We start from the raw sequence: 55,974 nt of genomic DNA, 5'->3' as shown, positions 1-55,974 counted from the left end.
TGCGCTCGGGTTGCGCTATGCCGGCACCCAGTGGCGCGTGGTGATCCCGCAGGCGCTGCGCGTCGCCCTACCGGCGCTGGCCAATGAGTATATCGCCATCGTCAAGCTCAGCTCGCTGGTGTCGGTTATCTCCCTGACCGAGATCTTAATGGTCGGCCAGCGCCTCTATTCGCAGAATTTCCTCGTCATGGAGACCATGGCGGCGGTGGCGTTTTACTACATCCTGATCGTCACGGTGTTTGATTTCCTGCTTAAGCGCCTCGAGACCTGGCTCGACGTCACGCAACGTAAAACCACGCGTCCGGTGGATGAAGAAATGCAGCAAATGGCCACGGCGCGACGTCCGGCAATGGCCCGCAGCGTTAGCGTCGCGCAGGAGCCGGCGCTGCAGGCGTCTAAGCTGCATAAAGCCTATAACAATGTCGAAGTGCTGGGCGCGGTCAGCCTGCAAATTCAGCCCGGCGAAGTCGTCTCCGTCATTGGCCCATCCGGCTCCGGTAAGACCACGCTGATCCGCCTGCTGAACGGCCTTGAGCAGATCGATAACGGCGAGATCAAAATCAACGGTCAGCCATTTATTCACCTCGACCGCCAGGGGCAGCAGAAGCCGCGTTTTATGGAGAACAGCGAGCATCGCCAGAATATCGGCATGGTCTTCCAGAGCTTCAACCTGTTCCCCCACCTGACTGTGCTCGGCAACCTGCTGCTGGCGCCTCGCTATCACCATCTGGCCAGCGAAGGCGAGCTTAAGCAGCACGCCTGCGAACTGCTGCATAAAGTTGGGATGCTGGAACACGCGTGGAAATATCCGCATCAGCTTTCCGGCGGCCAGCAGCAGCGGGTAGCGATTGCCCGCGCCCTGATGATGCGCCCACAAATTATGCTGTTCGATGAACCCACCTCGGCGCTGGATCCGGAAAAGGTTAACGAGGTTCTGCAGGTTATCGAATCGCTGGCCCATGAAGGTATCACCATGGTGATCGTCACCCATGAGATGAACTTCGCCTTTAAGGTTTCCGACCGAATTGTGTTTATGGAAAAAGGACGCGTGGTCTGCGACGACACGCCTCAGGCAATGCGCGACGGCCAGCATCCGCGCGTGGACGCCTTCCTGAAAGATGTCTCTTTGGCTTAACGCCTCCGTTCCCGAAAGGAGAAAAATATGATCGCGCAGTGGCAAATCGAACAGTTTCATCAGCAGGGTTTTCTGGTTGTTGAAGAGGTGCTCTCCGCCGAGGAGGTGGCTCTGCTGCAGACCGATTTCGACGCCTGGGTCGAAGAGAGCCGCCAGCATAGCGAGGCGTGGGGCGAAACCCTGGACGGCCGTCCGCGCTTCGACCTCGAAAGCGATCACACGCCGCATCACCCCTCGCTGCGCCGGGTGAGTTCGCCCACCGAGATTTCCGCCGCCTACCGCCGCGCCGCCCTTGATTCGCGGATGGCGGCGATTGCCGGCCAGCTCATCGGCGGCAGCGGGACCCGTTTTCATCACAGCAAAATCAACTCCAAGCTGCCGCACACCGCTACGCAGGTGAAATGGCATCAGGATTTTCTGTTCACCCCCCACAGCAACGACGACATTATCACCGCCCTGCTGATGGTTAGCGAAGTGACGCCGGAAAACGGTCCGCTCAACGTGGTCCCGGGAAGCCACCAGGGGCCGCTGTGGTCCCACTGGCAAAACGCGCGTTTTACCGGCGCCGTGGACCCGCAGGTCGAAGAAGCCCACTGCCAGCAGCCGCAGGCCTGTTTCGGCCCGGCGGGTTCGGTGTGCTTTATGCATACCCGCCTGCTTCACGCCTCCAGCCCTAATGAAACCGACCTCCCGCGCACGCTGTTTATCAGCGTCTACGCAGCGGAAGATGCCCTGCCGTTCGGCGAAAATCCGCTGCCCAGCCTTCACGCCGGGCAGATGGTTGCCGGCGAAGAGAGCGGCCTGGTGCGTAGTACCGTTAATCATTTACGTCTGCCGCAAAAACCGCGCGGCGCATCCTTTTTCGTCCAGCAGGCCGGTACCGATCGCGCCAGCATGTAATTTGCCCACTCTTTGGAGGTTCTATGAAACGTATTAATGCTTTGCGCCCTGCTGTCCTGCTCCTTTGCGCCGCCGGCGCCCTGTCGTCCTTTAGCGCCCTGGCCTTCCAGCAGCCGGGGAAAATCACCGCCGGTTCGGATATGACCTTTTTCCCGTATGAATATATGGAAAACAACAAGCCCGCCGGGTTCGATATCGAGTTTCTCGCCGGGCTGGCGAAAACCATGGGCCGCGAGGCGGTGAATATTGATACCCGGTTTCCGAATTTGATTCCGGGTCTGCAGGGCGGACGCTTCGATATCACCAACTCGTCGATGTACATCACCGCCGAGCGTTTGAAGGTTATCGATATGGTGCCCTATCTGAAAAGCGGCGAAGCGATCCTCGCGCTGAAAGGCAGCGACTATCAGCCGAAAACGCCGGAAGAGTTTTGCGGTCATAAAATTGGCTCTATGGGCGCGACCTCATGGCTGGCGCAGCTGCAAAAGCTCTCCGCCGACTACTGCGTGAAAAAGGGCCTGAAGCCGATAGCGCTTAGCGAATATACCACCGACCCGCAAACCACCCAGGCGCTGCTGTCGCGGGCGGTTGAGGCGCAAATCACCGATGCGGCGGTGGCGCGCGGCGTGATTGATAAGCTTGGCGATCGGGTGACGATCTCTTCCGAAACCTTGATTTATCCGGTGCTCAACGGCTTTGGGGTGAAAAAAGGCAATAGCGAAGTGAAAACCGCGCTGGAGGAAGGGCTGAAGAAATACAGCGCGACGCCGGAATACGCCGCGCTGCTGAAGAAATATAACTTCCAGGCGCCGACGCCGGAGGACCTGCAAACCCTGATGCCGAAGGCGGAGTAACGACATGGCCCGGTCTTATGAAGAACAGACCCGCATCGACCTGGCGGCGACCTTTCGTATCATCGCCCATCTCGGAATGCACGAGGCGGTGGCCAACCACTTTAGCGCGGCCCTCTCGGCGGACGGCAAAAAATTCCTGCTGAACCCGAAATGGAAACACTTTTCGCGCCTCCGCGCCAGCGACCTGCTGCTGCTGGACGCCGATGATGAAGCCTGCGCCCGGCGATCTGACGTCGACGCCACGGCGTGGGCGATTCACGGGCAAATCCACCAGCGCCTGCCGGGGGTGCGGGTGGTGCTGCACCTGCATCCGGTGTATACCACCAGCGTCGCTTGCCTCGAGACGCCGCATATCCCGCCGATCGATCAGAATACGGCGCGCTATTTTAATCGGCTGGCCGTCGATACGTTATACGGCGGTATGGCGGATACCACGGCGGAAGGCGCGCGTCTGGCGGCGCTGCTGGCCGATAAGCGCCGGCTGCTGATGGGCAATCACGGGGTGCTGGTGACCGCGCCGTCGATTGGCGAGGCTTTCGACGATATCTGGACCCTGGAGCGCGCCTGTCAGATTCTGGTGACCGCCTGGTCAACGGGGCAGCCGCTGAAGGTGCTCTCCGCTGCGGTAGCGGAGAAAACCGCGCAGGATTGGGAGGGGATCGCCGACTTTTCACGCCAGCATTTTGAAGAGATGAAGCAGATGATGATCGACGCCGACCCGTCATTGCTGGACTGACGGCTTACTCCCGGAGAAAAACGCCCGGTGGCGGCTGGCGCCTTACCGGGCCTGCGGGGTCGTGCAGGATTCAAGGCGCCGAGCAGCTTGTAGCCCCGGTAAGGCATCAGCCGCCGCCGGGGAACAGGCGGCTAGTAACGCACGCAAACCGACTTCGTTTCGCACCAGTCGTCCAGCCAGTCGGGGCCGAAATCGCGGCCGGTACCGGACTGCTTCATGCCGCCGAACGGCAGATTGGCGTCGATCAGCGTATGGCTGTTGACCCACACCGTCCCCGCCTGCAGGCGGTCGGTGTAGCTCAGCGCCTGAGTCAAATCGCGGGTCCAGACGCTGGCGGTCAGGCCAAAATCGCTGTCGTTGGCCAGGCGCAGCGCCTCTTCGCCATCGGCCACGCGCACCAGATTCACCACCGGGCCGAAAACCTCTTCCCGGCTCAGGCGCAGCCCTGCGTCGGGGTTAATCACCAGCGTCGGTGCAATATAGTAGCCCTGCGCATCCGGCCCCGCGTGACCGCTAATTAGCTCAGCCTTCTGCTGACGGGCTTCATCAAGATAGGCGGCCACTTTGGCGCAGTGCGCCTGCGACACCACCGGGTTAATCTGGCTGCTCTCGAGCATTCCGGGTCCGACCTGTAGCGACTTCACCGCCTGCTCAAAGCCGCTCACTAGCGTATCGAACAGCGGCGCTTCGATATAAATTCGCGAACTGGCGGCGCACACCTGCCCTTGATTCAGGAAGCTGCCGGTCATTAAGCCCTCAATCACCCACTGCGGATCGGCATCTTTCAGCACGATAGCCGGGTTCTTGCCGCCCAGCTCCAGCGTGACCCGGGTCAGGCGATCGGCGGCCACGCGGGCAATCTGTTTACCGGTAGCAGTCGATCCGGTAAAGCTCACCTTGGCGACCAGCGGATGCGAGGTCAGCGCCGCGCCGCATCCGGCCCCGCTACCTGTCACTACGTTAAAGACGCCGTCCGGCACGCCCGCCTCGGTTGCCAGTTCCGCCACCCGCAGCAGGGTCAGCGGGGTGGTCTCCGACGGCTTAATGACGATTGAACAGCCAGCCGCCAGCGCGGGCATCACTTTCCACATGCCGATCATCAGCGGGAAGTTCCACGGCACGATCCCGGCCACAACGCCCACCGGCTCCTTTTTGGTCCACGCCTGATAGCGCGCGCCCGCCGGGAAGGGAATCGATACGTCCAGGGTGCGGCCGCTGATTTTGGTGGTCAGCCCGGCGGTATAGCGCATCCAGTTCAGGGTGCAGCCCACTTCAAAGGCGCGGGAAATGTTAATCGATTTCCCCTGTTCAAGGGTCTCCAGCTGCGCCAGCTCCTCGCCGTGCTGCTCCACCAGATCGGCGAAGCGCAGCAGGATCCGTTCGCGGTCGGCGGGGGTCCGCCCTGCCCAGCTGCGGGAAACGAAAGCGCGCCAGGCGGACATTACCGCCCGATCGACATCCGCGGCGTTAGCGTCCGCGGTGCTGGCGATAGCCTGACCGGTGGCCGGGTTCCAGACGGTTAAACGCTGTTCACTCTCTGCCGCCTGCTGCGTACCGTCGAGGTACAAACCATGCTGTCTGTCTAAAAACTGCTGCACGCTGGCGAGTAGCGCGACCTGTGATGTGGACATACCCCTTCCTTATTGTTCGCGGATAGTGGTATCAGTCTATGCCGGGGTCGCGATTCACGCTTTTTTCTCTGTGACATTCGTTTTTGCCGCTGTGACAGCCGCCGCAATTAAGTCGATGACGCGGACAGAAAATGTGCAGCAGGTAATAGTTCTTTCATATACTCCGTCTTCTGCCCTTGCCTCCAGCATCATAAATGCAACAATGCAAAAACATTATTATTACAAAGGATGCGCGATGAATACGGCAAATCGTGGGCAGAATTACCAGCATTGGTTAGCAAAAATCAATCAGGTCTGCGGGCAGTTCGCCGCCCGTCCGCTGGATGATCATTTCCACGGTGAGATCGACGCCAGCTATGCCGGCGACCTGAAAGTCAGCACGGTGACCGCCCGCGGCATCAACCTCTACCGTACCCGACAAGAGATCCAGCGCGATAATGACGCCTGGTTTTATACCGTCTTCCAGCTCGCGGGCCAGGCGACGATCGAGCAGGATGGCCGCCAGGCGATGCTGGAGAGCGGCGATATCACCCTGATTGATGCGTCTCGTCCATGCTCGATTATCTGGCAGCAAACCTCGCGCCAGGCCTCCCTGCTGCTGCCAAGATCGCTGCTGGAGCAGCAGCTGCGCGGCAGTGAAATCAGCATCGCTACGCGGCTGGCGAAAAGCCTGCCGATGGTCCAGCTCAGCCAGCGCCTGCTACATGAAAGCATGAACAGCCCTGAACTCTCGGCCAGCGAAAGCAAAGCGGCGCTGGAGGCCATCGTCTGCCTGCTGCGTCCGATGCTGCATCATCAGGAAGCCCAGCCGTCCCGGCGCGATAAGCAGTTTCAGAAAATCATGGCGTTAATCGATGAGTCGATTCAGGCGGAACATCTGCGCCCGGAGTGGCTGGCCAGCGAAACCGGCATGTCGGTGCGCAGTCTTTACCGGCTGTTTGCTGAAAAAGGGCTGGTGGTGGCGCAATATATTAAGAATCGTCGGCTCGATTTGTGCGCCCGCGCGCTGCAAAGCGCCCATGATGATGAAAAGCTCGCGGGGATTGGCTACAGCTGGGGGTTCAGCGATCATAGCCATTTCTCCACCGCCTTTAAGCAGCGTTTCGGCGTCTCGCCGGGAGAGTATCGCAAGCGCTGCCGATAGCTATTTTTTCAGCCATTTGCCGTTAAGGCCCTTCACGTACTCGCCCGGCTGCGCCCTGGCGACCAGCTTCTGCCCGGCCATTTTCGCCACCTGATCCACCGGTAGATTATTGTCATCCGCCAGTTGCTGATAGCTGTCGCTGCGGGCGGCGTTGATCTGCTTCACCAGTTCAAGGGTTTCTTTATCCTGACGCAGCGGTTCAAGATAGCCATTGAGGGTTTCGCCGACCCGCCCCTGCTGGCGAGCTTCATTGAGGGTCAGGGCCAGCGCCTGAGCGCTGAACAGCACCAGCGCCAGCGTCGTGGTTATCAGTCGTATTCTCATCATCGCCTCAGAACAGATCGCTACGCGATTTGAGCAAATTCTCAACGTCTTTATCCAGCTTGATATGAATTTCATGCTCAATTTTGACATTCATATTGATGGTGATCGGCTCTTTCGATGCCGCGATTTCAATACGCGGCGTACAGCCCGCCAGCAGCGCGGTGGCCAGAAAAGCGGCGAATAGTTTGATCATTATTGTTGTTCCTTACAGGTATGACTGTCCTGACAGCGCGGCGCGGGCAGCCTGGCGTTCTGCTCCAGCCACGCCTGCAGATTGTCACCGAAACGCAAGCTGCGCCACAGGTCAAAAATATTCTCTTCATGGGAGTAGTTTAAGTGCACCGTATTACTTTTGCCCTCTACCCGGCTGGTACCGCTAATCGTTGCCTTCAGCGTCAGTACGCCGAGGTTATCGAGGTTGATCCGCGTCCACGATCTGGCCACCTCCATATAGCGCAGCCAGTTAATGGCCGCCCCGGCGGAGACGTTGTCGGCCACCAGCGCGTCCGCGGTGTCTTTATCGAGGCGCATCGTCATCGGCCCCGGATTGCTGAACCAGCCGTCTTTGATTATCCATTTATCGTTATCCAGCCACAGCGGCAGCGCGCCGTTAAACGGGCCAGAGACGGCGAACTGCTTCACTTTAATCGCGCTCACTAATTCGCTGCTGGAGATGTTTTGCAGACGCAGCAGCGCCGGGTCATGCTGCGGCATCCTCAACTGCTGCATGGTCAGCTTGCCGCCGAGAATATCGACGCTGACGTTGCTCAACTGTAAAGGCGCGTCGTCACTCCAGGGCCAGGCGCCCTGGAGATCCGCCGTCAGATTGCGCGCGGTGAACTGGTTGACGACTTCCCCAATGCGCAACGATACCGGATGGCGAGTGCCAAGCTGCCAGGTGCCGTCGCTAAAGCGGAACGGCAGCACAAAATCGACGCCGTTGATCTGGTTATCCGGCATCCAGGCGCTGCCGCCCTTGAGCACACCGTGACCGCCCGCCTCGAAGCCCTGCCCGGCTGCGGCGGAGAATGCCACCTGCGCGTAAAGCGTTCCCTCACGCAGGTTCATCTTCCACTCCGGCGGCAACAGCGGCTGGAAAACGGTCAGCGACTGTTTTGGCCACCATGCCTCGCCGCGCAGACGTTCGCCGTCCCAGCGCCCGGTAACGCGCACGGGGCCAATTTTTTGCGCATGCAGGGAGCCGTTGAACTGGAACCAGGTCGGATCGCGGCCGTCGATATTAAATTTCAGCGTCGACGGCGGCAGTTCGCTGCCGCCGCTGAAGGTGGTTTTCCCGGCATCCAGCGATAGCGCGCCGGTCAGTTTGGGATGCTGCTCATCGCGCAGCCAGTGGATCGGTTTTTCCAGGGTCAGACGCGGCGCGCTCACCAGCATGGAACCGTACTGCAGCTTATCGAACCCGGTCGACAGGCTGTTGAGCACGATGGTGCTGTCGGCCCATTCGCCCGCGCCTTTCACATCCCAGCGCGCCTGCATTGGGGTGAAATGGCCCTCGCCCCAGTAGCGCCACTGCCAGCGGCCATGGTCGGGCATAAAGTTGTCGGCCTGGCCGTCAAGATGCAGGGTAAAATCGCCCATCTCCTGTTCATGGGCGCGTAAAATAGCCTGCAGGCGGCCATCAACGCCCTGCTGCGTCACTTTGACGCCCGCCAGCGGCCAGCGGATTTCATCGATATTCAACGAATCGATGACCCGCCCGCGCGAACGCAGCAGCGCGCCGGGATGAAAGTTGAGCACCGGCGCGGTAAGCGGCCCGCTCAGCTGCGCGGGCAGTTTGGCGTAAAAAATCAGATCGCCGAGCTTAGCCTCGCCGGTCAGCTGTAGCGGCATGTGGCTGCTGTCCATGCTCAGCTTGCCGGGGCCGATATTCAGCACGGCGTTGCCCTTCCCGGCCTGGCCCTGAGTGAGCACGTTAAGTCGCCCGCTGACCTGCATCTGCTCGGTGCCCTGCTGCCAGTTGCCCAGCGAAAGCGCGACGCGGCCGCTCAACGCGTTGCCCGCGTATTCGGTGTGCCAGCGGCCATCGCTGATGGTGATACGATCCGGAGCGATTTCCCACGGCAGGTCAAGCATCGGCTCCACCTCACCGCGCGGCGTGACCAGCAGTTGCCCGCGGTTCTCTTGCCACTCCAGTTCGGCATCGACCAGGCCGGGAGTTTGTGGAAATTCAAAGGTGCTGAACAGGTGGCCATCGACCGGCAAGCCGTCCGGCACCAGCGGCATCTGAAACTCGCCCACCAGCTTCACCGGCGCCTGATCTTCCACCAGACGCGCGGAGAAGTCGCTGACCGTCAGCGCCTGGCCGCGCAGTCGCGCCTGGAAGGTGACCTCTTTCCCGGCATAGCCGATATCCTGCTGCTGCGGCGTGAGCGACATCACCAGCCGCCCCTGCCATTTATCCCACGGCGACAGGCGCAGGTTGTCAATCGTCAGCCAGCTATAAGGGAGCATTGATTGCCATTCGGCGAGGGTTTTCGGCGCCCCCGGCGCGGCTTCGCTCTCCGGCAGCTTGTTCAGACAGGCGCTGTTAATATCCAGCTCGCCGATATGTAAACGCCAGCGGCTGGGACGCGAGAGCGAGGCATTGGTGACGCGCGCGATTTCGCAGTCGCCGACCAGGTAGCGGAGATCCGGAATGCGCAGCGCAGAGCGCGTCAGGCGCGGGCTTTCATTGAGGGAGATTCGGGTTCCCGTAGGTAGCCAGATACCTGCCAGCGTGGGCACCCAGTGGGTGAGCGTCAATAGCAAAGCCAGCGGTAGCAGCACGAGGGCTAATAATAGCGCGATGGCGGCTTTATATTTACCCTTCATGGGCAGCTAATATCCTGATTCGAAATGAGTAAAAGCCGAGAGGCCGTTATTGTGGCACGTTCGACCTGTGAGTTAAAGTTTCCATCCCGTTTAAGCGTAGTCGTCGCCATGTGATTCTCCAGCGGGTCATTTAGCCGGGGTTTAGTTTTCTCCTGCGACACTGCTTTATACCTGCGAACGTAAACGGATGAGGCTGTGGACTTAATTATCTCGCTGATGGAATACGCTCAGGGCCGCTATTCATTGGTTTTGCTGATGGTTTTCCTGCTGACGTTCGCTAAATCCTGCGCCGTCATCTCGCTGCTGATCCCGGGCACCTCGGGGCTGCTGCTGTTCGGCGCGCTGGCATCGGCCAGCCCGGGGCATTTCCTGTTAATGTGGATGAGCGCCAGCCTCGGCGCTATCGGCGGATTCTGGCTCTCATGGCTGACGGGCCGCCGCTATCGGCGCCATCTGTATCGTATCCGCTGGCTCAATGCCGAGCGCCTCGCTCGCGGCCAGCTGTTTCTGTGCCGCCACGGCGCGTGGGCGCTCTTTTTTAGCCGCTTTCTTTCTCCGCTGCGCGCCACCGTGCCGCTGGTAACCGGCGCCAGCGGCACCTCTTTCTGGCATTTTCAGCTCGCCAACGTCAGCTCCGGGCTGCTCTGGCCGCTGATCCTGCTGGCGCCAGGGGCGTTAAGCCTCAGCTTTTGATGAAAGGTATTGTCTTTTAAAGAGATTTCTTAACACCGCGATATGCTCTAGAATTATTACTATAACCTGCTGATTAAACTAGTTTTTAACATTTGTAAGATTATTTTAATTATGCTACCGTGACGGTATTATCACTGGAGAAAAGTCTTATGAAAATCGCTGTGTATAGTACAAAACAGTACGACAAGAAGTATCTGCAGCATGTTAATGATGCATATGGCTTTGAACTGGAATTTTTTGATTTCCTGCTAACCGAAAAGACCGCCAAAACCGCCAACGGCTGCGAAGCGGTATGCATTTTCGTGAACGATGACGGTAGCCGCCCGGTACTTGAAGAACTGAAAGCCCACGGCGTGAAGTACATCGCGCTGCGCTGCGCCGGGTTCAACAACGTTGACCTCGATGCCGCCAAAGAGCTGGGCCTGCGCGTGGTGCGCGTCCCGGCCTACTCGCCGGAAGCGGTCGCCGAACACGCTATCGGCATGATGATGTCGCTGAACCGCCGCATTCACCGCGCCTATCAGCGTACCCGCGACGCTAACTTCTCTCTGGAAGGGCTGACCGGTTTCACCATGCACGGCAAAACCGCCGGCGTTATCGGCACCGGGAAAATCGGCGTCGCCGCGCTGCGCATTCTTAAAGGCTTCGGTATGCGCCTGCTGGCGTTTGATCCTTACCCAAGCGCCGCCGCGCTGGATATGGGCGTGGAGTATGTCGATCTTGAAACGCTGTACAGAGAGTCCGATGTTATCTCCCTGCACTGTCCGCTGACCGATGAAAACTACCATTTGCTGAACCATGCCGCGTTCGAGCGAATGAAAGACGGGGTGATGATCATCAATACCAGCCGTGGCGCGCTCATCGATTCGCAGGCGGCGATCGACGCCCTGAAGCACCAGAAAATTGGCGCGCTGGGGATGGACGTGTATGAGAACGAACGCGATCTTTTCTTTGAAGACAAGTCTAATGACGTGATTCAGGATGATGTGTTCCGTCGCCTCTCCGCCTGCCACAACGTCCTGTTTACCGGTCACCAGGCGTTTCTGACCGCGGAAGCGTTGATCAGCATTTCGCAAACCACCCTCGACAATCTGCGTCAGGTGGCTGCTGGCGACGCCTGCCCTAACGCGCTGGTCTGATATTCCTTTCCCTTTTGTGCTCCCCCATGGCGGGGGGCACATTCAGATAATCCTCACAGAAATCGCCTGCGATAAAGTTACAATCCCCTTCATTTATTAATACGATAAATATTCATGGAGATTAAATGAACAAGTATGCTGCGCTGCTGGCGGTGGGAATGTTGCTATCGGGCTGCGTTTATAACAGCAAGGTTTCGACCAGGGCGGAACAGCTTCAGCACCATCGGTTTGTGCTGACCAGCGTTAACGGGCAGCCGCTGAATGCCGCGGACAAGCCGCAGGAGCTGAGCTTCGGCGAAAAGATGCCTATTACGGGCAAGATGTATGTTTCAGGCAATATGTGCAACCGCTTCAGCGGCACGGGCAAAGTTTCCGACGGCGAGCTGAAGGTTGAAGAGCTGGCGATGACCCGCATGCTCTGCACGGACCCGCAGCTGAATACGCTGGACGCCACGCTGAGCAAAATGCTGCGCGAAGGCGCGCAGGTCGACCTGACGGAAACGCAGCTGACGCTGGCGACCGCCGACCAGACGCTGGTATATAAGCTCGCCGACCTGATGAATTAATAGTTACCGCAGCTTCCGCCTGCCAGCGCCTGCTCGCTGCAGCGCTTGCCGTTCGGTAAGGCGCACATGCCGATAGCGGAGCCATCAAGCTGGCGGGCTACCGATAACGAGCCGCCAACCATGGCGCAGTTTGCCTGGCCGGAGCTGCTCATCGCGGCGCGCATCCCGGGCGACACGTGCGCCGCCGTCGCCTGCTGAACAGGCTCATCATGACTACTACACGCCGACAGTAACAGCGCAGCACATCCCACTAAAAACGCAGCTCGCATCTTCTCTCCCCCTCAGATACATCTTAAAATGAACAAGCCTAAGGATAATAGGCAGCTCAGCGCGCCGCGTCGAGAGGCGAAGTACGTATTTATGCGCTGTATTAACATTTATTAGCAAATTTTTTTGGCGTCAGAAGCCTCTCAGCATAAGCACATTCATCTCTGTACGACTGAAAAGCATCATAATGAGGCAATAGTTGCCCGACAGTAAAAGATGTAGTGCTTTGTTGTGCAAGAAGATTTCCTCCGCGATAGCACTATTCATAAAGCAGGGGCCGATATTTTTATGAATTGCATATCTTCATCCTTAGTTAAAATTAACGACCTGCGTTATTTTGATGGATTAATCAACGATAATATTAATCACCTGTTTTATCAAAATGCTGAAATGTCTTATCAGAATATTTGATATGAATCAGTTGCTTATTAATACTATTTGGTAAATACTACCTCAGTGACCACTAGTTGTTATGGCAACGCTATATAATATGTTCTGCTAATAGATGTTTTATTTCGTATCAAGAAATCCATTCGGCCCAGCCACACAGGCAATCAGAAATAGCCATTGCGGATGTGTACGCTTTTTTCTCAAGGTTTAGAGACCGGTGCCCATCCTGTATGCCGGTAATAAATCCCCACCTGCTTTCAGCCCTGCCCCAATTCTAATGGTATGACATAAATGGAAGATGCTGCAGAGGTGCCAGCGAAGAGCGCCAGGTTGCTTTATTATCGAATTCAGTGACCGCCTGAACGGCCACTGCTAAGAAAAGGCAGTTACACAGAACGTATGTACAGCCCCGTATATAACCAAATCTAGCTTTTAACAGCAATATCAACGGCTTCCCTGATTGACTTCAGCAATCCTGCTTTATCACGAAGTCCTATAAATTTTCTGTATACAGGCGCCTCCCAATTGCTCCCACATATCACGTTGACACTTAAATTATTTGAACCTTCGTGGAATGACACATCTACTGAAAAATCATTTGGATACTCAACTAATAATATATCTTCATCAATATAGCCTACTGGACCATCGAAATCCGTGATAAATAATGTATCATCAGTCACCACTCCACCTTTGAAATCTATATCTATACGATTGATACTCATTTCATGTACTCCTTGGCTTTTTGCTCCGATATTGGATGAGAGTGAACAACCCCCTGAGACTCTTTAACAACAACCCACTGGGTTTCTTTTCCAGCATAAGCACCAATTACATGATCATATTTTTTCACCTTCCATGTTGGGTGTTTGGCTGTCATTTGCCCATTTTTCCATGCGTCGATATCGATTTCAGCAATATTAACATCTGGTTTGAATTTAGCACTCCCTCCATTAGCTGTTGCATTAACAATATCCTTCCAGGATACACCTTTAGGGGGATAATGCTTGTGCTTATGATTAACTGATTTTGGCAGGCTACTTAACATAACATAAATCGGCTCAACGCCGGTTCCTGTCGCATCAGGTTGCCAGTAGATGAAGTCCTGCAGCGGCGGAACATCGGCTACTGGCAGTGAGGTGGTGACAATACTGTCCGCCTGTTTTACTTCCGTGCCGGTGTGAACCGGCGTCACTGGCACTGGCGTGCTGTTGCCGGTATGGGATGGCGCAGCGGGACCAAATGGTACAGGGTTGATCAGAATGCTCAGTGACGGAGCCCCGTCCACCGCCGGTACCATGATTTTATCAAGTCCGGAGGCCTTGTCGCGTACGCCACTCAGTACCGGTACAGTGGCAGATATGCCGCCTGTGCCAGTTTTCACCAGTTTCAGAGACTGGCGCCCATCCATTTCCATGGTGATAAATCCACGCACCGGCAGGTCAACGCTTTTCATCCCCGGATCGATGATCAGTTTACCAGCTGTAAACAGGCGGGCCTGGGCGGCCATTATCTCAATATCACGCCCGGGAACCTTACTGTCGTTACCGCCACCGGCACGGGGCGAGAAGAATATCGTCGATGCAGCAGCTACCATGGCACCAGCCGTTGTGGCAGTGGCGGCTCCTGCCACGCCCACAACACCCCGCCAGAGGGCTGATGAAATCCAGCCGGAGAATTCAGCGGTAGCCGTTATAACGGCACTGGCTACACCGGGAAGGGCAGCCGGTGCCCGTACCGCCACGGCGGCCATCTGTATCATTCCCGGCGCCCGGTTTAGCAATATTACCCCCGGTTTTAACATCAGAACGGAGACAGCTTTTACCATCTCCTGGGTGTAAACCGGGGTGCCCTGAATACCCACCTTCGCAAAAAGAGCCTTTTGCGCCTCCTCAGCCTTCAGTCGTTCAGCTTCCTCTTTCTCCGCCGCAACCCTGTCAGCTTCAGCCTTTGCTTTTGCAGCGGCCTCATGCGCCCTGGCTTCCTTGAGTTCCCGCTCAACTTCTGCCTGCTGGCGCTGCGCTTCTTCCTGCGCCAGCAGTGCGGCCTGATAAGTTTCCTCAGCCTTTTTAGCTTCCCTCTCCGCCTTTTTTCTGGCTTCGTTCAGTGCTTTTTGACGGCCAATTTGCTCCCCAAGCGCCGCAAGTTCCTGGTTGTTCTGATGTGCAAGGTCGGTGACGCTCGGCCCGGACCTGGCTTTTTGAAGAGCTTTGTCCGTCACGTCTTTCAACTGCTGCATGAGTCTGTCAAGGGATGCCTTTGCTGACTGCTGAGCTGCCGTAGCGGCACGGATTCTTTCCGCCTGCGCCGCCATCGTTTTTTCCAGATTTTCGGTTGACCATTTTGCGGTGGCTTCAATGGCCGCCGAGCATTCAGCCTGAAGACGGGAAAGCGTCTTCTTGCGCTGGTCAGCCAGTATACTGCCGCTACCAGGAACAATATTTGCGTGCCCGCCAGAAAAGCCTGCGCCGCCATCCCCGCCAATCACGGTCATCACCTCTTCACCGTCGGCATTAACGCCGAGGGAAACCATTCCTGGAGGAGCTGGTGTTAGCGGTGCCGGTTGATTTTCAGCCATCATTCTGTCTCCTGTCCGTCGCGGAGCTCCAGATCGGCCAGACGCTGGTCAATATCTGTTCGCGATTCCTGTTCTTGCAGCATCAGAGCTTTGTCTTCCAGACGAGCCTGACGTTCTTCCTTCAGAGCCTCAATAAGAAGTGCTACTACCCCGTTAATATTTAGGCTGAGGGCATCCTTCAGCACACGGCCATCGTTTAAAATCACTTCAGTCCGAGAGACGGTTTGAGGTAGAACAGCCTCCACCTCTTGCGCGATAACGCCAGCTTCGCTAACCCCCTGCTTCAGGTAGGTGTAACCACTGATGCGATTCAGTTTTTCAAACGCATTATCGATTTTTTCAACCTGGGTTTTCATACGTGCGTCAGAACTGCTGTGCCAGGCGCCATTAGTATAGGCATGACCATCATTACGGAACTCATACCAGCCCTGCGCGCCACCGTTGGCCACATGTAGGCCGAGAAAATGATGCTGGCCAATACGTTCCGAGTGATAGAGGTCTGCGGATAAATCTCCTGCCCCCTGAATGCATAAACCGTTCGTTATTCTGGCTGCGTTGTTATCTATCTGGCGATAACCTTTCGCGACAAACCATCCGTCTGGATTGCGTTTAACATACTGACCCGCATCAAGTTCATTGTTAGGACGGACGCGAAGCTCATTCCACTTACCATGCCAGTCACGGTATGAAAGCAAACCGTAATCATCATGACCGGCGTTAACCCGAGCCCCCATAAGCATTCTTGTAACGACGCTGCCAGTCTTGAAATCGGTATACATAGGGGCGGAGTCATAGGTTTGACCGTTAATAAGCGCATCTGGCCCGGTCAATGTGGTAAAAACTCCCGCATTGTGAGAAACCATGGCCCCACCTGAAATATCCACACCATTACGAAGAGCAACACGGCCGTTTTTGAGGTTAAAGGATAATGGGCGAAGAGTATTCCATTGCCCGTCTTGCGCCTGCCCTTCCGGGGTGACGAGGGTGTGAAAATCATTCCCGTCATTGCGCAAGATGACTCCCGTTTTGCTACCTGCCAGGCGGAACGCGTTCTGCGATTTAGAAACGACCTCACCATCTGTCACCACACGTTTACGCAATGTAGTCAATGATTTCATTTCTAAAATATCGTCGTTAACGCCATTTAAAACTTGCGCATTACTTTTTTGGTCAACCATTTCTATATTCCTTATCGATGATTTAATTACTTACTGTATAAATAGCTGAATATATTTATCCAGCACTTCCACTTGGATTACTCCATTAACACCTGATTGCAATTCATTTAATTAATTACCCGTCACGCTCATTCTAGAAAACATTGAGAGGGATAAATCATTAGATGTATACACATTCAATTTCTCCAGATTTCGATTACTGAAATGATTAAATTAATAAAGTAGAAACTACATAGATACTCGCGTTCGCAACCAGCCATAGATAAACGATTCATTGGCATCATTTCTTTCAGCCAGCTCCAGATAATACTGCCCTTGACTACAGTTTAATGCCCGTAACAGTACAAGCTCTCCTTCGTTTCCTCTGCGAATAAGATAATGGCTCAAGGCATTTAAAGTTCTGGGCCCTATTACACCATCGATCATAAGATCCGGATAAAATGCCCCACGATGATTAAACGCATTTAACCAGCGTTGAAGCCATTTACCGGGTAGAACAGGCCCCATATTAACCCCGGCATCACACAGTTTTTCAGCGATCGCGGTAGATATTTCAGCAACATGATCGAACCGGGGCGCAATCCAGTAGTCAGCGTTGAGAATATCCAGCGCCTGCTGGCGCGTCAGTTTTTGCATATCGCCATCATAACCATGAGCCCGCGCGGTGACTTGAGTAATCCCCCAGTTTGTCGGCCCACCGCTATCATCAGCATGATTTACATAACCGCCCTCCTTTTCCAGAATGGCATTAAAAATCTCATCTTTATTCATCTATTCCTCATTTATCGATTAAATGCGCGATATTCCCTCTCACCAGGAACACGGCAATAAAGACAAAAAAATTCACGGTAACAACCAACCAGTGGGTCGAGGTATACAAGCCGAAGAGATAACGAAACGGTATGCTGGCATAAGTGATGACCAGCAAATATGCCGTATACGATATCCATGGTCGATACCTTCGGTGCCGGACGCGCCGATAAAACATCAAGCTTAGGGTAATAAAAGCGCAGAGCGTTGCGTTTACCAGCGCAGGAAGATCATTTTCCATTCGGGCGCCCATTGTTGTTGCGGGTGAGTATTTTATACAGGTCGCTGAGATCCTGATTATTCAGAAAGGTAAGTATCTTAATAATCAGCGCCGATATCAGTACGGCACCTAACGCATCTAACGGTCTATCACTATATCCTGTCCAGATAGCCAACTTTGTCCCAATTAGCCCGGCGCCCAGGACACCAACAATGAAGGACGTCATAAAATAGGCCACTAGTCTAAAACGCGTTATATTAACCGCCGTCGCCACATAAAATACCGCGCCAGCAAACGCGCCAAATACAACGCCATAATCAATACCTGTCACCAGGCCAAACATACCGGCGCCCATTAATCCACCCGCAATAATTATCGACGTACCGGAAATAGGATCGGACATATACCCTCCCTTCTTTCACTATGAGTAATGATGGTAAATAACGAAGCGCAGGGTCATTTTGCCTGGCACTGAGGCGTTACCTCGCCGTTACTTTCTTTCTTCTTTGCAAACCAAGCGCATAAATTGCCCTCTGACAGAGATAGCTGCCTGGTTCTATATAATCGTGTGCAAACTCGTGCTGATAAATAACGGTCGCTCGCACAATCTGTCGTTTATATTCCTCGCGCTGCCAGAAAATATCTTGCGCAACAAATTTAATCGGCAATGCATCCTCAATACGGCTGGGCGTGTGGTGTCCTCCCTTTGCCTGAATCTGAGCGCGGGAAGGCGTGGGCCGGTGGATGAGATCGGAACTGAGGGTTTGCGGATTTTGTAAGTGGGCGCGCTGCGCGCGGCGTCGGCCGGCGGCGGAGCCATTAAACGCGGTTTTACGGGACATTGCGGTCTCCTTTAATGAGCTTTGGCGGTATGTACCCTTAATGGCTATACCCCAAAGCACATTGCGTCATGGCGCTGGCCTTTCAGCCACGTAGATTCCGTACGGAATCGTTGTATTTCATCATCAAGATGGTGCTGTACATCAGGTTGATGAAAAAAGAATACCTTAAGGTAACTTAAAAATAAATACCCATGGGTATACTTTATGGCGAATAAATCGCAATCCATTGAAAAATGAGAGATATTTTTTAACCTGTTGACCAGCGACACCATTAAGAGCCGGAAAGGCCGAGGGAGCGCGCTGAACGGGGTGTGGCAGGGTTATGCGGGAAAAGACGCAGGTATACCCGGCTTACACGCGGCATACCGGGTTAAAACTTATCGGCTGAACTCAGTACGAATGGCGACCTGCGTGGCAATGCACGCCTTTAAACGAAGCGTTTAACGCTGTGGCTATAAATCACGCGACCAATGATCTTCAGATACTGTTCATGGCTCTCGCCAATCGTCCAGTCTGCATATTTACTGTTATCCGAGTGAACAAGCAGGCCATCCGCCGTGAACTGAAGGCGCTTCACCAGCACCGCGCCTTTAAAGGAAAAGACGTAAATGCCGTCGCCTTCAAAGTAGTCTTTCGAGACATCGACAAAAATGTAGTCACCGGTCTCAATGGTGCCGGACATGCTATCGCCGGATACGGTGATCACCTTGATATGCTCTGCGGGCCTGTTACCAAAAAGCCGCAGCGCGCCGGCAGAGTCATAGGTGATACTGCTGACCGTTTCATCAACCTCGCTGGAGACAATGCAGCCCGGCCCGGCGCTGGCCTGGGCATCCAGAACCTCAATGACATATGGCATCTGTGGCGAATCCTCTACCGGTTCTCGCTCAATATCAATATTCCCGGTGATACCGTCCATCCATCCGCGGGGAAGATTGAACGAAGATTCAATAAGTTCGACCATCTCGTCAGCTATCCTTTTCTTTTGCTTTTTGCCTTCGGGGTAGAGCATTCTTGAGACGTAAGAAGGCTCCCGGCCAAGGGTTCGGGCCACATCAACGGCTTTGCCGCCGCATAAATTATCGCGGATATAGAGCAAGCGCTGCCGTCTGATTTCGTATTTATCCATCGCAAAGATTCTAACGCCATTTACCATCAGGTATCTAAAATATAGCAAAACCCAATTAAATTACCTATAGGTAATAAAAAACGGTCTGCTGCGGCTCCTTCGTCGCAGCGGAACCGCAACACTGCTACTTATGGAAAAATGACGCCATTGATTTTGGTGTAGGGTGTCGTTCATACGTGGACACCTATGTAATACGTTGAATTAATTTATCTGAACTATGGATTTTGTCGCTACTGGAGATCAAAAAATCATGTTCCTCCGGGGTCTATACTTAGACAGTAATTCGCAAACCCGGTCCCCCTGCCGGTAACCATGCAGGGAGAAACGAACTTTTACGCTACCGGTGAAATCGCGCCGATAGCGGTTGCGCAGAATGCAGAATAGATAAGCGAGTGCTCAGAAGGTATCAATGGGCATAAAAACATTTTTTATCAAACATTTAGCAATGTGAGTATTGATATGATCACTATCGACGGTAATGGCGCGGTTGCTTCAGTCGCGTTTCGCACCAGTGAAGTTATCGCCATCTACCCGATTACGCCCAGCTCCACCATGGCGGAGCAGGCGGACGCCTGGGCCGGCAACGGGCTGAAGAACGTTTGGGGCGATGTTCCCCGCGTCGTCGAAATGCAGTCGGAAGCCGGGGCCATTGGCGCCGTACACGGTGCGCTGCAAACCGGCGCTCTCTCGACCTCTTTTACTTCATCGCAGGGTTTACTGCTGATGATCCCGACGCTGTACAAACTCGCCGGTCAGCTGATGCCGTTTGTGCTGCACGTCGCCGCGCGCACCGTGGCAACCCACGCGCTCTCTATCTTTGGCGATCACTCGGACGTCATGGCCGTGCGCCAGACCGGCTGCGCGATGCTCTGCGCCAGCAGCGTCCAGGAAGCCCAGGATTTTGCGCTGATTTCGCATATCGCTACGCTGCAAAGCCGGGTGCCATTTATACATTTCTTCGATGGTTTCCGCACCTCGCACGAAATCAACAAAATCGCCCCGCTGGCGGACGATACTCTTCTCAGCCTGCTGCCGCAGGATAAAATCGATGAACATCGCCAGCGCGCCCTGAATCCCGAACATCCGGTAATCCGCGGAACCTCAGCTAATCCGGACACCTACTTCCAGTCGCGTGAAGCGACTAACCCATGGTACGACGCGGTTTACGAACACGTTGAAACGGCGATGAACGATTTTGCCGCCGCCACCGGGCGTCAGTACAAACCGTTTGAGTTCTACGGACATCCGCAGGCCGAGCGCGTTATCGTGATTATGGGCTCCGCAATCGGCACCTGTGAGGAAGTGGTTGATGAACTGCTGAGCCGCGGAGAAAAAGTCGGCGTGCTGAAAGTTCGCCTTTACCGGCCCTTCTCCGCCGCGCACCTGCTGGACGTTCTGCCGGAAAGCGCCCGCGCCGTGGCGGTCCTCGATCGCACCAAAGAACCGGGCGCCCTGGCTGAACCGCTGTATCTCGACGTGATGACCGCGCTGGCGGAAGCCTTTAACCGCGGCGAGCGGGAAACGCTGCCGCGTACCATTGGCGGCCGCTACGGTCTCTCATCAAAAGAGTTCGGACCGGAGTGCGTGCTGGCGATTTTCAACGAACTGAGCGCCGCCAAACCCAAGCCGCGCTTTACCGTTGGCATCTACGATGACGTCACCAACCTTTCCCTGCCGCTGGTAGAAAATACCCTACCGTCGGAGGCGAAGCTGGAAGCCCTGTTCTACGGCCTCGGCAGCGACGGCAGCGTCTCGGCCACCAAAAACAATATCAAGATTATCGGTAACTCGACGCCATGGTTCTCGCAGGGCTATTTCGTCTATGACTCGAAAAAAGCCGGCGGCCTGACGGTCTCTCACCTGCGCGTCAGCGAGAAGCCGATTCGTTCTTCCTATCTTATTTCGCAGGCCGATTTCGTCGGCTGCCACCAGCTACAGTTTATCGACAAGTATCAGATGGTTGAGCGCCTGAAGCCCGGCGGTATTTTCCTGCTCAATACCCCATACAGCGCCGAAGAAGTCTGGTCGCGCCTGCCGCAGGAAGTCCAGGCCACGCTGAATCAGAAAAAAGCGCGGTTTTATATCGTTAACGCGGCCAAAATCGCCCGCGAGTGCAGCCTTGGCGCGCGCATCAACACCGTTATGCAGATGGCGTTTTTCCATCTGACGCAGATCCTGCCGGGCGATAGCGCGCTGGCGGAACTGCAGGGCGCGATTGCGAAAAGCTACAGCAGTAAAGGCCAGGAACTGGTCGAACGCAACTGGCAGGCGCTGGCCCTGGCCCGCGAGTCGCTGGCGGAAGTGCCGTTACAGCAGGTCGATGCCAACAGCCCGAACCGCCCGCCGGTCGTCTCCGACGCCGCGCCGGATTTCGTCAAAACCGTGACCGCCGCCATGCTGGCCGGACTCGGCGATGCGCTGCCGGTTTCCGCCCTGCCGCCGGACGGTACCTGGCCAATGGGCACCACCCGCTGGGAAAAACGCAATATCGCTGAAGAGATCCCTATCTGGAAGGAAGAGCTTTGCACCCAGTGCAACCACTGCGTTGCCGCCTGCCCGCACTCGGCAATCCGCGCGAAAGTGGTCTCCCCGGACGCGATGGAAAGCGCCCCGTCCAGTCTGCACTCCCTGGACGTTAAATCCCGCGATATGCGCGGCCAGAAATACGTTCTGCAGGTTGCGCCGGAAGATTGCACCGGCTGTAATCTGTGCGTCGAGGTTTGTCCGGCAAAAGATCGGCAGAACCCAGAGATCAAGGCCATCAATATGATGTCGCGCCTTGAACATGTCGAAGAAGAGAAAGTGAACTATGACTACTTCCTTAATCTGCCGGAAATGGACCGCAGCAAGCTGGAACGTATCGATATCCGCACTTCGCAGCTGATCAGTCCGCTGTTCGAATACTCCGGCGCCTGCTCCGGCTGCGGCGAAACGCCGTATATCAAGCTACTGACTCAGCTCTACGGCGACCGGATGCTGATCGCCAACGCCACCGGCTGTTCATCGATTTACGGCGGCAATCTCCCTTCCACGCCGTACACCACCGATGCCAACGGCCGCGGGCCGGCGTGGGCCAACTCGCTGTTCGAGGATAATGCCGAATTTGGCCTTGGCTTCCGCCTTACCGTCGATCAGCATCGTCAGCGCGTCATGCGTCTGCTATCGCAGTTCGCCGATAAACTTCCGCCCGAACTTAACGATGCGCTGCACGCGGAGGCAACGCCTGAGGTACGCCGCCAACAGGTGGCCGAGCTGCGCAAGGTGCTGGCAAATGAAGAAGGTGCGAAGGAACTGTTAATCGACGCCGACGCGCTGGTCGAGAAATCTATCTGGCTGATCGGCGGCGACGGCTGGGCCTACGATATCGGCTTCGGCGGTCTCGACCACGTGCTGAGCCTGACCGAAAACGTCAATATTCTGGTGCTCGATACCCAGTGTTATTCCAACACCGGCGGCCAGGCATCGAAGGCTACCCCGCTGGGTGCGGTGACTAAATTTGGCGAGCACGGCAAGCGCAAGGCGCGCAAAGACCTTGGGGTCAGCATGATGATGTACGGTCATGTTTATGTGGCGCAGATTTCCCTTGGCGCGCAGCTCAACCAAACGGTAAAAGCGATTCAGGAAGCGGAAGCGTATCCGGGGCCGTCGCTGATTATTGCCTACAGTCCTTGCGAAGAACACGGTTACGATCTGGCGCTAAGCCACGATCAGATGCGCCAGCTGACCGCGACCGGGTTCTGGCCGCTGTATCGCTTTGACCCGCGTCGTGCCGATGAAGGTAAACTTCCGCTGGCGCTGGACTCCCGTCCGCCGTCAGACGCGCTGGCGGAAACGCTCCTGAACGAACAGCGCTTCCGTCGCCTGAACGCGCAGCAGCCGGAAGTTGCGGAGCAGCTATGGAAAGATGCGACCGCGGATCTACAAAAACGCTATGACTTCCTGGCGCAGCTGGCCGGTAAGGCGGAAAAACCCACCAGCGAAAGCTAATTCGCTGCCGTTTTTATCAGCGCATAAAAAAAGCCCGAATATTCATTCGGGCTTGTCGCTTTACCGCTCAATAAAAACCATTCTCAGGAACGGAGGGTAATATAAATTCTTGAATGACAATAAAAGGCATATAACGAGCGGATAATACGATACTAAAATCGATATGTATAATTTTTATTTTGTATATTTCCCACCAAATCATTCATTATAATTATCATCATTTCATCTGAATTATTTATTTTAGATTTTACTCATATCGTAACAATTGATACTTACCATATCTCTATTTGCTCCTTTAGCATGAGTTCACTTCCCAGGAGGAAGCTAAAACAAAAACCGTTAAAGGATTGTCCAAATGAAAAGAAAAGTACTGGCCCTCGTTATTCCAGCATTATTAGCTGCTGGCGCTGCTCATTCTGCTGAAATTTATAATAAAGACGGAAATAAACTGGATCTCTATGGCAAGGTAGACGGTCTGCATTATTTCTCCGATGATTCATCGAAAGATGGCGATCAATCCTACGTCCGTCTTGGCTTCAAAGGCGAAACCCAGATTAACGATCAGCTGACCGGCTACGGTCAGTGGGAATATAACGTTCAGGCGAACAATACCGAAGGCTCTGACAACCAGGCCTGGACCCGTCTGGCATTTGCTGGTCTGAAATTCGCTAACTACGGTTCATTCGACTATGGCCGTAATTACGGCGTACTGTACGACGTAGAAGGCTGGACCGATATGCTGCCAGAATTCGGCGGCGACTCCTACACCCAGGCCGATAACTTTATGACCGGCCGCGCTAACGGCGTTGCAACCTACCGTAACAATGACTTCTTCGGTCTGGTTAACGGCCTGAACTTCGCCCTGCAGTATCAGGGTAAAAATGAAAATCAGTCCGGTGATGAAAATCAAGAAGGCACCGCCAACAATAATGGTCGCAACGTCAAAAACTCTAACGGTGACGGATTTGGCCTCTCCTCCTCCTACGATCTGGGTATGGGCGTGAGCATCGCAGCGGCCTATAGTTCTTCCGACCGTACCAATGAGCAGACCCATTATTCTACAGCCGGCGGCGATAAAGCCGATGCCTGGACCGCAGGTTTGAAATATGATGCCAACAATATCTACCTGGCAACCATGTATTCAGAAACCCGTAATATGACCCCATATGGTAATAACAGCGATACTATTGCCAACAAAACGCAAAACTTTGAAGTGACGGCTCAATACCAGTTCGATTTCGGTCTGCGTCCGGCTATCTCCTACCTGCAGTCTAAGGGTAAGGATTTGGTTATGCAGGGCAATGCTGCTAACCCGGCAGGAAATACCGGTGACAAAGATCTGGTTAAATATGTCGACATTGGCGCGACTTATTACTTCAACCGTAATATGTCTACCTACGTTGATTACAAAATCAACCTGCTGGATGAAGACGATAGCTTCTATTCTAACAACGGCATCTCTACGGATGACGTCGTCGCGTTAGGTCTGGTTTACCAGTTCTAATGTCCGGGCCCGCTGGCAACGGCGGGCTTTGTCTTCCCCTCCCGGCGATCGACTGCATTCAAAGCAAAACAATATATCGATTACCTTAAAATAATCGTCCGTTAAATGATATATTGCTCCCTGGAATTGCCGTAGCCGTAAGAGGACGCCCGCCATGCACCATCACCCCGTAACATCATCCCGAATCACCTCCGTCGCCTATGATGAATCCGCCGGCATTCTTGAAATCCGCTTTCGCGATAACCAAACGCTGCAGTATATCGGTGTCCCGCCGCGCATTTTCCGCGACTTTCTGCTGGTGGTTTCTAAAGGCCGTTTTTACGATGGCGTCATTAAAGGAAAATTTACCGAACGCCGCTGCGCCTGATGACGAAAGTGTGATTGCGCGCAATGTACAATAATCGCCTGGATGACCTACACTTTAAGTGGTTACTTAAACAGGAGGTTTTATGAACAGAATGATTCTTGTGCCCATCGATATTTCTGATACAGAATTAACCGATCGCGTTATCAAGCATGTTGAAGCTGAAGCCAGAATCGATGATGCCGAGGTGCATTTCCTGACCGTCATTCCCTCCCTTCCCTATTACGCTTCGCTGGGAATGGCCTACACCGCAGAGCTGCCGGCGATGGATGACCTCAAAGCCGAATCGGAATCGCGGCTCAAAGAGATTGTGAAAAAGTTTAATATCCCCGAAGACCGTATCCATTTTCACGTTTCAGAGGGCTCGCCGAAAGATAAAATCCTTGCTATGGCGAAGTCTCTCCCCGCGGACCTGGTGATTATCTCTTCGCACCGTCCCGATATCACCACCTACCTGCTGGGCTCTAACGCCGCCGCCGTTGTCCGTCATGCGGAATGTTCGGTGCTGGTTGTGCGTTAAACCGACTCTGCCCGCCGCCGTGCGGGCTTTTTGTCTTTTCCCCCGCCGGGCTTATTTAACCTTAAATGTGCTGACATTCCCTTCGCTAATCCGTACCATACACGCCACATGCTACGCACCAGCAGAATGCCACAATCATGCTGGCAGAACGCGTGCGCTTCTGATGCCACACTATGAATTGAGCCATTATTAAATGCTGCAGAATCAAGAAATTAGCAAGAAAGAAAAATACAACCTCGACAAATTGCAGAAGCGCCTGCGCCGTAACGTCGGCGAGGCGATCGCCGATTTTAATATGATTGAAGAAGGCGACCGCATCATGGTTTGCCTCTCCGGCGGTAAAGATAGCTACACCATGCTGGAGATTTTGCGCAATTTGCAAAAAAGCGCGCCAATCTCTTTCTCGCTGGTGGCGGTCAACCTCGATCAAAAACAGCCGGGCTTCCCGGAGCATATTCTGCCGGAATATCTTGAGCAGCTGGGCGTGGAATATAAGATTGTTGAAGAAAATACCTACGGCATCGTTAAAGAAAAAATTCCGGAAGGTAAAACCACCTGCTCGCTCTGCTCCCGTCTGCGCCGCGGCATTCTTTACCGCACCGCTTCTGAACTGGGCGCAACCAAAATCGCCCTGGGCCACCACCGCGACGATATCCTGCAGACCCTGTTCCTGAACATGTTCTACGGCGGGAAGATGAAAGGTATGCCGCCGAAGCTGATGAGCGACGACGGTAAACATATCGTGATTCGTCCACTGGCCTACTGCCGGGAAAAAGATATTGAGCGCTTCTCCCAGGCGAAAGGTTTTCCGATCATTCCGTGTAACCTGTGCGGTTCGCAGCCCAACCTCCAGCGCCAGGTGATTGCCGATATGCTACGCGACTGGGATAAACGCTATCCTGGGCGCATCGAAACCATGTTTAGCGCGATGCAGAACGTGGTGCCTTCCCATCTTAGCGACGTTAACCTGTTCGATTTTAAAGGCATTCATCACGGTTCTGCGGTGATTGACGGCGGCGACCTGGCGTTCGATCGTGAAGAGATCCCGATGCAGCCGGCCGGCTGGCAGCCGGAAGAGGATGACGCGCAGCTGGATGAACTGCGCCTGAACGTGGTGGAAGTAAAATAACGTCTTGCGTCTCAGGCGCGCGCCTGAGACGCCTTTGTCGCGCTTATTTCAGCAAACGAACCCGGCAGGCCTTACCTTTAATCTTCCCGTTTTGCAGCTGCTTAAACGCTTTATGCGCTACGCCCTGGCGCACGGCTACGTAGACATGCGCCGGATGAACGGCAATCTTGCCGATGTCCGCGCCATCAAGGCCGATATCACCGGTCAACGCCCCCAGCACATCGCCCGCGCGCATCTTCGCTTTTTTACCGCCATCAATGCACAGCGTGGCCATCTCTGCCTGCAGCGGCACAACAGTGCTATTCGTCGGCCCGTTCATCCAGTTGAGCTTCATTTGCAGCATTTCGGCAAGAATATTCGCGCGCTGCGCCTCTTCCGGCGCGCAGAGGCTAATCGCCAGACCGCTTTCACCGGCGCGAGCGGTACGACCAATGCGGTGCACGTGAACCTCCGGGTCCCAGGCCAGCTCATAGTTCACCACCAGCTCGAGCGACTTGATATCTAACCCGCGGGCGGCAACGTCGGTCGCCACCAGCACGCGCGAACTCCCGTTAGCAAAGCGCACCAGCGTCTGGTCGCGGTCGCGCTGTTCAAGATCGCCGTGCAGCGACAGAGCGCTCTGTCCGGCGGCGTTTAGCGAATCGCAGACGGCCTGACAATCCTTTTTGGTATTGCAGAACACCACGCAGGAAGCGGGCTGATGCTGGCTCAGCAGCTTTTGCAACAGCGTGATTTTACCGTGTTGCGAAGTTTCAAAAAACTGCTGTTCGATAGCCGGCAGCGCATCAACAGCATCAATTTCAATGGTCTGCGGGTTGTTCTGCACGCGGCCGCTAATCGCCGCGATCGCTTCCGGCCAGGTGGCGGAAAACAGCAGCGTCTGGCGCGAAGCCGGCGCAAAGCGGATCACTTCATCAATGGCGTCGCTAAACCCCATATCCAGCATGCGGTCCGCTTCGTCCATCACCAGGGTTTGTAGCGCGTCCAACGACACGGTGCCCTTTTGCAGGTGATCGAGCAAGCGCCCCGGCGTGGCGACGATAATATGCGGCGCGTGCTGTAGCGAGTCGCGCTGGGCGCCAAAAGGCTGGCCGCCGCAGAGGGTTAAAATTTTAATATTTGCCAGAAAGCGCGCCAGGCGACGCAGCTCACCGGCGACCTGATCCGCCAGTTCGCGGGTCGGACACAGCACCAGCGACTGCGTCTGGAACAGCGAGGCGTCAACGTGCTGGAGCAACCCGAGGCCGAATGCCGCCGTTTTACCGCTGCCGGTTTTTGCCTGCACGCGGACATCTTTACCCGCAAGAATCGCCGGCAAAGCCGCCGCCTGAACTGGGGTCATCGAAAGATACCCTAGTTCATTCAGGTTAGTGAGCTGGGCGGCGGGCAAAACATTCAGAGTTGAAAAAGCGGTCACAATTATTTCTCGCATTACATTTAGGGGCGGACAATCTGCTGGCGCGTATCGTCGCAGATCTCCGCTCCCGATGCGACAATTTAATCGGCTCATCGTCAGGCGGTGGGTCGGGTAACGGACGCGGGCGGGGTTTGGGATCGTGGACCGGTACAGGATCGTTGGGTTCCGGCGGAATGGGGATTGAGTTCAGCGGATGAATAGGCATATTGACTCCCGGTTATGGGCGGGTACACCAGTTAAGCGTAGAAGCTGAGAAACAGAGCGCAAAAAAAAGCCGACTCATTAAAGTCGGCGTCGTACGAATCAATTGTGCTATGCAGTAATTCAAAAAAGGAAGTAAGACAATATGGAGCGCAACGCCCATCGCTTGACGTTGCATTCACCTGCGAGAGAGATATTGCCCTGAATGGGTAGACGGTTTATTGATTTCGCTCAAACATTGCCGGGTTTTCATCATCATCACCGCGCCAAAAGGCGATTCTTTACAACCATTTACTACGATGCAACCACCATGTAACACCCCCAATGAGAACGACTAACATTATGCAGAAAATAGAAAAACCCATATGCCAGCTATTGCCGGGAATGCCGCCGAGGTTGACGCCAAAGAGTCCGGTTAAAAAAGTGCTGGGTAGAAAAACCATGGCCATCAGCGACATCGTATAGGTTCTACGTGATAGCGACTCCTGCATAATTTGCGCGATTTCATCGCTCATAATCGCCGTGCGGGCGATGCAGCTATCAATCTCATCCAGACCTCGCCCCAGACGTTCGGCAATATCCTGCATCCGTCGCCGATGGTCGTCCGTCATCCACGGCAGACGCTCGCTGGCAAGCCTTGCATACACATCACGCTGCGGCGCCATATAGCGGCGCATGACGATAAGCTGTTTACGTAACAGCGCGAGGAAACCGCGCGGTGGGACCTGCTGATCCAATAAATCATCTTCCAGATCGATAATCCGGTCGTGAAGCTGCTCGATAAACTCGCTGGCGTGATCGGTTAGCGCATCGCAAACATCCACCAGCCAGCCGCCGCCGTCAATCGGGCCGTTGCCCTCACGCAAATCGCCGAGCACATCATCCAGCGCCAGGACTTTGCGCTGCCGGGTGGAGACAATCAAACGCTCGTCCATATAAAGACGCATCGCGACCAGCTGGTCCGGGCGCTCATCGGTACTGCCGTTAATACAGCGCAGCGTGATTAATGCCCCATCGCCAATTCTCGTCACTCGCGGGCGAGTGCTCTCGCCGGCCAGCGCATCGCGCACGTTATTGGGCAGCAGCGGCGTTGATGCCAGCCATTCCGCGCTATCAACATGGGTATAGTTGAGATGCAGCCAGCAAGGATGCTCTTTATCAATGGTGTCACTATCGACCAACGGCTTTACGCCGCCCTGCCCGTCGAACACCCATGCAAAAACGGCATCCGGCACGTTCAGTTCCGATCCCTTAATGGCGTCCACTGGACCTCCGTTAACTCATGCACATTTCCGTAGTCTAGCCTTACGCGACGGTTACGCAAGAGCTAATCAGGGCATGCTGCTGAATTCACTGGCGAAAAGCGAGGAGCCTGAAAAAAAGAACCCGCCGGCGGCGGGTTGTGGATGTACTTTGCAATACTGTGTCTAACCTGCATTATTAGCCGCCGCCAGACGCTGGGCTGACGGGAAGGCAGGCTAGCAGGAGCCGTTCATTTTTTCTCTTCTGCGTATTGACGAGCGTTGTCATGCAAATGGGTACACATACTTTTTTCCTCCATTTTAGTAAGCAAAATAAGAATAGAGTGATATTGCCGCTTTGCAAGTTTAACCGTGACCTTTAGCGCTATTCAGATAGCGCAGCAATAGCAGCAGGTCTAAATCGTTGCGTAGATGAAATTTAGACATAATCTGGCGCTTGTGTGCAAAAACCGTTTTATTGCAAAGCGAAAGTTTTCGGGCAATCGCGTTCACCGTTAACCCCTGATAGATTGCCGCCGCGATAATTCGCTGCTGTGGGGATAGTTTCCTCTGCGGGCAACGCTCGCATCGCAACACCGATTTTTCTTCCGCTGACGGTGGGGGCAGAATCCATGAGAGTTTAATTTTCGCCATAACCTGAGAGATTTTCTCATCGCGCCCAACAAAGACGATCTCTTTCAGACAGAGCGGCAAAGCGGCTCTTCCCCGTCGGTTTCGCCTGGCAACCAAACCAATCAGCAATCCCGGTTTCCGATTTAACAACTCGGGATGACATACGAATTCTGCTCCGCGGCATAAATCCAGCACGACCACATCAGCATCCTGCACGATCCGTTGATTAAGCGATGCGGCACATTGCGTAGATAATGCGTACTCCGGGAAGAGGCCCTGTAATATAAAGTGCAATCCTAAATTAAAAAACTGATTATTATTTTTAATGACGATATTCAACATCGACTTAGCCTGCTGAAGAAAGTAAATCAAGTATTATCCAGACAGCTAACGATACGCAGAGTACCGCTATCGTCGTTTTACAAAACACGATATAAATAAACATTATTTTTCGACCTGAGAACTGGCGCCCCACTAAATTTAAGCAGAAATAGCGTTCTGGCGCGGCGAATCAGCCCCGGCTAATTAAAATCGACCCGCCCCGTTGTGGATTACCCTCCCTCGCCTTGACTAAAAAAGAGATATTGCAAAAACGTTATATCATTCATATGGATATATTTATGCTCGCCGGAGCGTCGCCACTAAAGCTGGCTTACGATCAAGCATCGTAAAAACCCACGCTATTACGGCTGAATTGAATTTTCATCTAAACACACTCATTAACTCAAGTTATTTTTCGGTGTCATTTTAGACTATTCATAGCTTGCCTTGTTGCTCCTCTCAGCGGTTATTGGCTGGCAGAGGGGCGGACTCCCCTGCGGAGAAATGGGAGAGTGGCAAACCATCCCGCGAAAGCATTCAACAAAACGTCACCTTCTGTGGGGCATCACGTTCGGCGCATTTCTTTTTGCGCAAAATGCTGTATTATGCGATTTATTGCAGCATTTTGCGGGTTTAGATTATGCACAAAACGGCCAGACAGAAATATCTAATTGATATTCTTAGCGAAAAAGGCCAGGTCACGATCAGTGAGCTGGTCGATAACCTGCAAGTTTCTGCAGATACGCTGCGCCGCGATCTCAGCGACCTCGAGAAACAGGGGCTGGCCCAGAAAAACCACGGCGGCGCTATCGCGCTCAATCTCTCCAGCATGAATCGCCAGAACAGGAATACGCTGCTACCGGATATCAAGCAGCGCTTAGGTAAAATGGTGGCGGAGAAAATCCCCAGCGGATCCACGCTGTTCCTTGACGCGGGGAGTACCGTGTTGGCCGTCGCCGCTCAGATACAGGGCCCAATGACGGTTATCACCACCTCTTTGGATATCGCCCAGCACTTCAGCGCGCGTCCGGATATTCAGCTTATTTTGCTGGGGGGAAAATGGGATATGCAGCAGCGCCTGTTTGCCGGTAGCGCTACGGTTTCGCTGCTGGAACGCTATCGGGCGGATATCGCTATTCTCGGCGCCTGCGCGCTCCATGCCGATCTCGGCCTCAGCGCCAGCCAGGAAGCGGACGCCGAAGTTAAGCGCGCCATGCTGGCGGCCAGCGCGGAACATTGGCTGGTGGCCGATCATATGAAACTCAACCACTGCGAGCCCTGGCTGGTTGCCGGACTCGCCGACATCCATCAGCTCTTTCTTGACCGGCCATGGGAAGAACTGAAGGATAACGGCTCAATACAACTCACTATCGCTGATGCTTAAGAACGCGGAGATGCTTATGACTAACGGTAAGAACATTAATATTGCCCTGATTGGCTACGGCTTCGTCGGCAAAACTTTTCATGCTCCGCTGCTCCAGTCCGTCGACGGCCTGAATCTGGCGATTGTCGCCTCGCGCGATGAAGAGAAAGTGAAACGTGACCTGCCAAACGTCACCGTCATCGCATCGCCTGAAGAGGCCATCCAGCATCCGGATATCGATCTGGTGGTCATCGCCTCTCCTAACGCAACCCATGCTCCGCTTGCCCGTCTGGCCTTAAACGCCGGTAAGCACGTCGTCGTCGACAAACCCTTTACTCTTGATATGCAGGAAGCCCGCGAACTGATTGCGCTCGCGCAAGAGAAACAGCGGGTGCTGTCGGTGTTCCATAACCGCCGCTGGGACAGCGATTATCTGGCAGTGAAGCAGGTTATCGAACAGGGGCTCATCGGCAACGTGAAACATTTTGAATCCCATTTTGACCGCTTCCGCCCGGAAGTACGCGTCCGCTGGCGGGAGCAGAACGTACCGGGCAGCGGCCTGTGGTTTGATTTAGGCCCGCATCTGATCGACCAGGCGCTGCAGCTGTTCGGCCTGCCGCAGTCGGTGCAGGGAAACATCGCCACTCTGCGTGAAGGCGCGGAGATCAACGACTGGGCGCACGTGGTGCTGAACTATCCGCAGCACAAAGTGATTTTGCACTGCAGCATGCTGGTCGCGGGTGGCGTATCGCGCTTTACCGTCCATGGCGATAAAGGCAGCGCCGTCAAACAACGCGCTGACCAGCAGGAGAGCCAACTGCTGGCGGGCGTGGTTCCGGGCAGCGAAAGCTGGGGCGCGGACGACGATAGCCTGGTGGTGTTTGACGCAGACCTGCGCGCCAGTGAAATCAGCGCGCCACGAGGCGATCAGCGCCAGTACTATATTCACGTCCGCGACGCGCTGACCGGCAAAATCAACAATCCGGTATCGCCATTAGAGGCGCTCGCCGTGATGGCGGTGCTGGAAGCGGCAGCGCAATCCGCCGAGAGCGGTACAACGCAAACGCTCGCGCTGACCGCAGATGAACTGGCGGGTCTGCAATAAGCGCCGCGCAATATGTCTGAGGGGTTGTCGCCCCCTTTAATGCCAGCCTACAGTTTCACCCGCAGCAAATCGCTGAGCCGGGTGGTGTAGGCTGGCGACAGCATCTGCCGCTTCATCTCCCAGCTGCGCTCTATCCCCTGCCCGGCAAACCAGAGCCGGCCTTTTTCACGTCGGTTAACAGAATCAAGAACCGTCATCAGCCGTTCGCTATTCGCGCGCGGCCGATAGTCGTCAAACAGGCCTAACTGCGCCACCCCCTGGCTAAAGAAATCGCCCAGCATCACGCCGCACTTTTGATATCGGTATCCCTCTCGCCAGATGGCGTCCAGGCATTTTAGCGCCGCCGCGATGATATCCCGGCTATCCTGGGTCGGGATGTGGATTTCCGTGCCGGCATCATTGCCGTAATAGACTTCATTACCCGCAAACGGACTGGTCTTCACAAAAACGGAAACATAGCGGCAGAACTGATGCTCCGCGCGCAGCTTCTCGGCGGCACGGACCGCATGGCTGCATACGGCTTCGCGCATCGACTCGTATTCGCTCACCTTCTGACTGAATGAACGCGAGCAGATAATTTGCTGTTTAGTCGGCATATACTCTTCCTGCTCAAGGCAGGGCTCGCCTCTCAGCTCCCGCACGGTGCGCTCCATCACGACGCTGAAATGTTTTCGGATAAGCGAAGCGGGCGTCTCGGCCAGCTGAAGCGCCGTGTTGATCCCCATCTCATTGAGCTTTTTCGCGATGCGGCGCCCTACTCCCCAGACCTCGCCGACGACCACCTTCTCCAGCAGCTTTTTCTGCCTGACCGGTGAGGAGAGATCGACCACGCCCTCGAATTTTGGCCACCTTTTGGCCGCATAATTAGCCAGCTTAGCCAGCGTTTTCGTCGGCCCGATCCCCACCCCCACCGTCAGGCCGGTACACTGGAGTAATGTACTACGCACATGGCGACCAAATGACTCAAGCTCCTCAGAACGATGGATCCCGGTCAAATTCACGAACGCTTCATCAATAGAATATTGATAAACCGCGGGGGCCAGCTCTTCGAGAATTGTCATGACCCGACGGGACATATCGCCATATAGGGCATAGTTGCTGCTAAACACCGCCACCTGATGGCGCTCAAACTGTGATTTCACTTTGAAATAGGGTGCGCCCATTGGAATCTCCAGCCGTTTAGCCTCGTGATTCCTGGCGATGACGCAGCCATCGTTGTTGCTCAACACCACCACCGGACGCCCGCGTAAATCAGGGCGAAAGGCCGTTTCACAGCTGGCATAAAATGAATTCACATCGACCAGGGCAAACATCAGCGGAGCCTGTTGATACTGAAAGTAACGACACCAAAAATCTCCAGCGCCTCACCGTCGTTGTGCAGCACAATGGGTGGAAAATCCGGATTCATCGGCAAGAGTTGCATGATGGGGTGCGTACAGAGGCGTTTAACCGTGTACTCGCCGCCGACGGAGGCGATGATGATATCACCATGCTTCGCTTTCAGGCCGCGGTCCACCACCAGCAGCGTGCCTTCATAAATGCCGGCATCAACCATTGACGTGCCCGTCGCCATGACAAAATAGGTCGCCGCGGGATGGCTGATACAAAGCTCATTCAGATCGATCCCCTTCTCAATGTAATCCTGCGCGGGGCTGGGAAAGCCGCAGGGAACAAGGTCGCTAAACAGCGGAATCGACACGATCTTTCGCCATTCAACCGGTTGATAAAACATCATATTAGATTCACCCGTGATAATACTGTATTTATATACAGTATCAATAGTTCATCCGAGTTTTTCAAGTCGCCCGTCAGAGATTGATGCGAAGACGTTGAAGTTGCGCTGAATTTTGCATCCGGGTTTGCATAGGGCGCCTTCCCCGTACGTATTACAGATGGTTTTGTACTGCATGCTGGAAATTTCCGCTAATTGGGAGGAGGATAGAATCCGTTGATGCGTACTTTGCTCATAGCCTGTTGTGGTCCACCCGACATACTGAACCGGAGATTCATATGTATTACACGTTAGGAGACAAAACTCTCCACTTTTATCGCTATCAGTGCCGCTTTTATGTCGCTCATTGGGACGGAGGGCACGTGATGACGGAGAAGTTCAAGCCGTTTATTGCCTCAATCACCGAGAAAACCGGCATTGAGGCAAAGAACGTTGAGGCGGCGGCGCGGGACTACTTCAATAACGTCGACTGATATTGTACGCCATACCATCGCTATCAGCTTATTCGCATAGCGATGGTAACGATGGGCGATCGGCAGAAAGCGCAAAAAAGCCGTGTCACGCGATCGTAAAACAAAGCCTGTAGGATAAGCCCGGACGCCACCAGCGCTAAAACGAGGTGAAGAGATGGGAACAGTTAAAGCCAGCAATCTGGAACAGGCAAAGCAGCTTCTGCAGTCCGGCGACGCCATTAAACTCGAACTGGATTTCGAGCTCGACTCTGATGAATTTTTTAATTTTGCTATCGAGTACTGTACGAATGGAGCGAAGCTTACGCGAGCCGGCGATCGCTTCCTGATTTCACGTAAAAAAAAGTAGCCTGAGCGTTATCCCCGCCATTCACAGCATCACAGGGGCATTCGTTTTTAGCGCCTGTGATGCTCGCCAGCAGAATAAAAATATCCGCATAAATTAACCTGGAATATTGATACATCGCGCATTTTCGTTGCCGAGGGAGGAATAATGTAGCTGCGGTATCTTACCGAGGGTTAAACCGTGAAAAAACTATTAATATGCTGTTTGTTTGGCGAAACGGCAGGGATTATTGCTCGTAGAATGCAAAAAATTGCTGACGATCGGCAACTGGATTTATTAATCAGCGCCGTTGGGGTTGAAAACTTCTTTAGCGTCGCTCCGGCTTATGATGCCGTGCTGGTTGCCCCGCATATCCAGTATAAGGTCGAGCAGTTCACTCGCGCACCGCATGCACCACAAGACATTGCCGTTATTGAAAGCTTGCCCTATGCCTCATTTGATGGTGAGAAGATCCTTAACTTCGCCCTGAATACGCTGCTGTAATCTCTTTGCTGCCCGGCCAAAAGAACCCGCGACAGCACGGGTTCTTTGGAGATGAATTATCTGAACGGCGCGTCAAGAGGTACTTCGGCGTCAGGTTCATGGGTAATGCGGTTACGAAGATCGCGACGAATCATCTCAATGGCCCAGAACCAAAAAATATGCCCCAGCAATTCCGAAATATACTCATCGGCAGGAATATTCAATAAAGAAGGCGTCAGCCCCAGTAGCGGAAATGAGATCCAGTGAACGGCGATGGTGGCGACAATCCCCGCCCATGCTCCCTGCCATAATTTCACTTTCGGAAAGACTTCCGCGACGACACAATAGCCAACGGCAAACACCAGCGAGAATATAATATGTGTGACCATCACCGGATTGATGATGTGTTCGGAGAAAGTATATACCGTATGCGTTGGGTCAATTCCCAGATAGTCGCGTAAGAAAAGATAAGGCGGGTTAAACTCATCTCTGCCGCCGGAGAAAGTACGCGGCGGTAATGGAACTTCAGCCCCCCATTTAACAAATGCCGACATAATTCCGGTAATCACCCCGACAAATAGCGCTACGCCATAACGACGTCGGGCGGGTGTTGTTTGTATAAAGAAATCCTTAATCGCCATAAAAATCACCATTAATTTATTACATTTATTTTCCCTGTGTCATATTTAAGGGCATTGGCGATTATCAACATTGATCGCGATCACACTTTTCTCAGGTGCCATGACGACCCATTATATACTGTCATTATGACCATAGGTCTACTACCAGCAGATAAAGAGCCCCTTTTATTCAAAGGAGGCTCCTTCCGGGACGATGCTTTTATTGCCCAAAACGGTAACTGATGCCCGCCATCATGGAGCTAACGTCGCTGCTCACGCCAATTTGATTTTCGTTACCCACATTGTTGACCCACTGGTACTCCAGACGTCCCGACCATCTGTCATTAAAGGCATATTCGGTACCGAAAGCCAGTACCGGGCGCACGCCGGTATCAAATCGATTTTTTCCATTCACATCGGATTCCGCGCGATAGCCCATCAGCCCTGCCCGGCCGTAAAGATCCCAGTCGCTGGTCAGGCTATAGCTGGCCTTCAACGAAAGCTGTAGCCCCTGACTTTTCATTTGCGAACCGGATGCGCCATGGCGACCATTGATGCCCATATTGCCTAAATAGTCATAGCCACCTTCAACCGCCAGCCAGGGGTTAATCTGATAGCCGGTAAACACACCGCCGCCGACGTTATCGCGGTCGACATCGACTTGCCGATCGGTGCTGGAATCGCCGTAGTGCGACCAGCCAAATTTAGATCCCGCGTACCAGGTTCCTGTCTCCGCAGCAGCAAAAGCGGCCGTCGCCGTAAAAGCATGAGCAATAATTAACGTAATAAGCGTCTTTTTCATAATCATCTCGTTGTCGACCCGTTGTCGAATAAATGTCATCGTCAAAAATTAAGTGGGCCTACAATAAAATATTAACGCCGCGCTGATAATCGTTTTCTTATTTAATTTTGGACAACCCGCCAGACTTAAAACCGCTCGGGTAATTTATTCACGCCAATCAAATACCCCCCGCGTTTAAACGTAATATAGTTACCACTTTTTAACGCCGATAATACGTTTAATACACTGCTACGTGATAAGTGGGTACGCTCCTGAATATAATCCAGAATAGATATGCGCATCCGCGTCTCTTCGGGAAGCTGCCCCATCTCCTGCAAATGGTTGCGAATAACGGCGTAGGTCCGCTGCTGGACGACTAATGCATCACGATAGAAAAGATAAGCCGTGTGGTACGACAACAATGAGGCGACATCTTCCCAGACGCCATGCTGGCGAAAGGTTTCCATCGCCTTTTGCGCATCAACGCGCAGTATTGTCGACTCGGTTTCCGCCCGCAGCTGATGGCCGCGTACCGGCTGGATCATCTCGGCAATACCAAACAGATGCGGGTGGTAAACCGTGACAATCAGCAGACCGTCCGAGGCTCTGAGGATAGAAAGCTCTCCGTTGAGGAAAAGGTACAGCTGCGGTTGATTTTTATGCGTCCAGGTCATACGTTTTCGCGGCACGACGATCATTTTTTCGGCTATTGGCGTCAGGAGCGCCGTTAAACGCTGGATACTCTCTTCCGGGCGGACGGGCGGTAGGATATGCATAGAAATACCTGATTAGTTCTGGTTTAAAAATTATAGAACGCAACAAGATTTCCGTAAGAATTGCGTGACTACGCATTTACTCACATCTGCAAAGACAAGAAAAGTCCGGCCTGATTTAAATTTAAACAAACTAAAAAGCTGCCCGCAGGCAGCCCGATCGAAATGGTAATAACGCTTACGATTCAGATATCAAAGGCCCTTTTCGAGGGCCCGATCTTACTTCCGTAACTCAAGCGATGCTGAGTTTCTGGAAATATGCGCTGCGATATTATCGAATGTAATCATCGCGGATTTACAAAAAATGCATTTCGCGCCAAACGGATTTTTTTCAGAAACATCGTAGGTGGATGTTCTGTACTGCGACCCATGACAGCATGGGCATCTGAAATGAATGTGGTCAATCATGATGTTAGCCTCTTTTTGCTACAACATTCTCTACCGCAGGGACATTTAGCCATATTTCACAGAAAACGCCTTCCCGGCTTTTCTGTAACAGCGTGAAAACGCTGCTCTGAATGGTTGAGAATAACAATGACATCATTGTCATTACTGCTTATAGATACCTCTGAAGCGCACTTCAGACTGAATTCTATTACTGCACCAGCGATTTTTTAATGTTGTTCGTTTCTTAGTTTGCCCTAGGGCACGTAATGTTCGGTAGATTTCAATAAAATAATCTTGTGCTATTGGGATAACGCTATCTCTTATGCACTTTTGCACGCTAAACGGAAGATTCCGGGCCTACCCCTTCTCTATCGCCGTTTGCCGGTTTGTGAACCTGTCTACTCGGGTTTAGACCGTCATCGTTGTCGCAGGTTCAAAAAACTTTAAAATTATTCGCTTCACAGAGCTTAATTAATCACGATAGGGAGAGTCTAAAGAAGGATTATCTATGGATAACGCTTGAGATGAGAACTGCTTCACTAAACCGTTTATTACTGGATCTGTGTAGTAAATCGACCTGCTATTAATCACATAGATGACGATCGATAGCAAGCTTTATTTTCAGCGCTACCGCGAACGGATGGTCATAGCATAAAGACGTTTCCGCGGCCCTCGCCGGCTGGGCGCAGATAAAAAAGCCATGCCGCGAAATTAGGCCTCCTCGGCCGCCTGCTGCAAAACCACTTTGCTCCAGGCATAAAACGCGCGAACCGCAGGAGGAAGGTACCTGTTTTGCGGATAAACCAGCGAAAGCGGTAAAGCACAAGAGACGTTATCCAGACAGGCAACCAGCTCGCCGCTGCGCAGGTACGGCCTGGCCAGATAGCTGGCGACGCGGATTAACCCAAGTCCTTGTATTGCGGCCTGTATGTAGGCGTCCGTATCATCGACGACCAGGGTCTCTTTCATGCGGATCGCGTAATCCTCCTCAGCAAGCGTGAAAAACCACTCGATGGTTCTGCCGGTGCGGTGATCCAGATAGCCAATAGCGCGATGCCTTTCCAGATCATCGAGCGTTTCCGGCTGACCATAAGCGGCAATATAGGCCGGAGAGGCCAGAACCCGCCAAGAAAAGTTGGCGAGCGGCCGGGCAACCAGGGTCGTTGAATCGTCGATCCTGCCCGCGCGGATCGCGCAGTCATACCCTTCCTGAATGATGTCCTCCACGCTATCGCTTGAGCAAAGTATCAGCTCCAGACCAGGATGCTGCTGCAGAAAGGCCGGGAGCCTGGGGATAATACTCTGCCGCGCAAGGGACTGCGGCATGCCGACTTTGAAACGGCCTCTGGGCCGCGCGGACCGCCCGGGGAAAGAGGACTCCAGCGTGGCGATCTCAGCCAGAAGCCTTTTGCACTCGGCATAATAGTGGCGGCCGTCAGGCGTAACGCTAAGCTTGCGGGTCGTACGTTGTAAAAGCTGAATCCCCAGGTATGCTTCAAGCGTCTTAATCACCCGCGACACCGTAGAGCGCGGCAGCCCAAGCGCCTCCGCCGCTCTGGCGAAACTATGCGTATCCACCACACACATATAGACCTGCATTGATTCCAGCTTATCCATCTTTCTCCGTAAGGCATCTCGTGATTATTCCATTTCTACGAACAGTCTAACTTATCCCCGCGTACTTATCGAATCAGGCTCGTCGGCCTAAGCTTCCTCCAAAGCTCGTAATACCGTGATTAAATGAATAAGGAGTCAAAATGGAAGAGCATAATGTCGCTACAGATGAAAAAGTATTAGTGCTGGGAGCGGGACAACTCGGGGCCGCCGTGCTCGACTCGCTGGTGCCGGCGGTCATTCAACGGAATGGCGCTATCAGCGTTATCGTGTCGCCCGGCTCGTGGGATGCGCGGGGAAAACTGCGCTCCGCGGCTCATCAAAAACTGGCCGACAGGGGGGCGGAATTTATCGCCGTCGACGTTGCATCCAGTACGCCAGCCTCGCTAAAAGACCTCTTTGCGAATTTTGCTACCATCATCAACTGTATGGGATTTGTCGCTGGGGCGGGTACGCAGATAAAAATTACCCGGGCGGCGCTGGAGGCCAGGGTGAAACGCTATTTTCCCTGGCAATTTGGGGTGAATTACGATGCGGTCGGAAAAGGTAGCGGCCAACCCGTGTGGGACGAGCAGTATGACGTCAGAACGTTATTACGCGCTCAGACCGCCACGGAATGGGTGATTATTTCAACCGGCATGTTTACCAGTTTTCTTTTCGAGCCGGCGTTCGATGTGGTCAATTTATCCCAAAATACCCTCAATGCGCTCGGGAGATGGGATACGCAAATCACCGTGACGTCACCTGCGGATATTGGCCGCCTGACCACCGCCATTTATTTGTTTGAACCCCGATTAATCAATGAAGTGGTCTTTGTCGCCGGAGAAACGACCTCTTATGGAAAACTGGCGGACACCGTTGAGCGCGTAACAAAGCGAACCTTTACCCGGCAGGTATTTACCCTGCCCACGCTACTGGAACAGCTGCGTATGAAGCCGGACGATCGGATGCTTCGCTATCGCGTCGCCTTCGCACGCGGAGATGGGATGTGGTGGCCGATGAGTGAAACCTGGAATGTACAAAATAATATTCCAACCCAGGATATTGAATCCTGGCTTAGAAGCGTTATTTAACCCATTTTCTTTCACAGGACATCTTGCGATGAGAATGGCTATCATCAGCACATAAGCCATCCTCATAGTATTAAGTGCGAGCGAGGCTCTTTTGCCCCGCTCTCAGTCCACGGTTAAGGCATCGACCACTTCTGCTACGCTTTTGACGCTGTGGATGTTGCCGATCCCCGTGCCGAGCGAGATATAGCCTTCATCAGCGTTGCCTTCCAGCATGCCGATACGCAAACCGCGTAATCCCCCCATGGCTTCGCCGAGCGCCTCGCGGCTGGCGCCGGCTTTATCCATCGACACCAGTTTTTCGGCCAGCCTGCCCGGCAGCGAGCGATAGTAATGCGGCAGCGTGCGGAAAAGCCGCAAATTAAGGCCATTGGCGGCAATAATTCTATTTTTGACCGAGGCTGGCACTCTGCTTTCTTCCGTCGCGATAAAAACCGAACCGGCAAATATCCCTTCCGCGCCGAGCGCGTGCGCTGCTCTGGCGGTACGATGGTCGGTAATACCGCCCGCGGCCATCACCGGAATGCGCTTCACCGCATCGGCAATCAGCGGCACAATTGAAAAGGTTCCCAGCGCGGTGCCCGGCAATGTCCCTCCTTCATCAAAGCCGGTCGCGACGATGATATCGGCGCCAGCGGCTTCAGCAAGGCGGGTATTTTCAGGCGTCGGATTGATATCACGGTAAATAACAGCAATACCCGCCTCTTTTAATTCGTTGAACAGCGCCGGTATGAGCGCCCCTTCGCCGTAACCGGTATACACCACGGCCCTGACGCCCTCTTCTTTTATCACCTGCAGAATAGGCGGGGTCCAGATATCATTTTCAGGCGTTGGGATCAGGTTCACGCCGAAAGGCTTTTCGGTCAGCCGTTTGGTTTTGCGGATCTCTTCGCGCATTTTTTCAGCGGTTTCTTCCGGCGTGGAAACCGCGGTCTCAGCGGTTAAACCGGCATTGGGCCCCAGCACGCCAAGCCCGCCGGCATTGCTGACGGCGGCGACTAAACGGGCATCGGTCAGCCACGATAGCGGCCCCTGAATCACCGGTTTTTCTATATTCAGGATCTGACAGATACGGTTATTTTTCATGGTGCAATATCCTTCACAATAGCGCTATGGCGCGGTTCATTTTCTTCGTGGAAGGAGTGTAGGCCGTTACATTGTTTAGAAAAATAGCCAAAAAAGTTCATCACTATTATAAAATCAGTAACAATAGAATATCCCGATGTGGGCAAAAGAAGCCAGTTATGCAAATAAATCTCTTTGAATCGATTCGCATTTTTATTGAAATTGTCGAGGCGGGCAGTTTTACTCAGGCGGCGGAGAACCTGCAGATTCATCGTCCCGCCGTTACGAAAGCCTTGCAGCTGCTTGAGCAGCACTGCGGCACGCGTTTGCTGCAGCGAACAACGCGTCGTATTAACCTGACGCCTGACGGGGAAGCGTTTTACCGTCAGAGCAAACCTTTGCTCTCCCAGGCGGATGCGTTGCTGGAATCGTTTAGTACAGACCGAGTATTGCACGGCCAGCTGCGAGTCGACATGCCTGTCGCTTTTGCGACGTTATTGGTCGTTCCCCATCTGCCTGATTTTTATCGTCAGCATCCTGGCGTCGAAATCATCCTCAGTAGCTCAGACCGTCGTCAGGATATGCTGCGCGATGGGCTTGACTGCCTGCTGCGGGTGGGAGAACTGGACGACGGGGACTATATCGCCCGCAAGTTGGGCAGCATCAAAATGACGACCTGCGCCAGCCCGGCCTATATTGCGAGCCACGGCGCGCCGCAAACGCTGGAGGATTTGCAGGATCATCAGGCTATCAACTGGGTTAACAGCAGCAGCCGGCAAATTATGCCGTGGACCTTTGCGACGCCAGAAGGTATCGCCGAAATGACGCTTCCCGGTAAGCTGGTCATCGATAACTCTGAAACCTATTTATCGGCAGGCCTGGCGGGGCTGGGATTAGTCCAGGGGATGAACCTTTTTTTACAGCCTTATCTCGACCGCGGCCTTTTGGTGGAAGTCTTACCCGACAATCCCTCCCCCGATCGCAAACTGTCACTCTTGTACCCGCACCGCCATCTCTCACGCAAAGTGCGGGCGTTTACCGAGTGGCTAGAGAGCTTATTACAAAAGGCGCGATGCGACGTTAAACAGTAACGGTAGCGCCTGTCATCAACCAGAACGTGCCCCCGGAGAAGGTTACGCCCCTCAGGATTGACGGCTTAAATTCTCAGGGTATCAATCACCGCCCGCAGCGCGGGCGACACGTTGCGATGGGGATAATAGAGAAAAGAGCCTTCCAGCCGCTGGCTGTAGCGTTGCAAAACTCTGATAAGCGCGCCTCGCTCTAAGTCGTCGGCGACCAGCTCCTGCGGGACATAAGCCAGACCCAGACCCAACCTGGCGGCTTTTGCCTCCATATAGCTGTCAGCAAAGGCCCACTGCCCCTGCGGACGGTGGGTGATTTTTTTACCGTCCTGATCGAGCTCCCAGGCGTACAGGCTGCCGTCGCCAAACTGATAGGCAATGCAGGGATGAATCACTAAATCCGCGGGCGTTTGCGGAAAGCCGTAGCGGCGAAAATGCTCGGGCGTGCCGACAACAACCATCTCCATATCGGGCGAAATGCGCACCGCCACCATGCCGCCGCCGACTTCCGGCCCCAGACGCACCCCGGCATCAAACCGCTCCGCGATAATATCGACAAACCGGCTTTCGCTGATCAGTTCCAGGCGGATATCAGGATAGCGTTGTTTAAAGACCGCCAGCTTCGGCAGCAGCACTTTATCAATGGCGTGCTGGCTGGCATTGATACGGACGGTACCGGACGGGGTATGGCGATAATACGCCAGCGTGGATAGCCCCGAGTCTAACGCATCAAAGCCGGATTCGACGGTTCGATAGAGCTGCTCGCCCGCCTGGGTGAGCGAAAGTTTGCGGGTGGTACGCACCAGAAGCTGCACGCCCAGCCGCTCTTCCAGTTCACGAACGGAACGGCTGACGCCGGATTGCGCCAGTCCAAGCCGCTGCGCCGCGGCGGTAAAACTGCCCTCCCGCACCACCAGCATAAACAGGTACAGATCGTTATAGTTTTCCCGTTTCGCCATCGTTTCCTTCTCGCCATTCATAACAATATGATATCAATCTTAGCATTATTCACCCTCTAATCAGCACCATTACTGCTAACTATAATCGGCGCATGGCAACAAAACACCGCAGCGTTGCCCATATGCAACCTGTACCTGGAACCTGTTTTAGGGGAAATATTGATGAAAGCATTCGCCAGAAAACTGACGGCCGCCATGCCTGCCATGCTGCTATGCGCATCATTCAGTGGAGTCACTACCATGAGCTATGCCGATACCATTCATCCAAACGCGCCCGTTTCGATGGTCGAAAAATGGGACAAAACCTTCGCGGAAAGCGCGAAAGTCGATCACCGTAAGGTGAGCTTCCAGAACCGCTACGGAATCACCCTGGTCGGCGATCTCTACATTCCAAAAGATCGCGGCGAGCGTAAGCTGGCGGCGATCGCAGTCAGCGGTCCCTTCGGCGCGGTGAAAGAGCAGTCCAGCGGCCTCTATGCGCAGACCCTGGCGGAACAGGGTTTTGTCACCCTGGCCTTCGATCCTTCTTATACGGGCGAAAGCGGCGGCTATCCGCGTAACGTTGCCTCTCCGGATATCAACACCGAGGATTTCAGCGCGGCGGTCGATTTCTTAGGTCTGCAAAGCGAGGTGGACCGCAACCGTATCGGGCTGCTCGGCATTTGCGGCTGGGGCGGCATGGCGCTAAACGACGCCGCGATGGATACCCGCGTGAAAGCGGTGGCCACCAGCGTCATGTACGACATGAGCCGCGCGATGGGCCATGGCGTTGGCGACGGTAAAGATCGCTATACCACCGCCGATCGCCGCGCCGTATTGCGCTACCTCAACGAACAGCGCTGGAAGGATGCGGAAAACGGCGCCTACGCGCCGGGCGGACATGATATTTACGTCGATGAGAAAGGCAACGCCAGCGCGGGCGATCGTATCTTGCCAGAAACCTTACCCGCCAACCCGAACCCGGTTTTGAAAGAGTTTTTTGACTATTACCGGATGCCGCGCGGTTTCCACGCCCGCTCCGTCAACTCAACCGGCGCGTGGAATGCGACCATGCCGCTGTCGTTCATGAATATGCCGCTGCTGAGCTATGCCAATGAAGTCACCATCCCGACGCTGATCGTGACCGGCGAAAAAGCGCATTCCCGCTATTTTGCCGAAGACGCCTTTAAGGCCATCGGCAGCAAAGAGAAAGAGCTGATAATCGTCCCCGGCGCGAACCATGTCGATCTCTATGACAATGCGGCCGGTAAAATTCCGTTTGCCAAATTTGAACAATTTTTCAAAACCAACCTGAGATAACGACCGAAAGCCGTTCGAAATTCGCGGGCGGCGTTCCATCGCCCGCGCTTTACCTTTATCCACGTTTTCATCAATAGCGTCTGATCCGGCCGCGCCTGAAGCGGGCCGGGAAAATATTCCGGGATGCAGATCATGTCCACACTGAGCCGTACTACCCCCCCCACGCCAGCGCACGCCCACTGGGGCGGCGTATTTGCCATGACGCTGTGCGTTTTTGTCCTCATCGCTTCCGAATTTATGCCGGTCAGCCTGCTGACGCCGATTGCCAGAGATTTAAACGTCACCGAGGGGCTGGCAGGCCAGGGCATTGCGATTTCCGGCGCCCTGGCGGTCATGACCAGCCTGACTATCGCCAACCTTGCCGGGAGCCTGAATCGTAAATATCTCCTGCTGGGGCTGACGGTTCTGATGGCGGCGTCGGGTTTGATTGTCGCGCTGGCGTCCAGCTATGCGGTTTATATGGCGGGAAGGGCCCTGATTGGTATCGTCATCGGTGGATTCTGGTCGATGTCGGCGGCCACCGCCATCAGGCTGGTGCCGCAGCGCCAGGTTCCCCGCGCGCTGGCGATTTTCAACGGCGGTAACGCGCTGGCGACCGTCGTGGCGGCGCCGCTGGGCAGCTACCTGGGGTCAACCGTCGGCTGGCGCGGCGCCTTTTTATGCCTGGCGCCGCTGGCGATAGCCGCCTTCATCTGGCAGTGCGTCAGCCTGCCCGCGATGGCAAGCGATAACGCGAGCCGGCCGCGCGGCTCCGCGCTTCGCCTGTTCAGAACGCCCATCATCGCTATCGGCCTGCTGGCCTGCGGACTCTTCTTTATGGGGCAGTTTACCCTCTTTACCTACGTGCGGCCGTTTCTGGAAACGGTAACCGGCGTCAGCGCCTCTGGCCTGTCCCTGATTTTGCTCGCGATAGGCATCGCGGGTTTTATCGGCACCCTGGGCGTTTCACCACTCCTCACTGCCCGATTTTATCAGACCTTAATCACCCTCCCCTTACTGATGGCCGCGATTGCCGGAACGTTGCTGCTGGCAGGACACCACGCCTGGGCCGTAGCCATTCTGTTAAGCCTGTGGGGAATGCTGGCGACGGCGGCGCCAACCGGCTGGTGGACGTGGATAGCGCGGACGCTGCCCGACGACGCGGAAGCGGGTGGCGGATTGATGGTCGCCGTGATTCAGCTGTCGATTGCGCTGGGTTCGACGGCAGGAGGCGTGGTATTTGACCGCATGGGGTGGCAAAGCGCTTTTGGATTAAGTGGAATATTGCTGCTTGCCGCGGTCGGAATAACGGCGCTCACCGGCCGCCAGGCGAGGAAGTAGGCTAAGGCCGCGGGTTTTTCTCGCCGCGGGTCGTGCGTATAATGCGGTTTCAATACGCGCTGAAAAACTGCGGCTAAAAATATGAATCTCAATCGGTGTTGTTATTTGCTCCTGATCGCTGCGGCGCTCGGCAGCATTTTTACGTCCTGGCCCTTTGCTATTTGGCTCCTGCTGGTCAACGTCCTGACGCTAGCGATTTACGGCGTGGATAAAATGGCGGCGCGCAGGGCCTGGCACAGGGTACCGGAGTCCACGTTGCTGGTGTTTGGGTTCGTGGGCGGCTGGGCTGGCGCAATAGCGGGTCAGCAGCTGTTCCGCCACAAAACGCAAAAGCAGCCGTTCAGGACCTGGTTCATCATCAGCGCGATCGCCAGTCTCGCAGGGATGGCAGCGATTTATGTGTTCTCTCCTTTTTCTTTTCACTAAGTTTTGGCGAGGCTAACGGCTTGCAAAAGCGCGGGAATGCACTCAACCCGCCGCTATTCGTAGTATATTGAGAGTATTGTTGATTATCAGGTGTCCCTTATGACCTACTCCATCGGTGAATTTGCGCAGCTTTGCGGCATTAACGCGACGACGCTCCGCGCCTGGCAGCGTCGCTACGGCCTCCTTAAGCCACAGCGCACCGACGGCGGCCATCGCCTGTACAACGATGACGATATCCAGCAGGCGCTTAAAATTCTCGACTGGGTCAAAAAAGGGGTTCCCGTCAGCCAGGTGAAACCCCTGCTGGCGCGTCCCGGCGCGCGGCGGACGAATAACTGGCTCACCTTGCAGGAGAACATGCTCCAGCGCCTGAAAGAGGGGAAAATCGAATCCCTGCGCCAGCTGATTTACGACGCCGGGCGCGAATCCCCTCGCCCCGAGCTGGTCACCGAGGTGCTGCGCCCGCTGCGCAGCCAGGTCTCCGCCAACGTACCGGCAATTATGACGCTGCGCGAAATCCTCGACGGTATCATCATCGCCTACACCTCCTTCTGCCTCGAAGGGGACAAAAAGGCGCCCGGCGATAACTATTTGATCACCGGCTGGCACCTGACAGACGCCTGCGAAATCTGGCTTGAAGCGCTCAAACGCACCGGACAGGGCCACCGCATCGACGTCCTTCCGGCGCCCCCCGCAACCCTGGCGCCGGAGATCCTGCCGGAGCGCAAATGGCTGCTGGTGACGACCGGTAAACTCTCTCCTGCTCGCCAGAAGCAGGTCGAACGCTGGCAGCAGCAGGTGGTCTCTCTGGAGATTGTCGCGCTGTAATTTAGTGCGCCGCGGCTAACACGTCCTTCGTCATATCCCCCGTAAACCGATCCTTTGTACGTAAAATGCGCCCCCCTGTCCGCGTAAGGCGCGGCGGACATACCCTTTCGCCTCTCGCTAAAGCCTCAAAACCTGCGCTGCAAAGATAAAAATAACCATCTGATTTTTAATAAAAATAAAAAATATTCCAACCAAAACTTGGACAAATATTATTAATTGTGTAAGTTTTAAATACGCTATGTTGATTCACTCAGGATGTGAGCCATGAGTCCTTCGCCCTCCGTTCTCAGTCGTTTTACTGAGTACTACGCCATGCTGGATACCCAGCCGCCCTCGGCGCTGGCCGCGCTCTATCATGCGAATGCCGTACTGATCGATCCGTTTGGCCAGCATCGGGGGCTGTCCGCGATCCAGGGGTATTTTTCCCATCTGTTAGCCAACGTGGCGCGGTGCCGTTTCGACATCGATACGCCGGTCTGCAACGCTCAGCGGTTTGCCGTCGCCTGGACCATGCACTGGTCGCATCCGCGCCTGGACGGCGGGAAGGCGTTAGAACTTGCGGGCTGCTCGATGGTTACGGTTGAAGAGGAGCGGATTATTCACCAGCGCGACTACTACGACGCCGGGGAGATGCTGTACGAACATCTTCCCCTGCTGGGCTGGGCGGTACGCGGCGTCAAGCGGAGGGTGCGGACATGATGACGGTGCTTATCACCGGCGCCAGCTCCGGGATTGGCGCCGGACTCGCCAAATCCTTCGCCGCGGACGGCCACCCCGTCATCGCCTGCGGTCGCGATCCGTCGCGTCTGGCAGCGCTACAGCGGCACAGCCCCAACATCAGCCTCCGCTCATTTGATATGACGGACAGGGAGGCCTGTCGCCAGGCGCTCGCGGAGTGCCGGGCCGATCTGATCATTCTCTGCGCCGGGACCTGCGAATACCTCGACCACGGAACGGTAGATGCCGCGCTGGTGGAACGGACGATCGCCACCAACTTTCTCGGGCCGGTGAACTGCCTGGAGGCGCTTCAGCCGCAGCTGTCTGTCGGCAATCGCGTGGTGCTGGTAAGTTCAATGGCGCACTGGCTGCCCTTTCCTCGCGCCGAGGCGTATGGCGCCTCCAAAGCGGCGTTAACCTGGTTTGCCAACAGCCTGCGCCTGGACTGGGAGCCGAAAGGCATTGCCATCACGGTGGTCTCGCCGGGATTCGTCGATACCCCGCTGACGCGCAAAAACGATTTTTCCATGCCCGGCCAGGTGAGCGTGGAGCACGCGGTAAAGGCGATTCGCCTCGGTCTGGCGAAAGGTAAAAATCATATCGTCTTCCCGACAGGCTTTGGCATGCTCCTGCGCCTGCTGGCAGGGCTTCCCGAAGGTCTGCAACGCCTACTGTTGCGCAGGATGGTACGCTCATGAATATCGCGATTATTGGCAGCGGCATTGCCGGTCTGACCTGCGCCTGGCGCCTTGCCGGACAACACCAGGTCACCCTGTTCGAAGCGGCATCCACGCCGGGGGGACACACCGCCACGGTGGATATCGCCACGCCGCAGGGCACATGGGCCATCGATACCGGGTTCATCGTTTACAACGATCGCACCTATCCGCGCTTTATGGGGCTGCTCAGCGAGCTGGGACTCAGCGGTCAAAAAACGCAAATGAGCTTCTCGGTACACAACCCGCAGAGCGGGCTGGAGTATAACGGCCACAGCCTGAGCTCGCTTTTCGCCCAGCGGCGCAACCTGGTAAAGCCGGCCTTCTGGGGATTGCTGACGGAGATCGTCCGCTTTAATCGTCAGGCGAAACAGGCTCTGGCGGGGGCGTTCGACCCGGGCGCCACGCTACAGACCTTCCTTGAGCGGCACCGCTTTAGCCCCTTTTTCGCTCGCCATTACATTCTGCCGATGGGCGCCGCTATCTGGTCTTCATCGCTGCAGGAGATGCGCCGCTTCCCGCTGGCGCTGTTTCTGCGCTTTTTTGAAAACCACGGCCTGCTCGATATCCGCCAGCGTCCGCAATGGTACGTGGTGCCCGGCGGCTCGCGCGAATACGTGCGCGCCCTGCTGGCTCAGCGTGGCGATCGCCTGCGCCTTCGCCTCAATGCGCCGGTGCAAAACGTTATCCGTCGCCAGGAGGGCGTCACGCTCCAGCTGGCATCGGGGGAGCAGCATTTCGATCAGGCGATCTTCGCCTGCCACTCGGCCCAGGCGCTGGCCATGCTGGCGGACCCGACCTCCGCCGAACGCGAGATTCTGGGAGATATCGGCTGGCAGCAAAATGAAGTGGTCCTGCATAGCGATCCCCGCTGGCTGCCGACGCGCAAGCGCGCCTGGGCCAGCTGGAACTATCGCCTGAGCGAGCAGGATCAGGCCAGCGCCTGCGTCACCTATAACATGAATATTCTTCAGGGCCTGCCCGCCGACGCCCCACTGTTCTGCGTCACCCTCAATCCGCCAACGCCGGTGGACCCGCGCTTCGTCTGGAAGCGCATGGTCTATGAACATCCGCTGTTTAATCCGCAAAGCTGGTCCGCCCAGATGCGCCGCGAGGAGATTAACGGCCGCCAGCGGAGCTGGTTCTGCGGCGCGTACTGGTATAACGGTTTTCATGAAGATGGCGTGCGCAGCGCCCTCGATGTGGTCAACGGCATCGCGGCGGCGGAGAACTTCTGAAATGAACAGCTGCCTTTATGAGGGCGTATTACGCCACCGCCGTCTCCAGCCGAAGGCGCACCACTTTCGCTATCGCATCTTTATGGCCTGGCTCGACCTGGACGAACTGGATACGCTCGCGGCCGTCGGCATCCGCCGCAATCGGTTTGCCGCCGCCGCCTTTTACGATGCGGATTATCCGCTGGGCACGCCGTTAAAACAGCAGGTTCTGAACCGCCTGGAAAGCCTGACCGGCTGCCGCCCGGAGGGCCGCGTCATGCTGCTGACCCAGCTGCGCTACCTGGGCTTTCATTTTAATCCGGTCAACTTTTACTACTGCTATGACGGCGCCGGCGCCCTGCGCTGGGTGCTGGCCGAAGTACGCAACACGCCGTGGAATGAGCGTCATTACTACGCGGTAGACGGTCAACGGGCGCGCCCGCTGGCGAAAGCGTTTCACGTCTCCCCGTTTAACCCGATGGACATGGTCTACTGCTGGCGCTTTAACAGCCCGGGTAAAACGCTGCACATGCATATTGAGAACCATCAGACCGCCAAAATCTTCGACGCCACGCTGGCCCTGAGCCGCGTGCCTTTGACGCGCGCCAGCCTGCGCGGGCTGCTGCTGCGCATTCCGTTGATGACGCTGAAAACCGTCCTCGCGATCTACTGGCAGGCGCTGCGGCTGTGGCTCAAGCGCGTGCCGCTGTATAACCATCCTGTCAGCAGGAGTGAACGCTCATGACCGATCCCGTCTTTGCGCTTGAACCCGATATTCCGCGCAACGTGCGTATCGCACGCTGGTTGCTCTTTCGTCTGTTGAGCGGCATTCGCGAAGGTTCGCTCACCGTGCGCGAAGGGGCGCAGACCTTTCATTTTGGCGACCCCGCCGCCGCGCTGCGCGCCGAGGCGCGGGTGCTTTCCGCGGACGTCTACTGGCGCTTATTGACCGGCGGCAGCCTCGCTGCCGCGGAGGCGTGGATGGACGGCGACTGGGAGAGCCAGCAGTTGACGCAGCTGCTGCAGATCCTGGCGCGTAATGGCCAGGTGCTGGGACGACTGGAGCGCGGCTTCCGCCTGCTCGGCAAACCCGTGGCGCGGCTACGCCACTGGACGCGCCGCAACTCGCGCGCGCAGGCGCGGGAGAACATTGCCGCCCATTACGATTTGGGTAACGACTTTTACGCCCACTTTCTTGACGACGAACTGCTCTACTCCAGCGCGCTGTTTACCGACGACGGCCAGGATCTGACCCAGGCTCAGCGGGCCAAAATGGCGCGCCTGTGCGATCGCCTGGCGCTTACGCCCGGCGATCGTCTGCTGGAGATTGGCACCGGCTGGGGAGCGATGGCCGAATACGCCGCCCGCCACTACGGCTGCCGGGTCACCACCACCACCCTGTCACAGGAACAGTTCCAGTGGGCCAAAGCGCGAATTGCCCGCGCCGGGCTGGAGGATCGCGTCGAGGTGCTGCTCTGCGATTACCGCGATCTCACCGGCCAGTATGACAAGCTGCTGTCGGTGGAGATGATTGAAGCCGTGGGACAGCGCTATCTGCCGGCTTTCTTTCGCACCTGCCAGGCGCGCCTGCGTCCGGGGGGAAGAATGGCGATCCAGGCCATCACCATCCAGGATCAGCGCTATCGCGATTACAGCAAAAGCGTCGATTTTATTCAGCGCTACATCTTCCCCGGCGGCTTTCTGCCCAGCATCACCGTAATGAACGAACTGATGACGCGGCATACCGATTTTGTGGTGCGCGATCTGTTTGATATGGGACCGGACTACGCCCGCACCCTGGCCCACTGGCGCCAGCGTTTTACCCACGCCTGGCAGGACATTGAGAAGCTCGGCTTTGATGACCGCTTCCGCCGCATGTGGCTCTACTACTTCGGCTACTGCGAAGCCGGGTTTAACGCCCGCACCATCAGCGTTGTACAGCTCACCGCGGAGCGGGTATGAATCGCCCGGCGTCGCTCCTGCTGACGGCCATCGCGTTCGACCTCTACTGGACGCTGGTGGTGCTGTTTCGCGAGCGCGGTCTGTTCATCTGGCTGGCGCTGGCAATCCTCTGCTGGCTACGGCTACCGCCAGAATACCGTGCGTCTGCGCTGCTGCTGGCCGCCGCGGGCTGCGGGCTGGATACGATCTGGGCGCTATCGGGACTGGTCGATTTTAACGGCGGTACCCTGCTGCCCCTGTGGATGGCCGCGCTGTGGCTGATGTTCGCCGTCGTCTGGATCCGCCTGACCTGTGCCGCGACGTTGCCAGGATGGCTGCTGGCCCTGGCGGCGGCCTTTGGCGGCCCGACGGCATACCTGCTCGGCGCCTATCTGGGAGCGATGACTTTGCTGGCGCCGACGGCGGCTGTCTTCGGCGCGATGGCCTGCGGCTGGCTGGCAATGATGCTCGTGTTCCATATGGTGATGGGGAGGCGGCAATGAGAACGGCTTTATTACTGCTGTGGCTGGCGGCATTCTCTCCAGTTGCTCACGCAGCCGACTGGCTGGAGTGGCCCCGCGTTGGCGAAGCGACCCTCAGTTGGGGGCCCTTCACCGTCTATACCTCGCAGCTACGCACGCCGGACGGCCGGTATGACGGCCCGCATCAGGATCGGGCGCTGATTATCACCTATCAGCGCAGCATCGATCGCGACGAGCTGGTCGAGGCTACCCGCGACCAGTGGCGGGCGCAGGGCATTCTGCAACAGGAGCCGCAAAGCGAGGCCTGGCTGCGCATGCTGCGAGGACTCTGGCCGGACGTCGCATCGGGCACGCAGCTGGCGTTCGTGGTGAGCGGCGGCGAGGGCCAGTTCTGGTATCGCGCCAGCGCCGCGCAGCCCACGTTTACTGCGCTGGGGCCGCGCCAGTCGGCAGCGTTCAGTACGCGCTTTCTCGCTATCTGGCTCGATCCCGGCACCACCTATCCCGAACTGCGTCAGCAGTTGATCGGAGGTACACCATGAAACGCATTCTGACCCTTGGCCTCGCGCTGCTGATGCTGGCGCTGGCGGGCTGCAGCGCTGAAGTCGCCGACTATCGGCAGCAGCAGCCGGCACTGGACATTTTCCGTTACTTTCAGGGCAAAACGGAAGCCTGGGGGATGATTCAGGATCGCAACGGCAAGCAGCTGCGCCGCTTCCACGTGGCGATTGACGGCGACGTGGTTGGCGACACGTTGACGCTTCACGAGCGCTTTGTCTATGACGATGGCGAAAAGCAGCAGCGGGTATGGCGCATTCGCCGTATCGGCGCCGACCGTTATGAAGGCACCGCGGGCGACATCGCCGGGGTGGCGACCGGCCAGGCGGCGGGCAACGCTTTTCACTGGCGCTACAGCATGAACGTGACGGCCAGCGGTAGCACCTGGCTGCTGCACTTCGACGACTGGATGTTCCTGCAGGACGATGCGCATCTGTTCAACAAAACCGAGATGAAGAAATTCGGCATTACCGTCGCCACGGTGACCCTTTTCTTCACCCGAGCGGTACATTAAAAGAGGACAACGCCATGAACACGCAACCTGTCATTGGGATCAGCGGATGTTTAACCGGTTCAGCCGTGCGATTCGACGGCGGGCACAAGCGAATGGGCTTTGTAATGGATGAGCTCGCGCAGTGGGTGGCGTTTAAACCCATCTGCCCGGAGATGGCTATCGGCCTGCCCGTTCCGCGCCCGGCGCTGCGGCTGGTGCAGACGACCGAGGGGGAGCTTCGCATGCGCTTTAGCCATGCCCCGCACGACGACGTGACGGAGAAGATGGCCGATTTTGCCAACGCCCATCTCTCCACGCTGGGCGAACTGTCGGGATTTATCGTCTGCGCCAAATCGCCCAGCTGCGGCATGGAGCGCGTTCGGCTGTACGATGAAAAGGGCAACCGCGGGCGTAAAGAAGGCACAGGATTGTTTACCGCCGCGCTGATGGAGAAATACCCCTGGCTACCGGTTGAGGAGGATGGTCGCCTGCACGATCCTGCGCTGCGTGAAAACTTCGTCGAGCGGGTCTTCGCCCTGCACGAGCTGAATAGCCTGCGCAAAAATGGCCTCACGCGTCGTGCGCTGCTGGATTTTCATAGTCGCTATAAACTTCAGCTGCTGGCCCATCATCAGCCGGGGTATCGCGAGATTGGTCCGTTCGTTGCGTCGCTCCACGAGTGGCAGGATCTGGAGGCTTTCTTTGCGGTGTACCGCGAAAAACTGATGGCGATCCTCAAGCAGCCCGCCTCGCGTAAAAACCACACCAACGTGCTGATGCATATTCAGGGCTACTTTCGTAACCAGCTAAACAGCCGCCAGCGCGGCGAGCTGCGGGAGGTGATCCTTAACTATCGCTCCGGGCTGCTGCCCATCCTTGCGCCGATAACGCTGCTTAAGCACTATCTGGCCGAATATCCGGATCGTTACCTACAGGCGCAGAACTACTTTGCCCCCTACCCGCAGGACCTGGCCCTGCGCCTGACGGTGCATTGAGAGGGCTGAGCGAGCGGACAGGCTGGCGCGCGCCAGCCTGTTTCCCCTGGTGAATCCGTCAGCTTTTAGAACCACGCTTCAAACATGCCGCCGACGTTCAGCGAATCCAGCTGTTCATCTTTGGTGCCGTTGACCTTCGCGGTGCGCTTGTTATCCACCTGGCCGCCGGTTACGTAGAAGCGCAGCATCGGGCGGAACTCCGGCCCCATTCCGATGGCGATGTTCTGCGACAGCGTCAGCTTCCAGCCGTGGTTATCGCCGCCCTGGTCATAGTCGACGCGCTGGTAGCCCGCTTCCAGCCAGGTGGAGTGCACATCGTTCCAGAAGTACATCGGACGGACGATGGCGCCGTAGTTTTTACGGTTGTCGGTGTTGTCCTTGCCGTTGTCATAGTCGTGGAAGGCCAGCAGATATTCGATCTGCGCCTGCCGGGTGAATTTATGCAGCCCTTCAAAGCTGGCGTAGATA

Annotated in this window: 59 protein-coding genes and 1 pseudogene (1 of these 60 only partly in view); 33 read left to right on the top strand and 27 right to left on the bottom strand. The window is 55.4% G+C overall.

Features of this window, described 5'->3' with window-relative positions:
* The 4 genes in view from KOSB73_RS15025 to KOSB73_RS15010 are tightly spaced (at most 27 nt apart) and all read left to right on the top strand, a layout consistent with a single transcriptional unit that may run on beyond the window.
* Positions 1-1,135, top strand: partial view of an amino acid ABC transporter permease/ATP-binding protein gene (locus tag KOSB73_RS15025; RefSeq protein ID WP_024358339.1) — the 3' portion only. Its footprint begins 386 nt before the window's first position; the window shows 1,135 of its 1,521 coding nt (coding positions 387-1,521); the start codon falls outside the window, past its left edge; the stop codon is at positions 1,133-1,135.
* Positions 1,136-1,162: 27 nt separating this feature from the next.
* Positions 1,163-2,035: a phytanoyl-CoA dioxygenase family protein gene (locus KOSB73_RS15020; protein ID WP_049086819.1), complete on the top strand. Its 873-nt coding sequence runs from the start codon at positions 1,163-1,165 to the stop codon at positions 2,033-2,035.
* Between the two features lie 23 nt (positions 2,036-2,058).
* Entirely contained in the window at positions 2,059-2,889 is an 831-nt protein-coding gene (locus KOSB73_RS15015) for an ABC transporter substrate-binding protein (RefSeq protein WP_004121052.1), read from the top strand.
* Positions 2,890-2,893: 4 nt separating this feature from the next.
* Positions 2,894-3,625, top strand: coding sequence for a class II aldolase and adducin N-terminal domain-containing protein (locus KOSB73_RS15010; RefSeq protein ID WP_049086817.1), 732 nt, complete (start codon positions 2,894-2,896; stop codon positions 3,623-3,625).
* A gap of 131 nt (positions 3,626-3,756) precedes the next feature.
* Here the strand turns inward: KOSB73_RS15010 and KOSB73_RS15005 are convergent, their stop codons facing one another.
* Positions 3,757-5,256, bottom strand: coding sequence for an aldehyde dehydrogenase family protein (locus KOSB73_RS15005; protein ID WP_024358345.1), 1,500 nt, complete (start codon positions 5,254-5,256; stop codon positions 3,757-3,759).
* 235 nt (positions 5,257-5,491) lie between these two features.
* On the opposite strand from KOSB73_RS15005, the gene feaR reads away from it, so the two are divergent.
* Positions 5,492-6,400 carry a transcriptional regulator FeaR gene (feaR, locus tag KOSB73_RS15000; protein ID WP_024358350.1) on the top strand — a complete coding sequence of 303 codons (909 nt, stop codon included), beginning with the start codon at positions 5,492-5,494 and terminating at the stop codon, positions 6,398-6,400.
* Here the strand turns inward: feaR and KOSB73_RS14995 are convergent, their stop codons facing one another.
* Genes KOSB73_RS14995 through KOSB73_RS14985 form a run of 3 tightly spaced genes read right to left on the bottom strand, consistent with a single transcriptional unit; the run spans position 6,401 to position 9,556 of the window.
* The gene (locus KOSB73_RS14995) at positions 6,401-6,724 is read right to left on the bottom strand and encodes a YdbL family probable chaperone protein (RefSeq protein ID WP_004121062.1); all 324 of its coding nucleotides are present in this window, start codon (positions 6,722-6,724) and stop codon (positions 6,401-6,403) included.
* 7 nt (positions 6,725-6,731) lie between these two features.
* The gene (locus tag KOSB73_RS14990; protein ID WP_004121063.1) at positions 6,732-6,917 is read right to left on the bottom strand and encodes a YnbE family lipoprotein; all 186 of its coding nucleotides are present in this window, start codon (positions 6,915-6,917) and stop codon (positions 6,732-6,734) included.
* Positions 6,917-9,556 (bottom strand): YdbH family protein, encoded by a 2,640-nt coding sequence (locus KOSB73_RS14985; protein WP_049103150.1) that lies wholly within the window; start codon positions 9,554-9,556, stop codon positions 6,917-6,919. The genes KOSB73_RS14990 and KOSB73_RS14985 overlap by 1 nt, the downstream gene beginning before the upstream one ends.
* 195 nt (positions 9,557-9,751) lie before the next feature.
* On the opposite strand from KOSB73_RS14985, the gene KOSB73_RS14980 reads away from it, so the two are divergent.
* The 3 genes from KOSB73_RS14980 to hslJ all read left to right on the top strand — a co-directional run bounded on the left by KOSB73_RS14980 (position 9,752) and on the right by hslJ (position 11,954).
* A complete protein-coding gene (locus KOSB73_RS14980) occupies positions 9,752-10,249 on the top strand; it encodes a DedA family protein (RefSeq protein ID WP_004139154.1) in 498 nt (165 codons plus the stop codon).
* Between the two features lie 149 nt (positions 10,250-10,398).
* A complete protein-coding gene (locus KOSB73_RS14975; protein ID WP_004139156.1) occupies positions 10,399-11,388 on the top strand; it encodes a 2-hydroxyacid dehydrogenase in 990 nt (329 codons plus the stop codon).
* 125 nt (positions 11,389-11,513) lie between these two features.
* Entirely contained in the window at positions 11,514-11,954 is a 441-nt protein-coding gene (gene hslJ / locus KOSB73_RS14970) for a heat shock protein HslJ (protein WP_004139159.1), read from the top strand.
* On the opposite strand, the gene KOSB73_RS14965 is transcribed toward hslJ, so the two are convergent.
* From KOSB73_RS14965 to KOSB73_RS14920, 9 genes are all read right to left on the bottom strand, one after another.
* The gene (locus tag KOSB73_RS14965; protein WP_024358353.1) at positions 11,951-12,223 is read right to left on the bottom strand and encodes a putative hemolysin; all 273 of its coding nucleotides are present in this window, start codon (positions 12,221-12,223) and stop codon (positions 11,951-11,953) included. The genes hslJ and KOSB73_RS14965 overlap by 4 nt on opposite strands.
* A gap of 813 nt (positions 12,224-13,036) precedes the next feature.
* Positions 13,037-13,336, bottom strand: coding sequence for a hypothetical protein (locus tag KOSB73_RS14955; protein WP_004139169.1), 300 nt, complete (start codon positions 13,334-13,336; stop codon positions 13,037-13,039).
* On the bottom strand, positions 13,333-15,192 hold the full coding sequence (locus KOSB73_RS31150) for an S-type pyocin domain-containing protein (protein WP_053086483.1): 1,860 nt from the start codon (positions 15,190-15,192) through the stop codon (positions 13,333-13,335). The genes KOSB73_RS14955 and KOSB73_RS31150 overlap by 4 nt, the downstream gene beginning before the upstream one ends.
* Positions 15,189-16,367 (bottom strand): tail fiber domain-containing protein, encoded by a 1,179-nt coding sequence (locus KOSB73_RS14945; RefSeq protein ID WP_064410615.1) that lies wholly within the window; start codon positions 16,365-16,367, stop codon positions 15,189-15,191. Before KOSB73_RS14945 ends, KOSB73_RS31150 begins: the two co-directional genes overlap by 4 nt.
* Positions 16,368-16,595: 228 nt before the next feature.
* A complete protein-coding gene (locus tag KOSB73_RS14940) occupies positions 16,596-17,138 on the bottom strand; it encodes a glycoside hydrolase family 108 protein (RefSeq protein ID WP_064410614.1) in 543 nt (180 codons plus the stop codon).
* A 7-nt stretch (positions 17,139-17,145) separates the two neighbouring features.
* Positions 17,146-17,418 carry a phage holin family protein gene (locus KOSB73_RS14935; RefSeq protein ID WP_024358358.1) on the bottom strand — a complete coding sequence of 91 codons (273 nt, stop codon included), beginning with the start codon at positions 17,416-17,418 and terminating at the stop codon, positions 17,146-17,148.
* A complete protein-coding gene (locus tag KOSB73_RS14930; RefSeq protein ID WP_098140634.1) occupies positions 17,408-17,800 on the bottom strand; it encodes a phage holin family protein in 393 nt (130 codons plus the stop codon). Before KOSB73_RS14930 ends, KOSB73_RS14935 begins: the two co-directional genes overlap by 11 nt.
* Before the next feature lie 76 nt (positions 17,801-17,876).
* Positions 17,877-18,239: a transcriptional antitermination N peptide gene (locus tag KOSB73_RS14925; protein WP_004139179.1), complete on the bottom strand. Its 363-nt coding sequence runs from the start codon at positions 18,237-18,239 to the stop codon at positions 17,877-17,879.
* A 427-nt stretch (positions 18,240-18,666) separates the two neighbouring features.
* Entirely contained in the window at positions 18,667-19,368 is a 702-nt protein-coding gene (locus KOSB73_RS14920; RefSeq protein ID WP_049090298.1) for a S24 family peptidase, read from the bottom strand.
* Between the two features lie 459 nt (positions 19,369-19,827).
* Between KOSB73_RS14920 and nifJ the strand changes: the two genes are divergently transcribed.
* The 5 genes from nifJ to ttcA all read left to right on the top strand — a co-directional run bounded on the left by nifJ (position 19,828) and on the right by ttcA (position 26,872).
* Entirely contained in the window at positions 19,828-23,355 is a 3,528-nt protein-coding gene (gene nifJ, locus KOSB73_RS14915; protein ID WP_064410612.1) for a pyruvate:ferredoxin (flavodoxin) oxidoreductase, read from the top strand.
* Between the two features lie 355 nt (positions 23,356-23,710).
* Positions 23,711-24,859 (top strand): porin OmpC, encoded by a 1,149-nt coding sequence (ompC, locus tag KOSB73_RS14910; protein ID WP_004139187.1) that lies wholly within the window; start codon positions 23,711-23,713, stop codon positions 24,857-24,859.
* Between the two features lie 154 nt (positions 24,860-25,013).
* Positions 25,014-25,226 carry a KTSC domain-containing protein gene (locus KOSB73_RS14905; protein ID WP_004139189.1) on the top strand — a complete coding sequence of 71 codons (213 nt, stop codon included), beginning with the start codon at positions 25,014-25,016 and terminating at the stop codon, positions 25,224-25,226.
* A gap of 82 nt (positions 25,227-25,308) precedes the next feature.
* Complete coding sequence (gene uspF / locus KOSB73_RS14900) at positions 25,309-25,743, top strand: universal stress protein UspF (protein WP_004121089.1); 435 nt, start codon at positions 25,309-25,311, stop codon at positions 25,741-25,743.
* 193 nt (positions 25,744-25,936) lie between these two features.
* Positions 25,937-26,872 (top strand): tRNA 2-thiocytidine(32) synthetase TtcA, encoded by a 936-nt coding sequence (ttcA, locus tag KOSB73_RS14895; protein WP_004139190.1) that lies wholly within the window; start codon positions 25,937-25,939, stop codon positions 26,870-26,872.
* Between the two features lie 43 nt (positions 26,873-26,915).
* On the opposite strand, the gene dbpA is transcribed toward ttcA, so the two are convergent.
* The 4 genes and pseudogenes from dbpA to KOSB73_RS14875 all read right to left on the bottom strand — a co-directional run bounded on the left by dbpA (position 26,916) and on the right by KOSB73_RS14875 (position 30,706).
* A complete protein-coding gene (dbpA, locus tag KOSB73_RS14890; protein ID WP_004139192.1) occupies positions 26,916-28,289 on the bottom strand; it encodes an ATP-dependent RNA helicase DbpA in 1,374 nt (457 codons plus the stop codon).
* A gap of 40 nt (positions 28,290-28,329) precedes the next feature.
* Positions 28,330-28,494, bottom strand: a pseudogene (gene ynaL, locus KOSB73_RS31330) (proline-rich small protein YnaL); the annotation flags it as partial.
* A 277-nt stretch (positions 28,495-28,771) separates the two neighbouring features.
* On the bottom strand, positions 28,772-29,755 hold the full coding sequence (gene zntB, locus KOSB73_RS14880; RefSeq protein ID WP_004139195.1) for a zinc transporter ZntB: 984 nt from the start codon (positions 29,753-29,755) through the stop codon (positions 28,772-28,774).
* Positions 29,756-30,097: 342 nt separating this feature from the next.
* On the bottom strand, positions 30,098-30,706 hold the full coding sequence (locus KOSB73_RS14875) for a helix-turn-helix domain-containing protein (protein ID WP_098140797.1): 609 nt from the start codon (positions 30,704-30,706) through the stop codon (positions 30,098-30,100).
* Positions 30,707-31,325: 619 nt separating this feature from the next.
* Between KOSB73_RS14875 and KOSB73_RS14870 the strand changes: the two genes are divergently transcribed.
* Both KOSB73_RS14870 and KOSB73_RS14865 read left to right on the top strand, forming a co-directional pair.
* Positions 31,326-32,069 carry a DeoR/GlpR family DNA-binding transcription regulator gene (locus tag KOSB73_RS14870; protein WP_064342564.1) on the top strand — a complete coding sequence of 248 codons (744 nt, stop codon included), beginning with the start codon at positions 31,326-31,328 and terminating at the stop codon, positions 32,067-32,069.
* Positions 32,062-33,153, top strand: coding sequence for an oxidoreductase (locus KOSB73_RS14865; RefSeq protein ID WP_004139200.1), 1,092 nt, complete (start codon positions 32,062-32,064; stop codon positions 33,151-33,153). The genes KOSB73_RS14870 and KOSB73_RS14865 overlap by 8 nt, the downstream gene beginning before the upstream one ends.
* A 47-nt stretch (positions 33,154-33,200) precedes the next feature.
* On the opposite strand, the gene umuC is transcribed toward KOSB73_RS14865, so the two are convergent.
* Together umuC and umuD are read right to left on the bottom strand one after the other, a co-directional pair.
* Entirely contained in the window at positions 33,201-34,466 is a 1,266-nt protein-coding gene (umuC, locus tag KOSB73_RS14860) for a translesion error-prone DNA polymerase V subunit UmuC (protein ID WP_004139201.1), read from the bottom strand.
* Entirely contained in the window at positions 34,466-34,888 is a 423-nt protein-coding gene (umuD, locus tag KOSB73_RS14855) for a translesion error-prone DNA polymerase V autoproteolytic subunit (RefSeq protein ID WP_004139203.1), read from the bottom strand. Before umuD ends, umuC begins: the two co-directional genes overlap by 1 nt.
* Before the next feature lie 275 nt (positions 34,889-35,163).
* Here umuD and KOSB73_RS14850 point away from each other — a divergent pair, with 275 nt between their 5' ends.
* From KOSB73_RS14850 to KOSB73_RS14840, 3 genes are all read left to right on the top strand, one after another.
* The gene (locus KOSB73_RS14850; RefSeq protein WP_014229113.1) at positions 35,164-35,358 is read left to right on the top strand and encodes a hypothetical protein; all 195 of its coding nucleotides are present in this window, start codon (positions 35,164-35,166) and stop codon (positions 35,356-35,358) included.
* Positions 35,359-35,512: 154 nt separating this feature from the next.
* On the top strand, positions 35,513-35,704 hold the full coding sequence (locus KOSB73_RS14845; protein ID WP_004139207.1) for a hypothetical protein: 192 nt from the start codon (positions 35,513-35,515) through the stop codon (positions 35,702-35,704).
* A gap of 177 nt (positions 35,705-35,881) precedes the next feature.
* On the top strand, positions 35,882-36,184 hold the full coding sequence (locus KOSB73_RS14840) for a PTS sugar transporter subunit IIB (protein WP_024358369.1): 303 nt from the start codon (positions 35,882-35,884) through the stop codon (positions 36,182-36,184).
* Between the two features lie 56 nt (positions 36,185-36,240).
* On the opposite strand, the gene KOSB73_RS14835 is transcribed toward KOSB73_RS14840, so the two are convergent.
* The 5 genes from KOSB73_RS14835 to KOSB73_RS14815 form a co-directional block, all read right to left on the bottom strand.
* Entirely contained in the window at positions 36,241-36,804 is a 564-nt protein-coding gene (locus KOSB73_RS14835; protein ID WP_098140795.1) for a YagU family protein, read from the bottom strand.
* 199 nt (positions 36,805-37,003) lie between these two features.
* The gene (locus KOSB73_RS14830) at positions 37,004-37,585 is read right to left on the bottom strand and encodes an outer membrane beta-barrel protein (protein WP_024358371.1); all 582 of its coding nucleotides are present in this window, start codon (positions 37,583-37,585) and stop codon (positions 37,004-37,006) included.
* A 125-nt stretch (positions 37,586-37,710) separates the two neighbouring features.
* Positions 37,711-38,340 (bottom strand): winged helix-turn-helix transcriptional regulator, encoded by a 630-nt coding sequence (locus tag KOSB73_RS14825; RefSeq protein WP_004139219.1) that lies wholly within the window; start codon positions 38,338-38,340, stop codon positions 37,711-37,713.
* A 216-nt stretch (positions 38,341-38,556) separates the two neighbouring features.
* A complete protein-coding gene (ymcF, locus tag KOSB73_RS14820) occupies positions 38,557-38,745 on the bottom strand; it encodes a cold shock small protein YmcF (protein ID WP_071830654.1) in 189 nt (62 codons plus the stop codon).
* 690 nt (positions 38,746-39,435) lie between these two features.
* Positions 39,436-40,341, bottom strand: a complete 906-nt coding sequence (locus KOSB73_RS14815) for a LysR family transcriptional regulator (protein WP_098140633.1) — start codon at positions 40,339-40,341, stop codon at positions 39,436-39,438.
* 140 nt (positions 40,342-40,481) lie between these two features.
* On the opposite strand from KOSB73_RS14815, the gene KOSB73_RS14810 reads away from it, so the two are divergent.
* A complete protein-coding gene (locus KOSB73_RS14810) occupies positions 40,482-41,411 on the top strand; it encodes an aromatic alcohol reductase (RefSeq protein ID WP_098140632.1) in 930 nt (309 codons plus the stop codon).
* A gap of 102 nt (positions 41,412-41,513) precedes the next feature.
* Here KOSB73_RS14810 and KOSB73_RS14805 read toward each other — a convergent pair whose 3' ends face one another.
* On the bottom strand, positions 41,514-42,494 hold the full coding sequence (locus KOSB73_RS14805; protein WP_098140631.1) for an NAD(P)H-dependent flavin oxidoreductase: 981 nt from the start codon (positions 42,492-42,494) through the stop codon (positions 41,514-41,516).
* Positions 42,495-42,652: 158 nt separating this feature from the next.
* On the opposite strand from KOSB73_RS14805, the gene KOSB73_RS14800 reads away from it, so the two are divergent.
* On the top strand, positions 42,653-43,564 hold the full coding sequence (locus tag KOSB73_RS14800; protein WP_049090291.1) for a LysR family transcriptional regulator: 912 nt from the start codon (positions 42,653-42,655) through the stop codon (positions 43,562-43,564).
* A gap of 65 nt (positions 43,565-43,629) precedes the next feature.
* Here KOSB73_RS14800 and KOSB73_RS14795 read toward each other — a convergent pair whose 3' ends face one another.
* Positions 43,630-44,514, bottom strand: coding sequence for a LysR family transcriptional regulator (locus KOSB73_RS14795; protein ID WP_004139230.1), 885 nt, complete (start codon positions 44,512-44,514; stop codon positions 43,630-43,632).
* A gap of 162 nt (positions 44,515-44,676) precedes the next feature.
* On the opposite strand from KOSB73_RS14795, the gene KOSB73_RS14790 reads away from it, so the two are divergent.
* The 13 genes from KOSB73_RS14790 (at position 44,677) to KOSB73_RS14730 (ending at position 55,506) form a co-directional block, all read left to right on the top strand.
* Positions 44,677-45,813 (top strand): alpha/beta hydrolase, encoded by a 1,137-nt coding sequence (locus tag KOSB73_RS14790; RefSeq protein ID WP_098140630.1) that lies wholly within the window; start codon positions 44,677-44,679, stop codon positions 45,811-45,813.
* A 132-nt stretch (positions 45,814-45,945) separates the two neighbouring features.
* Entirely contained in the window at positions 45,946-47,133 is a 1,188-nt protein-coding gene (locus tag KOSB73_RS14785; protein WP_165775009.1) for an MFS transporter, read from the top strand.
* 81 nt (positions 47,134-47,214) lie between these two features.
* Entirely contained in the window at positions 47,215-47,559 is a 345-nt protein-coding gene (locus tag KOSB73_RS14780) for a DUF1294 domain-containing protein (RefSeq protein ID WP_098140629.1), read from the top strand.
* 99 nt (positions 47,560-47,658) lie between these two features.
* Positions 47,659-48,387, top strand: coding sequence for a MerR family transcriptional regulator (locus tag KOSB73_RS14775; RefSeq protein ID WP_004139240.1), 729 nt, complete (start codon positions 47,659-47,661; stop codon positions 48,385-48,387).
* A 264-nt stretch (positions 48,388-48,651) separates the two neighbouring features.
* The gene (locus KOSB73_RS14770) at positions 48,652-49,086 is read left to right on the top strand and encodes a nuclear transport factor 2 family protein (RefSeq protein WP_024358379.1); all 435 of its coding nucleotides are present in this window, start codon (positions 48,652-48,654) and stop codon (positions 49,084-49,086) included.
* Positions 49,083-49,802: an SDR family NAD(P)-dependent oxidoreductase gene (locus KOSB73_RS14765; protein WP_098140628.1), complete on the top strand. Its 720-nt coding sequence runs from the start codon at positions 49,083-49,085 to the stop codon at positions 49,800-49,802. Before KOSB73_RS14770 ends, KOSB73_RS14765 begins: the two co-directional genes overlap by 4 nt.
* Positions 49,799-51,058: an NAD(P)/FAD-dependent oxidoreductase gene (locus KOSB73_RS14760; protein WP_049086786.1), complete on the top strand. Its 1,260-nt coding sequence runs from the start codon at positions 49,799-49,801 to the stop codon at positions 51,056-51,058. Before KOSB73_RS14765 ends, KOSB73_RS14760 begins: the two co-directional genes overlap by 4 nt.
* Before the next feature lies 1 nt (position 51,059).
* Positions 51,060-51,782 carry a DUF1365 domain-containing protein gene (locus tag KOSB73_RS14755; protein WP_098140627.1) on the top strand — a complete coding sequence of 241 codons (723 nt, stop codon included), beginning with the start codon at positions 51,060-51,062 and terminating at the stop codon, positions 51,780-51,782.
* Positions 51,779-52,999 (top strand): SAM-dependent methyltransferase, encoded by a 1,221-nt coding sequence (locus KOSB73_RS14750; protein WP_024358383.1) that lies wholly within the window; start codon positions 51,779-51,781, stop codon positions 52,997-52,999. Before KOSB73_RS14755 ends, KOSB73_RS14750 begins: the two co-directional genes overlap by 4 nt.
* Complete coding sequence (locus tag KOSB73_RS14745) at positions 52,996-53,481, top strand: DUF2878 domain-containing protein (RefSeq protein WP_098140626.1); 486 nt, start codon at positions 52,996-52,998, stop codon at positions 53,479-53,481. The genes KOSB73_RS14750 and KOSB73_RS14745 overlap by 4 nt, the downstream gene beginning before the upstream one ends.
* The gene (locus KOSB73_RS14740) at positions 53,478-54,002 is read left to right on the top strand and encodes a hypothetical protein (RefSeq protein WP_049131433.1); all 525 of its coding nucleotides are present in this window, start codon (positions 53,478-53,480) and stop codon (positions 54,000-54,002) included. The genes KOSB73_RS14745 and KOSB73_RS14740 overlap by 4 nt, the downstream gene beginning before the upstream one ends.
* Positions 53,999-54,532, top strand: coding sequence for a DUF3833 domain-containing protein (locus KOSB73_RS14735; protein WP_098140625.1), 534 nt, complete (start codon positions 53,999-54,001; stop codon positions 54,530-54,532). The genes KOSB73_RS14740 and KOSB73_RS14735 overlap by 4 nt, the downstream gene beginning before the upstream one ends.
* A 14-nt stretch (positions 54,533-54,546) precedes the next feature.
* Entirely contained in the window at positions 54,547-55,506 is a 960-nt protein-coding gene (locus tag KOSB73_RS14730) for a YbgA family protein (protein WP_098140624.1), read from the top strand.
* 65 nt (positions 55,507-55,571) lie between these two features.
* Here the strand turns inward: KOSB73_RS14730 and KOSB73_RS14725 are convergent.
* Positions 55,572-55,974: carbohydrate porin (locus tag KOSB73_RS14725; protein ID WP_165774975.1), on the bottom strand; the 403-nt coding region annotated here is incomplete at its 5' end.

The sequence above is a fragment of the Klebsiella grimontii genome (assembly GCF_900200035.1).
In the GTDB taxonomy this organism is placed as follows: domain Bacteria; phylum Pseudomonadota; class Gammaproteobacteria; order Enterobacterales; family Enterobacteriaceae; genus Klebsiella; species Klebsiella grimontii.
This window is presented reverse-complemented; position numbering and strand designations above follow the sequence as displayed.

Bases quoted from the DNA above. Each gene is read 5' to 3' on its own strand.
- KOSB73_RS15020 (WP_049086819.1), top strand. From the start codon at position 1,163: ATGATCGCGCAGTGGCAAATCGAACAGTTTCATCAGCAGGGTTTTCTG.
- KOSB73_RS15015 (WP_004121052.1), top strand. From the start codon at position 2,059: ATGAAACGTATTAATGCTTTGCGCCCTGCTGTCCTGCTCCTTTGCGCC.
- KOSB73_RS15010 (WP_049086817.1), top strand. From the start codon at position 2,894: ATGGCCCGGTCTTATGAAGAACAGACCCGCATCGACCTGGCGGCGACC.
- KOSB73_RS15005 (WP_024358345.1), bottom strand. From the start codon at position 5,256: ATGTCCACATCACAGGTCGCGCTACTCGCCAGCGTGCAGCAGTTTTTA.
- feaR (WP_024358350.1), top strand. From the start codon at position 5,492: ATGAATACGGCAAATCGTGGGCAGAATTACCAGCATTGGTTAGCAAAA.
- KOSB73_RS14995 (WP_004121062.1), bottom strand. From the start codon at position 6,724: ATGAGAATACGACTGATAACCACGACGCTGGCGCTGGTGCTGTTCAGC.
- KOSB73_RS14990 (WP_004121063.1), bottom strand. From the start codon at position 6,917: ATGATCAAACTATTCGCCGCTTTTCTGGCCACCGCGCTGCTGGCGGGC.
- KOSB73_RS14985 (WP_049103150.1), bottom strand. From the start codon at position 9,556: ATGAAGGGTAAATATAAAGCCGCCATCGCGCTATTATTAGCCCTCGTG.
- KOSB73_RS14975 (WP_004139156.1), top strand. From the start codon at position 10,399: ATGAAAATCGCTGTGTATAGTACAAAACAGTACGACAAGAAGTATCTG.
- hslJ (WP_004139159.1), top strand. From the start codon at position 11,514: ATGAACAAGTATGCTGCGCTGCTGGCGGTGGGAATGTTGCTATCGGGC.
- KOSB73_RS14965 (WP_024358353.1), bottom strand. From the start codon at position 12,223: ATGCGAGCTGCGTTTTTAGTGGGATGTGCTGCGCTGTTACTGTCGGCG.
- KOSB73_RS14955 (WP_004139169.1), bottom strand. From the start codon at position 13,336: ATGAGTATCAATCGTATAGATATAGATTTCAAAGGTGGAGTGGTGACT.
- KOSB73_RS31150 (WP_053086483.1), bottom strand. From the start codon at position 15,192: ATGATGGCTGAAAATCAACCGGCACCGCTAACACCAGCTCCTCCAGGA.
- KOSB73_RS14945 (WP_064410615.1), bottom strand. From the start codon at position 16,367: ATGGTTGACCAAAAAAGTAATGCGCAAGTTTTAAATGGCGTTAACGAC.
- KOSB73_RS14940 (WP_064410614.1), bottom strand. From the start codon at position 17,138: ATGAATAAAGATGAGATTTTTAATGCCATTCTGGAAAAGGAGGGCGGT.
- KOSB73_RS14935 (WP_024358358.1), bottom strand. From the start codon at position 17,418: ATGGAAAATGATCTTCCTGCGCTGGTAAACGCAACGCTCTGCGCTTTT.
- KOSB73_RS14930 (WP_098140634.1), bottom strand. From the start codon at position 17,800: ATGTCCGATCCTATTTCCGGTACGTCGATAATTATTGCGGGTGGATTA.
- KOSB73_RS14925 (WP_004139179.1), bottom strand. From the start codon at position 18,239: ATGTCCCGTAAAACCGCGTTTAATGGCTCCGCCGCCGGCCGACGCCGC.
- KOSB73_RS14920 (WP_049090298.1), bottom strand. From the start codon at position 19,368: ATGGATAAATACGAAATCAGACGGCAGCGCTTGCTCTATATCCGCGAT.
- nifJ (WP_064410612.1), top strand. From the start codon at position 19,828: ATGATCACTATCGACGGTAATGGCGCGGTTGCTTCAGTCGCGTTTCGC.
- ompC (WP_004139187.1), top strand. From the start codon at position 23,711: ATGAAAAGAAAAGTACTGGCCCTCGTTATTCCAGCATTATTAGCTGCT.
- KOSB73_RS14905 (WP_004139189.1), top strand. From the start codon at position 25,014: ATGCACCATCACCCCGTAACATCATCCCGAATCACCTCCGTCGCCTAT.
- uspF (WP_004121089.1), top strand. From the start codon at position 25,309: ATGAACAGAATGATTCTTGTGCCCATCGATATTTCTGATACAGAATTA.
- ttcA (WP_004139190.1), top strand. From the start codon at position 25,937: ATGCTGCAGAATCAAGAAATTAGCAAGAAAGAAAAATACAACCTCGAC.
- KOSB73_RS14875 (WP_098140797.1), bottom strand. From the start codon at position 30,706: ATGTTGAATATCGTCATTAAAAATAATAATCAGTTTTTTAATTTAGGA.
- KOSB73_RS14870 (WP_064342564.1), top strand. From the start codon at position 31,326: ATGCACAAAACGGCCAGACAGAAATATCTAATTGATATTCTTAGCGAA.
- KOSB73_RS14865 (WP_004139200.1), top strand. From the start codon at position 32,062: ATGCTTAAGAACGCGGAGATGCTTATGACTAACGGTAAGAACATTAAT.
- umuC (WP_004139201.1), bottom strand. From the start codon at position 34,466: ATGTTTGCCCTGGTCGATGTGAATTCATTTTATGCCAGCTGTGAAACG.
- umuD (WP_004139203.1), bottom strand. From the start codon at position 34,888: ATGATGTTTTATCAACCGGTTGAATGGCGAAAGATCGTGTCGATTCCG.
- KOSB73_RS14850 (WP_014229113.1), top strand. From the start codon at position 35,164: ATGTATTACACGTTAGGAGACAAAACTCTCCACTTTTATCGCTATCAG.
- KOSB73_RS14845 (WP_004139207.1), top strand. From the start codon at position 35,513: ATGGGAACAGTTAAAGCCAGCAATCTGGAACAGGCAAAGCAGCTTCTG.
- KOSB73_RS14835 (WP_098140795.1), bottom strand. From the start codon at position 36,804: ATGGCGATTAAGGATTTCTTTATACAAACAACACCCGCCCGACGTCGT.
- KOSB73_RS14830 (WP_024358371.1), bottom strand. From the start codon at position 37,585: ATGAAAAAGACGCTTATTACGTTAATTATTGCTCATGCTTTTACGGCG.
- KOSB73_RS14825 (WP_004139219.1), bottom strand. From the start codon at position 38,340: ATGCATATCCTACCGCCCGTCCGCCCGGAAGAGAGTATCCAGCGTTTA.
- ymcF (WP_071830654.1), bottom strand. From the start codon at position 38,745: ATGATTGACCACATTCATTTCAGATGCCCATGCTGTCATGGGTCGCAG.
- KOSB73_RS14815 (WP_098140633.1), bottom strand. From the start codon at position 40,341: ATGGATAAGCTGGAATCAATGCAGGTCTATATGTGTGTGGTGGATACG.
- KOSB73_RS14810 (WP_098140632.1), top strand. From the start codon at position 40,482: ATGGAAGAGCATAATGTCGCTACAGATGAAAAAGTATTAGTGCTGGGA.
- KOSB73_RS14805 (WP_098140631.1), bottom strand. From the start codon at position 42,494: ATGAAAAATAACCGTATCTGTCAGATCCTGAATATAGAAAAACCGGTG.
- KOSB73_RS14800 (WP_049090291.1), top strand. From the start codon at position 42,653: ATGCAAATAAATCTCTTTGAATCGATTCGCATTTTTATTGAAATTGTC.
- KOSB73_RS14795 (WP_004139230.1), bottom strand. From the start codon at position 44,514: ATGGCGAAACGGGAAAACTATAACGATCTGTACCTGTTTATGCTGGTG.
- KOSB73_RS14790 (WP_098140630.1), top strand. From the start codon at position 44,677: ATGAAAGCATTCGCCAGAAAACTGACGGCCGCCATGCCTGCCATGCTG.
- KOSB73_RS14785 (WP_165775009.1), top strand. From the start codon at position 45,946: ATGTCCACACTGAGCCGTACTACCCCCCCCACGCCAGCGCACGCCCAC.
- KOSB73_RS14780 (WP_098140629.1), top strand. From the start codon at position 47,215: ATGAATCTCAATCGGTGTTGTTATTTGCTCCTGATCGCTGCGGCGCTC.
- KOSB73_RS14775 (WP_004139240.1), top strand. From the start codon at position 47,659: ATGACCTACTCCATCGGTGAATTTGCGCAGCTTTGCGGCATTAACGCG.
- KOSB73_RS14770 (WP_024358379.1), top strand. From the start codon at position 48,652: ATGAGTCCTTCGCCCTCCGTTCTCAGTCGTTTTACTGAGTACTACGCC.
- KOSB73_RS14765 (WP_098140628.1), top strand. From the start codon at position 49,083: ATGATGACGGTGCTTATCACCGGCGCCAGCTCCGGGATTGGCGCCGGA.
- KOSB73_RS14760 (WP_049086786.1), top strand. From the start codon at position 49,799: ATGAATATCGCGATTATTGGCAGCGGCATTGCCGGTCTGACCTGCGCC.
- KOSB73_RS14755 (WP_098140627.1), top strand. From the start codon at position 51,060: ATGAACAGCTGCCTTTATGAGGGCGTATTACGCCACCGCCGTCTCCAG.
- KOSB73_RS14750 (WP_024358383.1), top strand. From the start codon at position 51,779: ATGACCGATCCCGTCTTTGCGCTTGAACCCGATATTCCGCGCAACGTG.
- KOSB73_RS14745 (WP_098140626.1), top strand. From the start codon at position 52,996: ATGAATCGCCCGGCGTCGCTCCTGCTGACGGCCATCGCGTTCGACCTC.
- KOSB73_RS14740 (WP_049131433.1), top strand. From the start codon at position 53,478: ATGAGAACGGCTTTATTACTGCTGTGGCTGGCGGCATTCTCTCCAGTT.
- KOSB73_RS14735 (WP_098140625.1), top strand. From the start codon at position 53,999: ATGAAACGCATTCTGACCCTTGGCCTCGCGCTGCTGATGCTGGCGCTG.
- KOSB73_RS14730 (WP_098140624.1), top strand. From the start codon at position 54,547: ATGAACACGCAACCTGTCATTGGGATCAGCGGATGTTTAACCGGTTCA.